37 protein-coding genes and 1 pseudogene (2 of these 38 running past the window's edge) are annotated in these 57671 nt (G+C 45.3%); 20 read left to right on the plus strand and 18 right to left on the minus strand.

Features of this window, described 5'->3' with window-relative positions; all coding sequences use genetic code 11:
• Together ACHA99_RS16515 and aspA are read right to left on the minus strand one after the other, a co-directional pair.
• Positions 1-24, minus strand: the 5' end (the start) of a protein-coding gene (locus ACHA99_RS16515) for an anaerobic C4-dicarboxylate transporter (protein WP_105251341.1). It extends 1278 nt beyond the left edge of the window; the window shows 24 of its 1302 coding nt (coding positions 1-24); the start codon lies at positions 22-24; its stop codon lies off the left edge, out of view.
• 114 nt (positions 25-138) lie between these two features.
• Positions 139-1581 carry an aspartate ammonia-lyase gene (gene aspA / locus ACHA99_RS16520; RefSeq protein WP_393943903.1) on the minus strand — a complete coding sequence of 481 codons (1443 nt, stop codon included), beginning with the start codon at positions 1579-1581 and terminating at the stop codon, positions 139-141.
• Positions 1582-2137: 556 nt separating this feature from the next.
• Between aspA and ansB the strand changes: the two genes are divergently transcribed.
• The 5 genes from ansB to yidZ all read left to right on the plus strand — a co-directional run bounded on the left by ansB (position 2138) and on the right by yidZ (position 9977).
• Entirely contained in the window at positions 2138-3196 is a 1059-nt protein-coding gene (ansB, locus tag ACHA99_RS16525; protein ID WP_393943905.1) for an L-asparaginase 2, read from the plus strand.
• Positions 3197-3848: 652 nt separating this feature from the next.
• On the plus strand, positions 3849-4433 hold the full coding sequence (locus tag ACHA99_RS16530; protein ID WP_393943907.1) for a hypothetical protein: 585 nt from the start codon (positions 3849-3851) through the stop codon (positions 4431-4433).
• A gap of 330 nt (positions 4434-4763) precedes the next feature.
• Entirely contained in the window at positions 4764-7598 is a 2835-nt protein-coding gene (locus ACHA99_RS16535; protein ID WP_393943909.1) for a M16 family metallopeptidase, read from the plus strand.
• A 254-nt stretch (positions 7599-7852) separates the two neighbouring features.
• On the plus strand, positions 7853-9043 hold the full coding sequence (locus tag ACHA99_RS16540) for an MFS transporter (protein ID WP_393943911.1): 1191 nt from the start codon (positions 7853-7855) through the stop codon (positions 9041-9043).
• Positions 9018-9977, plus strand: a complete 960-nt coding sequence (yidZ, locus tag ACHA99_RS16545; protein ID WP_393943913.1) for an HTH-type transcriptional regulator YidZ — start codon at positions 9018-9020, stop codon at positions 9975-9977. Before ACHA99_RS16540 ends, yidZ begins: the two co-directional genes overlap by 26 nt.
• A 17-nt stretch (positions 9978-9994) precedes the next feature.
• Here yidZ and ACHA99_RS16550 read toward each other — a convergent pair whose 3' ends face one another.
• On the minus strand, positions 9995-12712 hold the full coding sequence (locus ACHA99_RS16550) for a DEAD/DEAH box helicase (protein WP_393943915.1): 2718 nt from the start codon (positions 12710-12712) through the stop codon (positions 9995-9997).
• A 375-nt stretch (positions 12713-13087) separates the two neighbouring features.
• Here ACHA99_RS16550 and ACHA99_RS16555 point away from each other — a divergent pair, with 375 nt between their 5' ends.
• Both ACHA99_RS16555 and ACHA99_RS16560 read left to right on the plus strand, forming a co-directional pair.
• On the plus strand, positions 13088-14458 hold the full coding sequence (locus ACHA99_RS16555) for a DUF4397 domain-containing protein (RefSeq protein ID WP_393943917.1): 1371 nt from the start codon (positions 13088-13090) through the stop codon (positions 14456-14458).
• Between the two features lie 231 nt (positions 14459-14689).
• Entirely contained in the window at positions 14690-15811 is a 1122-nt protein-coding gene (locus tag ACHA99_RS16560; RefSeq protein ID WP_173247017.1) for a sterol desaturase family protein, read from the plus strand.
• A 176-nt stretch (positions 15812-15987) separates the two neighbouring features.
• On the opposite strand, the gene ACHA99_RS16565 is transcribed toward ACHA99_RS16560, so the two are convergent.
• Complete coding sequence (locus ACHA99_RS16565) at positions 15988-17421, minus strand: LysM peptidoglycan-binding domain-containing protein (protein ID WP_393943920.1); 1434 nt, start codon at positions 17419-17421, stop codon at positions 15988-15990.
• 210 nt (positions 17422-17631) lie between these two features.
• Between ACHA99_RS16565 and ACHA99_RS16570 the strand changes: the two genes are divergently transcribed.
• From ACHA99_RS16570 to ACHA99_RS16585, 4 genes are all read left to right on the plus strand, one after another.
• A complete protein-coding gene (locus ACHA99_RS16570; protein ID WP_393943922.1) occupies positions 17632-18987 on the plus strand; it encodes a protein kinase in 1356 nt (451 codons plus the stop codon).
• A 296-nt stretch (positions 18988-19283) separates the two neighbouring features.
• Positions 19284-20498, plus strand: coding sequence for an efflux RND transporter periplasmic adaptor subunit (locus tag ACHA99_RS16575; RefSeq protein ID WP_393943924.1), 1215 nt, complete (start codon positions 19284-19286; stop codon positions 20496-20498).
• Positions 20498-23569 carry an efflux RND transporter permease subunit gene (locus ACHA99_RS16580; RefSeq protein ID WP_393943926.1) on the plus strand — a complete coding sequence of 1024 codons (3072 nt, stop codon included), beginning with the start codon at positions 20498-20500 and terminating at the stop codon, positions 23567-23569. The genes ACHA99_RS16575 and ACHA99_RS16580 overlap by 1 nt, the downstream gene beginning before the upstream one ends.
• Positions 23570-23769: 200 nt before the next feature.
• Entirely contained in the window at positions 23770-25587 is a 1818-nt protein-coding gene (locus ACHA99_RS16585) for a sel1 repeat family protein (protein ID WP_393943928.1), read from the plus strand.
• 158 nt (positions 25588-25745) lie between these two features.
• Here ACHA99_RS16585 and ACHA99_RS16590 read toward each other — a convergent pair.
• Positions 25746-28862: pseudogene (locus ACHA99_RS16590) on the minus strand (M9 family metallopeptidase).
• A gap of 409 nt (positions 28863-29271) precedes the next feature.
• On the opposite strand from ACHA99_RS16590, the gene ACHA99_RS16595 reads away from it, so the two are divergent.
• On the plus strand, positions 29272-30273 hold the full coding sequence (locus ACHA99_RS16595) for an NAD(P)H-quinone oxidoreductase (protein WP_393943930.1): 1002 nt from the start codon (positions 29272-29274) through the stop codon (positions 30271-30273).
• 490 nt (positions 30274-30763) lie between these two features.
• Positions 30764-31168, plus strand: a complete 405-nt coding sequence (locus ACHA99_RS16600; protein WP_105251357.1) for a hypothetical protein — start codon at positions 30764-30766, stop codon at positions 31166-31168.
• 134 nt (positions 31169-31302) lie between these two features.
• On the opposite strand, the gene ACHA99_RS16605 is transcribed toward ACHA99_RS16600, so the two are convergent.
• From ACHA99_RS16605 to cutA, 5 genes are all read right to left on the minus strand, one after another.
• Positions 31303-32337, minus strand: coding sequence for an aldose epimerase family protein (locus ACHA99_RS16605; RefSeq protein WP_173246993.1), 1035 nt, complete (start codon positions 32335-32337; stop codon positions 31303-31305).
• Between the two features lie 190 nt (positions 32338-32527).
• Positions 32528-33673: a galactokinase gene (gene galK, locus ACHA99_RS16610; protein ID WP_028761840.1), complete on the minus strand. Its 1146-nt coding sequence runs from the start codon at positions 33671-33673 to the stop codon at positions 32528-32530.
• Positions 33674-33968: 295 nt separating this feature from the next.
• The gene (locus ACHA99_RS16615; protein ID WP_393943933.1) at positions 33969-35624 is read right to left on the minus strand and encodes a cation:proton antiporter; all 1656 of its coding nucleotides are present in this window, start codon (positions 35622-35624) and stop codon (positions 33969-33971) included.
• 181 nt (positions 35625-35805) lie between these two features.
• Positions 35806-37641: a protein-disulfide reductase DsbD gene (locus ACHA99_RS16620; RefSeq protein WP_393943935.1), complete on the minus strand. Its 1836-nt coding sequence runs from the start codon at positions 37639-37641 to the stop codon at positions 35806-35808.
• On the minus strand, positions 37638-37961 hold the full coding sequence (gene cutA / locus ACHA99_RS16625; protein ID WP_263255581.1) for a divalent-cation tolerance protein CutA: 324 nt from the start codon (positions 37959-37961) through the stop codon (positions 37638-37640). The genes ACHA99_RS16620 and cutA overlap by 4 nt, the downstream gene beginning before the upstream one ends.
• Positions 37962-38186: 225 nt before the next feature.
• On the opposite strand from cutA, the gene ACHA99_RS16630 reads away from it, so the two are divergent.
• On the plus strand, positions 38187-38783 hold the full coding sequence (locus ACHA99_RS16630) for an FxsA family protein (RefSeq protein WP_393943937.1): 597 nt from the start codon (positions 38187-38189) through the stop codon (positions 38781-38783).
• Between the two features lie 296 nt (positions 38784-39079).
• Here ACHA99_RS16630 and ACHA99_RS16635 read toward each other — a convergent pair whose 3' ends face one another.
• The 3 genes from ACHA99_RS16635 to ACHA99_RS16645 form a co-directional block, all read right to left on the minus strand.
• The gene (locus ACHA99_RS16635) at positions 39080-40066 is read right to left on the minus strand and encodes a DUF3187 family protein (RefSeq protein WP_393943939.1); all 987 of its coding nucleotides are present in this window, start codon (positions 40064-40066) and stop codon (positions 39080-39082) included.
• Between the two features lie 700 nt (positions 40067-40766).
• Complete coding sequence (locus ACHA99_RS16640) at positions 40767-43853, minus strand: efflux RND transporter permease subunit (RefSeq protein WP_393943941.1); 3087 nt, start codon at positions 43851-43853, stop codon at positions 40767-40769.
• Between the two features lie 3 nt (positions 43854-43856).
• Positions 43857-44939 carry an efflux RND transporter periplasmic adaptor subunit gene (locus ACHA99_RS16645; protein ID WP_393943943.1) on the minus strand — a complete coding sequence of 361 codons (1083 nt, stop codon included), beginning with the start codon at positions 44937-44939 and terminating at the stop codon, positions 43857-43859.
• 128 nt (positions 44940-45067) lie between these two features.
• Here ACHA99_RS16645 and ACHA99_RS16650 point away from each other — a divergent pair, with 128 nt between their 5' ends.
• Positions 45068-46057: a LysR family transcriptional regulator gene (locus ACHA99_RS16650; protein ID WP_393943945.1), complete on the plus strand. Its 990-nt coding sequence runs from the start codon at positions 45068-45070 to the stop codon at positions 46055-46057.
• Between the two features lies 1 nt (position 46058).
• On the opposite strand, the gene ACHA99_RS16655 is transcribed toward ACHA99_RS16650, so the two are convergent.
• Positions 46059-47426, minus strand: coding sequence for an MATE family efflux transporter (locus ACHA99_RS16655; RefSeq protein ID WP_173246972.1), 1368 nt, complete (start codon positions 47424-47426; stop codon positions 46059-46061).
• Between the two features lie 224 nt (positions 47427-47650).
• Here ACHA99_RS16655 and ACHA99_RS16660 point away from each other — a divergent pair, with 224 nt between their 5' ends.
• Together ACHA99_RS16660 and groL are read left to right on the plus strand one after the other, a co-directional pair.
• Positions 47651-47941, plus strand: a complete 291-nt coding sequence (locus ACHA99_RS16660; RefSeq protein WP_006086113.1) for a co-chaperone GroES — start codon at positions 47651-47653, stop codon at positions 47939-47941.
• A gap of 57 nt (positions 47942-47998) precedes the next feature.
• Positions 47999-49636: a chaperonin GroEL gene (gene groL, locus ACHA99_RS16665; protein ID WP_263146635.1), complete on the plus strand. Its 1638-nt coding sequence runs from the start codon at positions 47999-48001 to the stop codon at positions 49634-49636.
• A 510-nt stretch (positions 49637-50146) separates the two neighbouring features.
• On the opposite strand, the gene ACHA99_RS16670 is transcribed toward groL, so the two are convergent.
• The 3 genes from ACHA99_RS16670 to ACHA99_RS16680 all read right to left on the minus strand — a co-directional run bounded on the left by ACHA99_RS16670 (position 50147) and on the right by ACHA99_RS16680 (position 54063).
• Positions 50147-52741, minus strand: a complete 2595-nt coding sequence (locus ACHA99_RS16670) for an AAA family ATPase (RefSeq protein WP_393943948.1) — start codon at positions 52739-52741, stop codon at positions 50147-50149.
• A gap of 117 nt (positions 52742-52858) precedes the next feature.
• Positions 52859-53665 (minus strand): NYN domain-containing protein, encoded by an 807-nt coding sequence (locus ACHA99_RS16675; RefSeq protein ID WP_393943950.1) that lies wholly within the window; start codon positions 53663-53665, stop codon positions 52859-52861.
• Positions 53666-53685: 20 nt separating this feature from the next.
• Positions 53686-54063: a molecular chaperone DnaJ gene (locus ACHA99_RS16680; RefSeq protein WP_263204007.1), complete on the minus strand. Its 378-nt coding sequence runs from the start codon at positions 54061-54063 to the stop codon at positions 53686-53688.
• A gap of 1391 nt (positions 54064-55454) precedes the next feature.
• Here ACHA99_RS16680 and ACHA99_RS16685 point away from each other — a divergent pair.
• Together ACHA99_RS16685 and ACHA99_RS16690 are read left to right on the plus strand one after the other, a co-directional pair.
• Positions 55455-56018 carry a hypothetical protein gene (locus ACHA99_RS16685; RefSeq protein WP_393943953.1) on the plus strand — a complete coding sequence of 188 codons (564 nt, stop codon included), beginning with the start codon at positions 55455-55457 and terminating at the stop codon, positions 56016-56018.
• 131 nt (positions 56019-56149) lie between these two features.
• A complete protein-coding gene (locus ACHA99_RS16690) occupies positions 56150-56536 on the plus strand; it encodes a carboxymuconolactone decarboxylase family protein (RefSeq protein WP_198573438.1) in 387 nt (128 codons plus the stop codon).
• Between the two features lie 127 nt (positions 56537-56663).
• Here ACHA99_RS16690 and ACHA99_RS16695 read toward each other — a convergent pair whose 3' ends face one another.
• Complete coding sequence (locus tag ACHA99_RS16695; RefSeq protein ID WP_006083102.1) at positions 56664-56915, minus strand: DUF2999 family protein; 252 nt, start codon at positions 56913-56915, stop codon at positions 56664-56666.
• 327 nt (positions 56916-57242) lie between these two features.
• On the opposite strand from ACHA99_RS16695, the gene ACHA99_RS16700 reads away from it, so the two are divergent.
• Positions 57243-57671: the start of an ATP-binding cassette domain-containing protein gene (locus ACHA99_RS16700; protein ID WP_393943956.1), read on the plus strand. The gene runs 1086 nt beyond the window's last position; only the first 429 of its 1515 coding nucleotides appear in the window; it begins with the start codon at positions 57243-57245; the stop codon falls past the right edge of the window.

The following is a 57671-nucleotide window of genomic DNA, read 5'->3' on the forward strand; positions in this document are numbered from 1 at the left end:
GATAATTATCTCTAATATAATCATAGTGTTAACTCTATTTTATTTTTAATTTCAATAGCCTACGCATGTTCACTCTGCGCAGGCTTATTCTTGAATCATCGAGTTGTGGGCTGGGGAAGGCTCCCCAGCCCCACTGAGTTACACTTTGGCTTTGCTAGTATTGCGTTTAGCCTGATATTTAGGATTCATCAGGTTTTCAACTGAGAGAATGTCATCGAGTTCTTCAACCGTTAACAAACCGCGTTCGAGTACCACTTCACGGACATTTTTACCCGTTTGGGCGCAAATCTTGCCTATGATGTCACCTTCATGGTGGCCGATGATTGGGTTAAGGTAGGTCACGATCCCGATAGAGTTCATCACATGGGCCATGCAGATCTCTGGATTGGCTGTGATACCTTCAACGCATTTTTCACGCAGGGAGATACAGGCATTGCCCATCAAACTGAGCGACTCAAACATCGCCTGTCCAATCACAGGTTCCATTACGTTAAGCTGTAATTGGCCAGCTTCGGCAGCCATAGTGATAGTGATATCGTTGCCGACAATCTTAAAGGCAACCTGATTGACGACCTCAGGGATCACAGGGTTAACCTTGGCTGGCATGATGGAGGAACCCGCTTGCAGCTCAGGAAGATTAATCTCCTTCAGACCTGTACGTGGACCCGATGAAAGTAAGCGTAGGTCGTTACAAATCTTGGACATTTTAATCGCCATACGCTTAATTGCACTGTGCAGCATAACGTAGGCACCACAATCGGATGTCGCTTCGATTAAATCTTCCGCTGGCACATAGGCGCGGCCAGTAATGTCTGCCAGATACTTAATGGCTAATGCGGAATAACCGATAGGCGTATTGAGCCCTGTACCAATGGCGGTTGCGCCTAAGTTCACTTCTAACAACAGCTCTTGGCAACGCTTGATGGACTTAATTTCTTCTCGCAATGTAACAGCAAAGGCATGAAACTCTTGGCCTAAGGTCATAGGCACGGCATCTTGCAATTGAGTGCGGCCCATTTTTAAGACGGTTTTAAACTCTGTGGCTTTAGTGTCGAAAGCGCTGATAAGGTCGGTTAATGCATCTAACAGAATATCGGTACTGTTGATGACCGCAATACGGAAACCTGTTGGATAGGCATCGTTAGTCGATTGGCATTTATTGACATGGTCATTAGGATTGATGACATCGTAACGGCCTTTTTCTAGCCCCATGATCTCCAGTGCAACGTTGGCTAATACCTCATTGGTATTCATGTTGACTGAAGTGCCTGCGCCTCCTTGATAAACATCGACCGGAAATTGATCAACAAATCGACCCGTTGTGAGTATTAGATCGCACGCTTCAATAATTTTGTCAGCGATTTCAGGACTTACAGCGCCTAATTCACTGTTAGCCATGGCAGCGGCTTTTTTTGTTAGCATCATGCCACGGACTAATTCAGGTACATCGGAAATTTTTTGATTACTCAGCTTAAAGTTTTCGATGGCACGCAATGTATGTATGCCATAATAAAATTCATTGGAAACTTCTTTCGTGCCCAATAAATCTTCTTCGATCCGTACGCTATTAGTATCTTTCATTTCGATCCTATTAAATCCAATTAATAGTAAGATATATCTCCGAGTATTGAGTTGTGGATGTGTACAATAAGTATACGTAACACATCAAGAATAACTCATCGAAAACATGAAGGAGAATCGTCTCCTTGACTATCGAAGTAGATCTTAACGCTTTGGCAATAACAGGATTAGGATGGTGATCACTTAACTGTTTGAAATAGTGTATTTCTTTTGTTTCTTAGATAAGTCTCTCAACTCGGATCACTAGTGTGAGCCATTACTTTTTGATGCAAATTAGCTATAGATTTGTTATTCGTTAACCAATCGGCGACATATTTATTCAAGTGTTTTTAAATTTAAATAAACCATACGATATTTAATTGTCACCGCGTCAATAGCGAATAATCATTGATTAGTTAAATCTACTCAATAATAAATGCATGGTGCTTTCCTTAAAGTTTAAATAATCAATTAGATAACGCTAAATCTGTTATTTCATTTTAGTGAGAGCTATCACAGTGAGGCTTAGACAATAGTGCACACTGTGGGCGTTTATTATTAATCAAAGGATGTAAGCATGAATTTTCCAATGCGTAAGCTTTTGCTCTCGGTCACTTTAGGGTTATTTCTCTCCTCCGCGGCGCAGGCGCTTCCACAGGTACGTATTATTGCCACGGGTGGCACTATTGCGGGAGTCGGACAATCGGCTACTGAGTCTAACTATCAGGCTGGTGAAGTGGGCATTAGTAGCTTAATTGCGGCCGTGCCTGAAATGAAACAACTTGCCGATATTCAAGGTGAGCAACTGGTTAAAATCGGTTCGCAGGATATGAACGATAAAGTTTGGCTAGCCTTAGCCAAGCGCATCAATCTGCTATTGGCTGATAAAGATGTCGACGGTATCGTCATCACCCATGGTACTGATACCTTAGAGGAAACGGCGTATTTTTTAAATCTCACCATCAAGAGCGATAAGCCTGTAGTACTGGTTGGGGCAATGCGTCCATCAACTGCCATGAGTGCCGATGGCCCGATGAATTTGTATAACGCAGTCGCGACCGCCGCTAACCTCGAATCTAAAGGTCGAGGCGTGTTAGTGGTGATGAACGATACCGTATTGAATGCCCGCGATGTGACTAAGACTAACACTACAGGTGTACACACTTTTGCCGCGCCTAACTTTGGCCCGCTTGGCGTTATCCATAACAGCAAGATTGAATACATGGGCAAAACTGAGCGTCAACATACTACGCAAACGCCTTTTGATGTCAGCAAACTCGACAAGTTACCGCAGGTAGGCATAGTGTATAACTACGCCAATGCCAGCGATTTACCTGTCAAAGCTATGGTTGAAGCGGGTTTTGATGGCATAGTCAGCGCCGGTGTAGGTAATGGTAATATTTACCACTCAATATTTGACACCTTAGCTAAAGCGAGTCAAAAAGGCACCTTAGTCGTTCGCTCTAGCCGAGTGCCCACAGGCGCAACCACGCTTGATGCCGAGATAGACGATGCTAAATATGGCTTTATCGCAGCAGGTAATCTTAACCCGCAAAAAGCCCGCATTTTACTGATGCTGTCGTTAACGCAAAGCAAAGATCCACAGCAGATCCAACGTTGGTTTCAACAGTTTTAAGAATCAGCTGCGTGATAAAACAAAAGTCCTGCGAATATTTGTAGGGCTTTTGCATTTTGTCATTGAGGAGCTATCCATGACGTTGTTTTTCCTAGATGCCATGAGTAGAGATACCTCAACTTGGTTGTGATTTTGAAAGCTAAAAATAGTGAGGGTTCAATTCAGAGCTTCAATCAAGAGGCGACCAAGGCGGACTGCCGATTCTTCTATTCACTAAACAGAACGACTTCCATATAGGGTATTCAAATATTCCGAGTGTATGTGTTGCAACAAACTATTCGCCTTATCGAAATGACATGCATGACTTATGTTTATCGCGCTGATTTCACGTGTATTCAAAAATAGTTAATGCTTTCGATAATATTTCTTTTTCTACGAAAGTGATACAGACGTTCTGTCGGAGTGACACGCTATCTAATTAACACTCTTCACTCTCATTCTGCAGGCGTCTATCTCGTTTAGCAGCAACTAGGCTGTCGTTGTTCTGAGCAGTATTTTAGTTACTCATAACGCCAAGTACCACCTAAATTATGTTAACAAATTTTACATTGTGGATTAGAATGTTACTCGCATCAGTTTTAGATGATGTAATTGAAAGCAATAGAGCTATTTAACATTGAGATAATTGAGAAAAATAAAGGAATTTCCCCCCATGGAAGAAGTGATTAGTCAGGAAAACAGTTCGCTAGAAAGTGATGCTAGGTTAACAACGGAAGAGGTTAAAACCCATGGAGTACCGCTGTTTCATGTATCACTGACCAAGTTAATTATTATGTTTATTGCGACCTTTGGTCTCTACCAAGTTTATTGGTTTTATAAACAGTGGCAGGCTTTAAAAAATTACTATGACTTAGATGCATGGCCAATAGCGCGTAGCTTTTTTTCTATCTTTTATACACATTCTCTATTTGTTTATATTAGTGAATATATTAAAGAAGATAATCGAGAGTATCGCTGGAATAGCTCAGCTATGGCGACATTTTATGTTGTATTGTTAGTCGTTGGCGGAATTCTTAATCAAATTGATACGTTGCCAATATCATTAGTTGTGGCATCAATATTTGTTCCATTAGCTGTTTTATATCCGCTGTATCAAGCTCAAAAAGCAGTTAATTTTGCGCTTGAATCTGTGGAATATTCTGATAATTCGCGCTTAACTTGGTTAAATTGGATATGGATTTTTCTGTTTTGTTTCTATTGGGCGATGATTATTTATGCTCTCACCTTGTTAGTTTAAATTTCTGAATATGATAGCAGGATATATTTCTAATCACTTATATTCTGCTTTTTTAAAGTCACTGCCAACATCTGGGAACTAATACGGTTGGTATAAGCTGATTTTGTTAGCTTACTGAATACTATCCTTTGCCCTATCCTCCCTCGCGCTTATTTTTCGGCATATTCTGACTATATATCAAGGCGATAAACTATTTTTAGTACGGCATAAGGTATTGATTTTGTGACTTAAAGTGCTTTAGGTACTATAGTGAAAGCTTATTTTATCTGAAACATAGGTGAGCGCTTCCTAGGTTTCTTGTTTGATTTTGGGGGAAAAGTGCGAATTTTAATGAACAATTTCAAGGTAATTAGTTTTGTGCGTCAGTGGTTACTGCTGGCGCTTTTGAGTATGGCGTTGCCACTGCAGGCGAGCGAAGATCCGCTGTGGATGGGAACGACAGGCTTGCCTATGAGTGAGCGGATCCATACCGGTGAACTTGCCAATGGTATGCGTTATTTATTGGTGAGCAATAAGACGCCGGAGCAAGCGGTCATAGTGCGGATGCGGGTGGATGTAGGCTCTTTGGTCGAGTCTGATACCGAGCAAGGATTAGTGCACTTTCTTGAGCATATGGCCTTTAATGGATCGACCGGATTGGCTGCGGGGGAGATGATGCCGACATTGCAGCGCCTTGGCCTGAGTTTTGGCGCCGATACCAATGCTGTGACTGAGTTTCAGCAGACGGTATATCAATTCAACTTGCCAAGTAATAGCCAAGATAAAATCGATACTGCTTTGTTTTTAATGCGAGAAATTGGCAGTAATCTATTACTCGATCCAGCGCTAATTGAACGTGAAAAAGCGGTAGTGTTGTCTGAGCTGCGTGAACGTAGCGGTGCGGATCTTGAGAATTACCGTAACCAATTACAGTTTTTAATGCCAAACACATTGCTGTCAAAGCGCTTCCCTGTGGGGGAGGCGAACAGTATCAGTAATGCCAATCGCGAGGTGTTGCTGTCTTTATATCAGCGTTTTTATACGCCCTCACGCACCACTTTAATTGTGGTGGGTGATATCGAGGTCGCCGCGGTAGAACAAAAGATAAAACAACAGTTTGCCAGTTGGAAGGCCGCGCCTTTGGCCGCTAAAACCAAGGAACAAGCTATTGGTACTGTCGCAGAGCGCCAAAGTGTCGATGCGGCGGCATTTTTTGATCCAAGTCTGTCAACGTCAGTTTCCCTTGGCATGCTAAAACCCATCTCAGCGATTACCGATAGCCCTGCTGTGCGGGAGCAGGAAATGTTGCTCGAGCTTGCCCACGGCATCTTGTATCGCCGTATGGAGTCGCAATTACTGCATAGCCAAGGTTTATATGGTGTAAACCTGCAGGTTGGGCCGCAGTTTGATATTGCCTATGGCACACAAATGAGCCTAGGTACGCAGGAAAATAACTGGCAAGAGGGAATCGCACTCTTGGAGAAAACCCTGCGTCAAGCAAAAGAGTTTGGTTTTAGCCGGCAGGAAATTGACCAGCAAATCAAACGTATGCATAAGGGATATCAGCTAAGTGTCGCGGGTAGCAGTACCATTCACAGTGTGAATATTGCCGAGAGTCTAGTGTATTCGGTGGCGGGCAATCGCGTCCCTGTCGAACCCGATTGGCAGCTCGCATTTTTTGAAAAAATAATGCCAACAGTGACACCGCAAAAGCTAAGCCAAGTGTTTAATCAAACATGGAACGCTACGCCGTATTTGTATCTGACGAGCAATAAGCCCATTGAAAATGCTGAAAAACAGCTTATCGCCAGCTACGAGAAAAGCCGTAAACAAGCGGTGAGCGCACCATCAATCAAGGCGATTGATGAGTTTGCTTATACTCAGTTTGGCGAGCAAGGCAAGTTAGTGGCCGATAGTCGCGATAAGGAAACGGGGATTCGCCAACTGCAATTTGCCAATGGCGTGCGCCTTAATCTTAAGCCTACCAACTTTAACAAAGGCACCACATTGGTCAGCCTAAACATTGGCTTTGGTGAAGTGCCATTCCCTGAGTTGGATGGTTTGTCTTATCTGTTTAACAGTGCGTTTGTGCAGGGTGGGCTCAAGGCCCATGATTATGACAGTCTGCAGGATATTTTTGCGGGACAAGATATTTCCATCAACTTAGGCCTGCGTGAGCAAAGTTTTGGCGGCGAGATTAGCACTAATGCCGCAGAGCTTCGCACGCAGCTTGGCTTAATGACGGCTTATTTAATTGAGCCAGGTATGGATAAGCAGGCTGAGCAATTGTTTCGTGAACAAGTGATTGCCGAGCAACAAAGTATTCATAGCAACCCACAATCTGAGTTTTCTAATCAGTTTGCCCGTATCTCCCATAATGGTGATAAACGCTATGGTTATGGTGAGCCTGAAGAAATTCTCAAACGTCACTTTGGAGAATTAGCGCCGAGTTTCCATTCGGCCGTCGAGCAAGGGGCGATTGAACTCGCTATTGTGGGCGATTTTGATGAAGCGAGTGCCATTGCTGCTGTGGCTGAAACGCTTGGCGCCATTAAGCGTAGCCCTATTGCTAATGCTCAGTCGATAGTACCTGTGTTTCCGAAAGTGCCCGTTCAGAAAACATTAACGCATTATGGTCAACTTGATATGGCGGCACTTGCCATGGTGTGGCCTACAACGGACATGACTCACTTGAGTCAACACGCGGGATTGGGTCTGCTGGAGCAAGTGCTAAGCATTCTATTAACGGAAAACGTGAGGGAGAAGGCGGGCGCGAGTTATTCGCCATCGGCCTTTTCTTACAACGATTTCAATGCCAGCGGTTATGGTTACTTAGGTTTGTTTAGCGTGACGACTCAAGCCATGTTGCCAACGGTTGCCGAGTATTTCACCGCCGCAGTTAAGCAAGTTAAAGCGCCTTCGGGGATCAGTGAGGATTTGCTTAATCGAGCCCGCCAACCAGTGCTTGAGTGGATGCAAGCTGCGCCGCAAACCAATGGTTTTTGGTTAGATCTCACCTCAACTGCCCAGAGTCATCCTGGTCGTTTTGCTGCCTTTAAACAAAGGCAAGCGTTAGCGCAGCAGATGACAGTTGCAGAACTTAATAAATTGGCGCAGCAATATCTGCAAGACGATAGCAGTTTAATGATCCAAGTCCTTCCTGCACCGCCAGAACCTCAGCAATGAGTATTGGGCTCATAGAATAGTAGACTGATCATTCACCGACATATCCCCTGTGGTCGCAAACCACAGGGGATATTTTTCTACCTCTTTCTTCCTCTATCTTCTTTTACCAACTTTTCTTTCACGTTCGTGGTGTTATGCCCACCCATAGGTCGTCAATGGAAATACCTGTTGTCGAAAATGCCACTCACAGATCTGCGCGAGTGAAACTAGTCTAGGCGCAACTTATGTGTGAGATGGCTAACGGGGTGAGGTATATGTTTCGATATCTATTGTGCAGTTTTTGTCTAGTGTTTTTGTACCCGACAGGGATAGATATGTACTTGGTCGGTTTGCCGCAAATTGCGCAGGATTTAGGGGCGAGTGAGGCGCAGCTACATATTGCTTTTTCTGTGTATCTTGCGGGAATGGCAACCACTATGCTGTTTGCGGGGAGCTTAGCCGATAGGATTGGGCGTAAACCCATTACCTTGTTTGGCGCATTTTTGTTTGCTATTGCCTCTTACTTTGCCGGTAGTGCGCAAACCAGTGATCTCTTTTTAATGGCACGCTTTGCACAAGGCATTGGTGCGGGTTCTTGCTATGTTGTGGCTTTTGCGATTTTGCGTGATGTATTAGACGATAAGCGCCGAGCAAAAGTGCTCTCTATGGTCAATGGCGTGACTTGCATTATCCCTGTGATAGCGCCTGTGATAGGCCATTTAATTATGCTTAAATTCCCATGGCCTAGCCTATTTAACACTATGGCGGGGATGGGATTAATGGTATTAACCCTGTGTATTTTTGTATTGCACGAAACCTATCCTAAACCGCAATTTCACACCACAGTTGAGCTGGGTGGGTATAAAGAATCCTTTAAACAGCGGTTTTTTCTCAGTCGTGTGGTGATAACGACTTTAGGTGTGACCACGATTTTAAGCTATGTAAATGTCTCTCCCATGTTGATCATGGGGCAGATGGGGTTTGACCGTGGGCAATATTCCAATACCATGGCAATGATGGCATTGGTGAGTATGTTAGCCTCATTTTCGACGCCCTTTTTGCTTAACCTGTTTAAAGAAAAATCGTTAATCTTGTTCTCTCAGATATTATTTGCCGCAGCGGCATTGGTGTTTATCTTGACTCAATTGGGCGGGGTTAGTCAGTCATTCAACCTGTTAGGTTTTGCTTTTGTTTGTTCCGGTTTTTCGATTGGATTTGGGGTCACCATGAGTCAGGCGCTCAGCCCATTTGTTACTCGGGCTGGAGTTGCCAGCTCATTACTGGGAATTGCCCAAGTGTGTACTTCAGCTTTATATATTTGGGTGATGGGTCTGCTCGAAGTGAGTGCGATTAATATATTATTAGTGATCCTCGCTGTCGGTGCGCTGGTGAGCATTACACTGATCTTAGCGGTTCCTAAATTGCCGGAAATTGTACTTAATGACCAAATCCCTGAGTCGGCTTGATCTTAACTTATTGTTTATTTTGCAGCTTTTATTACAGGAGCGGAGTGTCTCTAAGACTGCCAAAAAGCTCAATGTCACGCCATCCACTGTGAGTAAGTCGCTGGCCAAATTACGGGATTGGTTTGACGATCCCTTATTTGTCAAAACGCCGCAGGGATTTCAGTTAACGCCATTGGCTCACAGTATGGAGCAGGAGTTATCGGAATGGTTGCAAATGGGTAAGCAACTGATGGCTAAGCGCGGTGACGAGATGACCAAAGGGCTCACCTTCGAGTTGATGCTTGAGTCGCCTTTGTTGCTTATCATGCTTAATGAGCTGACTCAGGCCATTTATACTCAATACCCTGATGCAAAGGTGAAGGTACGAAATTGGGATTACGATTCACTCGAAGCGATTGTGCGTGGTGAAGCTGATATGGGTTTTACCGGCCGAGAAAGTCATCCACGTTCCAAGGAATCCCTTGATTTATTACCCTATTTTATCGATTTTGAGGTTTTATTTACCGATCTTCCTCAGGTGTATTTGCGCCGCGATCATCCCGCCTTGCAGGAAGAGTGGAATATAGACACCTTTCTTAAATATTCGCATATCAATATTTTGTGGGAAAAGAGCGAAACTTGGGCCTTAGATGATGTGCTTATTGAGCTTGGTCTGAGTCGTAATATTGTGCTGACCTTGGCCAGTTTTGAGCAGTCACTGTTTGTCGCGGCAGAGCCTCACCACAGCATGATGGCAATTGCGCCACAATATTGCGAACAATATGCCCGCCAATTACACCCTGACTTAGTCAGTCGCCCCATCCCAATAAGTGGCGAATATCTTGATAAACTCGCGATCCCTTTTACCTTGATTTGGCATAAGAGAAACAGCCACAACCCCAAAATCACTTGGTTGCGAAGCAAGATAAAAGCGATTTATCAACAGCATGATTAAGGCTGTTATTTACTGCATTAACTTGTTTGGGTAATACCCAATTGCTGGCAAATATGTTGGATACAAAGTTCTCGCTGTTGGCACCATAGCCCGTAGCTGACGGGGATCAGTTTAATGCCCGCGCGCTGTAACAGTTTATACAGTTCAATATCGAAAAAGTCCGCCCAAGGTCCTGGGTAACCGATTAAATCTATTGCTAAATATTGGTTACCATAGCGACATAAAATATCCAGTTCTAGCCCTGCCATATGGTAGGCGCGCCAGACTGTTATGCCTTTTTCTTCAATCGCGAGTGCCACAGACTGGCCGAAGGTATCGAGGGCATCGACATAATTGTGCGCCGCTTGAAATTGGCCCGCCGATGCTAAGTAAGTTGCCAGTAAATTATTGTTGGGGAGCTCATGTGCTTGTACCGATAAAAATAGCCACTGCATCTGTTTAGCGCGGGTGATGGCGACATTAAACATATCTTCGCGATTTAAGTACACGGCGGCGCGGCTGTCGTTGGCCGTAATGCTAAACGACAGCAGCATAATATCGCGCTCTTCCCCTTGAAAACCAAAGGGCGTGGCAATCCGTAATTGATGGCGTTCTATTTGCTGCGTGCTAAAGCGTGCGAGGATCTGCTGGGATAAATACTCCGTCTGATTACGAAAACAGGAAAGCACACCAATGCTGGCGGGAACTAATGCATTCTCTTGTTCATCAATCAGTTGAGCTAACTTTTGAATTAATGCCTCCGCTTCTATGGCGTTAATGCCCTTGCTATCACGGCTGCCAGTAACCTGGACTCTGTGTAAGTGCCCTGAACTCGTGCAGGGTCTGTGCTGCATAATCTTCAGCATGCCTTGATAAAACTGCTGATTACTAAATTGGATCAGCTCAGGTTTACTCCGAAAATGCTCATTTAAAAATACCACTTGGGATTGGCTTGCGAGGGATTGTGACGCTAAGTCGAGCATACTGGCATCACGGTAGCTCATTAGGCCGCGACAATCCGGGGCGAGTCCGAGTTGAGTCTGGATTTGGGTTTGTTTTGCGCGGGATAAAAACGAGAAATGGCGCAGCTGTTTACTGTCGCCCACCACCAGTGCCGCTTTTGCCCGCTGCAAGGCCGGTAAACATGCGGCAATATTGGCTTGGGTGGCTTCATCAATAATCACTAAATCAAACATTTGCTGCTCCATGGGCAGCACTTTATGTAAGCTGGCAAGGCTAGATAACCAAATGGGAAAGGTTTGTTTTAAGGCATCAAAATCCGTCTTGTAGAAGCCGTCGAGTTGCTTAGCGGATTGCCGGGCGCGTAACGCACTGGCAAAACTCACCAGCGTACTGCGCTTATTTTTGAGTAATTGGTTTAATCGATAGTGAGTGGCCAATTGTAAGTATTTGAGGCTTAAGCTTTCTTTTTGCGCTATCAGTGTCGTTAATTTATCGAGTTCATTCCATTGCTGGGCAAACCTTTCGATACCTGCACGGTAAGCCCAATTGTAAAATCCTAAGCGCCAACGGGATTGTCCTTGTTGTAAGGTCGCCAGTTTTTGGCCGCGACGTATGGCGTGGCGGCAATGACGTATAAAGCCCGCTTCCATTTTGACTTGCTCGCGAGTCACAGTATTAAGTTGTTGTTTTGCATTGAGTAGCAACCTATCCGAGACGGCTTCATCAGATGCAGGGTGCTGACCATGGAGCATTTCATCAATCTGGTTTTTAAGGACTTTTATAAACTGCGGCGAGCCTGCTCGAATAAGGCTGCTCCCTAGCTGGAATTGTTGTTGCAATTTATCGGCAATCACATCAACAGCTACATCGGTGTGGGCGACGATGAGGACAGATTTGCCCCTTAATACCTGCTCCGCCGCCACTGTGGCTATGGTGTAACTCTTACCTGTTCCTGGTGGGCCTGAGATCTGCCCCAAAGTATGATTGGCCGCAATCTTTAAGGCCTGAATTTGCGCGCGGCTTAACAGCCCAGGAAGATAAGCCTCTTGCGTGTATACACTGGCGCTGATTGATGTTGTTTGTTGTGTTTCTGCGAATAGCGCTTTAAGTGGTGCTGATGGTTCAGGCGCTGTCATTAGTTTGTCGAGTTCGTGCAAAATGCCCCGACTTGCGATCGAACGTTCTGCCAAAATGATTTGGCTTCGACTGACAAGAAACTGCCCACGTTTACGGCATAAGCTCGTGAATTCAGCCTCATCGATCAGCTTGGGAAAATGCAATAAGTGACTGGTATCAACATCGGCTTGGCCCGCCCGCAGCCAAGATATCCAGCCACTGACATCCGTTGGATTATCGCGTAAATCTTGGCTTAGGCTATGTCCTTCAACGACTAATTTTTCTAATAGAGCTTCATTGATAGTGAATGGTCCGCTGCCAGCTAGAGTGTTATTGCTCTCTAGGTAGAGATTATCGCCGTCAGCCTGTAATTGGCATTCGCGATAAAGGAGTGGTGTCACGACTTTACGTTTTTCGCCATTAAGGTCGACTGTGCCGCAGAAAAACAGACAGCAGTGCAATAATACCTTTTCACGTAAATACAAAGCGCTACGTGCTAGTAATGCACTGGCGGGAGCAAATGGCACAGGCAAGCGGGGTAGGAAGCCACTGCTTAACTCGTCTTCATGTTGGAGTAATAGCTGATCTTGCTCGGCAAGCTTGTGGCTAGACCAGAGATTGATTTCGGCACTATCGTGTTGAAAACATTGTTTGTAGTAGTTGAGAATCCCTTGCAAATCCTATCCATCCCAAAGGCTTAATTGGCGATGCGAGAGTAACCTAATCGCATTAGTCGAACAAGGTTTGTACCGTTTGAGGATAGTTTATCCATAGTCGCTTTAAGCCTAAAAGAGAGGTGTTCGATAGAACAGTCATTTTCCACTGGAGCAGAAGCGTTTTTGAGAAGCGAGCAAAAGTATCAGCAACCGCATTTGTATCAATTAAGGGCCTGAAAAGTGTGGTTTGTATCACTTTTTTGTGTGTTATTGAAATGTTTGTTAAGTGTTTGGGTTTGTAAAATATTTGTTTTTGTTTTTAGTGGAAATTGCCATTGTTGTCATTGTATAACTGCGTAGATTGAACTGAATTTTTGTCTGCTAATGAGGGAAACAATGATAAAAAGTAAGCTAAAGGGATTCGCTGCGGTGGCTGTTGCCTGTTTAGCGGTAACGGCATGTGGCTCAGATGATAATAATGAAGAGGGCACAGATCAAAATGCCACCTATGTGCAATTCTATAATGCTTCAGCTGGAAGCACTGCTACTGCACTCAAAGTTGCCGATAAAACCTATGAAAGTGTGATCTATGGGGACACTATGCCGCGATTTACGTCGACGGCTGGCGTAACTGCGATTGAAGTGATGGCTAAGGATGCCTCTGATAAAGATATCTCTATTTATAAAGAAAATATCGATTTGAAAGTTGCAACGGACCATTTCTTTGTATTACATGGTGATTTTACCGAACCTAAATTACTTAATATCAACTATTCTCGCACTGAACTCGATAAGCTCAACGAAGTGGCTGAAAACAGTAAAATGCAGCTCTTGATTGCCAATACTGCTGTACATGCCCAAGCCTTTGACGCTTATGTTTCTAAGTCGACCCAAACCTTTGCCGATGCCGTGATGTTAGGCAGTGTGGCCTACGGTGAAGTGTCGCAGCCACAAGTGATGGATACGGGTGAATATAAGGTTTACCTCGCACCAGCGGGAACAACCAATGTTTCTTATACAACTGCAAACATTAAATTCAGTTCTAAGGTGCCTTATAAGCTGATTATCCGCGAAGGTTTTGGTGCTTCGGATTCAAAAATTACCTTGGACAGTGTCGATTCAACCACCAATGTTCGCAATCATGTAGCATTAGAAGCGAGTGTCGATTATCGCGTCTTTAACGGTTTAGGTTCGCACATTATCGATGTGAAAGTGGCCAGCAGTAAGCAAGATACTCTGTTTAGCGAAGTGCCATCTTTTGGGGTGACTAGTTATCAAGGTGCTGAGTTTAATGATTTTGGTGTGAGTGTGTTCGACCACGGTACGCAAAATAAATTGCTCGATAATGTGCTTATCACCCTGAACCAAGATGAGATTAAAACCATTTTCATCTATGAGCAAACGACCGAGCAGGGCAGCCAAGTGAAGGCGATGGAGATGAAGCAAACTCAGACTCCAAGTCCCTACAGCTTTAAGTTCGACATTGTGAGTTTTGCCGATAAAAGCAATCTAACCGTGTATTTCTTAAAGGCAAATGACACGATTGAAACGGCTGTAAATAAGATCACCGCGGTCAATCCTGCGAGCCCTCAGTCATTGACTGTGCCAGCTGGAGAATATTCTATTAAGGTTATCGCTGTGGAAAACGGTACTAAAACCGTTGTCTATGCATCCGATTTAATGGATTTCAGCAATGAAGACAATGTGACTATGGTGCTGAATAAAGATCCTTCTACTAGCTTTGGTTATAACTTGATTAAGATCTAACCGCTATGGTGAGTGAACGGCTCTAATAAAACAGCGCTACTTAGGTAGCGCTTTTTTTGCTGTTTTTTTGTGCTCGTTTTAGTGGGCTTAGTAGATTGAGCATTATTGTCTTAGCATTCACTTTTTATTGATTGTGGCTGCGGGGTTAATGTAGGCTGATCGGCAAAAATTAAGCCGAGCATTGCTGTGATGTGAGTAACGCGAGCAATATAGGAAAAGGAGTTCACTGTGATGAGTAAAGGATTTAAAGACGGCCATTTCCAAATTGGTGAAGGCAGTATTAGCGGCACTATAGCGTGTATGTTAGCGATATTATCGTTTCTGGGTGTATTGGCGTTTCATTTTCCCGAATATCTCACCACTCCAGAATTACGCCAAAGCTATAATGTCGATGTTATTCGCAGCTTAATATTTGTCGCCTTAGTGGTATCGGGCAGTTTAGGTTTATTGAATTTTATTCGAAATAAAAATAAGCGTTTCGGCTTTGTGGCTTGGGTATTTGTGAGTTTAGCGATTGCCTTTGGTGGTCATCAAGTTGAAGTCGAGCCTTTTGCTAATCATAAGGTCTCACTGGGTTTAGATTGGTTTATTTTAGACTTATTAGGCTCAACCTTAATTTTCATTTTTATCGAGAAATGGCTACCCCATAAACCAGAACAAGCAATATTGAGACCCGAGTGGCAAGGGGATTTAAACCATTTTTTGGTGAATCACTTAGCGATTGGATTTGTATTATTGGTGGCAAACCAATTTGTGCAGTCGACCTTTTCTTGGGCTATTTCCAGCACAGTGCAAAGCTTTATCGCGGGTCTTCCCTTTGTGTTGCAACTGTTGTTGATTTTATTGGTCGCCGATTTAATGCAATATGCGGCGCACCGTGCCTACCATGAAATTCCTTTCCTGTGGCGCTTCCATTCGGTGCACCATAGCGCGAAACATTTAGATTGGTTGGCTGGTTCAAGGCAACATATGTTTGAGTTGATTGCTACCCGTTGTTTAGTGCTCACGCCGATTTTTATCTTGGGATTCTCCAAAGACATCATCAGTATTTATGTGATTATCGTTGGCGTGCAGGCGGTCTTTAATCATGCCAATGTGCAGGTTAACTTTGGCTGGCTACGTTACTTAATTGTCAGTCCGCAATTCCACCATTGGCACCATGCTTCTGATAAGGCGGCAATCGACCGTAACTATGCTGCTCATTTTTCTTTTTTAGATTACCTATTTGGGACTGCAGTTCGAGGTCAGAAAGAGTGGCCAGAGCAATATGGTGTCGTGGGCGATTACATGCCTGTTGGCATGTTTAAGCAGCAATTGTATCCCCTTGGTTTAGCGAAGAAAGACACAAAATAATGGCGCTGCAATTGGAGTGGTTTGTTTTGGAATGATTGTCTGGGAGTATTGATTAGGTCAACTGAGTAGTAACGCTGAGCTGTGGCGGTTAACTCTGATATTGGGATAGAAACAAGCCCAACACAGCGCTTTGGAACCGCGCTTTGTTGGGCTTTTTGTCGTTCAAACTACAATCGTCATTCGGAAATTTTCAGTTCTTGGCCTGGCTTAATAATGCTTTTGCCATTGAGCTGGTTCCACTTCATTAAGTCAGCCAGTTTAACCTTATTCTTACGGGCGATTTTACCCAGCGAATCACCCGATTTCACCTTGTAAGTGGTCGCTTTTACAGCAGGTTTATCGGCCGATGTTGAGGTAGTCGCTTTAGCTTTGGTCGACGACTTATTGCTCACTTTTTTATCTGTCTTCGCCTTGGTTTTAGTGGGTTCAGGCTCATTATCATTGCCCGCCATTGGCGTTAACAGTGTGAGCTCTTGGCCGATTTTTAGGCGGTCAGATGTCAGATTGTTGGCCTGTTTTAATGCTTTCACTGACATATCAAACTTGGCTGCGATTGTGCCTAGGCTGTCGCCAGATTTGACGATATAGCTTTGGCTGTCATAGCGTTTTTGAGCGTAGAGCTTGTCTTGATTTTCCTGATAATGACCTATGTTTTCCAGTGGTAAGGCGATTTGATATTTACCTTTGCTGGGGATTACACCTTGGCGAAAGCCTGGGTTATAGGTTTTAAATTCTGCTTTGCTGAGCCCTGCTGCATTAGCAATCTGGCCAATATCTACGCCATTAGGTGCTGGCACTCTTTCCAAGAAAGGGCGGTTAGCAATAGGGGGGACTTTTAAACCGTAGTGGTTGGGATTTCGAATAATCTGAATAAATGCCAGCCACTTAGGGACTGTTTGTACTCGCTTAGCGGGGATACCCAGTGACCAAAAGTCCGTAGGTTTGCCCTTGGCTTTGTTTTTATCAATGGCGGCTTTGATCACTAGCTCACCGGTATTGTAGGCGGCGACGGCGTTAATCCAGTCTTTGTCTAAGGTGTCGTATAGGTGCTGTAGATAGTCGAGCACTGCATCGGTTGAGGCCAGCGCATCTTTACGGCCATCGTAGGCAGAATTCACCGTTAAGCCAAAATTACGTCCAGTAGCAGGGATCATTTGCCACAGTCCTGCGGGGCCGTTAGCTTGTGCTAAAGGGTTATAGCCACTTTCGACTATGGGCAATAACGCCAATTCTAATGGCATGTTACGCGCTTCGAGCTGGCTGACTATGTAATACAAGAATGGCTCGGCGCGATCGCCAACCTGATTCATAAATTTTTGTTTATCATCGAAAAAGTTACGCTGTTTACGTACTTCGGCATCATCATGGACGTCAATGGTATTGGCGTGTTGGATCTTTTCCCATACATCGCTGTACTGCTCAACCACGGCGGGTGGCGTTTGATGCTGTTGTGGCGAGTGGTCGTTATCATTACTGACATCACTTGCTGTGGCATTGAATTCAGTGGTTGATGGGCTTGCTGATGTTGTAGCGCAACCGCTCAGTAGGGCCATTAGCATGGCAAGCATAAGCACTGTAAAAGAGTGCGTTTGGCGAAAATGTGTCCGCATGATTGTCCTGTGATGAGTTGACTGGGCATTCCATATTGGTGCACATGCTAATCTGTTTTCGAGTTTCTGGATAGCTCCCCCAAGTTTTACCTATTGTATCAAAGTTGTCTTAAGGCCGATTGTGCCGCCCTTTGATTGCAGATCCTGCGTTTAGCTTTGTCGATTTATACGCTACCATAGCCGCGATTTTTCATTAACTTGGGTAGCAAAGTGCAGACGTTAGCGCAGTTAAGGGCAGGGCAGTTACAAGGGATCACACGTTTACAATTGGTTGAGGATTTAACCGAGTTCCCGCGGGAGATTTTTGATTTAGCCGATACCCTCGAAATCCTCGATTTATCGAATAATCAACTGAGCACTTTGCCCGAGGATTTACACCGCTTATCGCATTTAAAGATAATTTTCGCCTCGAATAATCGCTTTGAACATTTGCCTGAGGCATTAGGGCGCTGCACAAATTTAGAGATGATTGGCTTTAAGGCCAATCAAATCAAAACAGTGACTGCTGCGGCATTACCGCTGCAAACCCGCTGGCTCATCCTAACCGATAACCTCATTGAGACGTTGCCTGCGGCCATGGGCGATTTACATCGTCTGCAAAAATTAGCCTTAGCGGGTAACCGTTTAACAGCCTTGCCCGAGTCCATGGCTAATTGCCGCAACTTAGAGTTAGTGCGTTTATCGGCCAATCAACTCCACGCACTGCCAGCTTGGTTACTCAGTTTGCCTAAACTGACTTGGCTCGCCTTTGCGGGAAATCCATTCAGCCATACCTTAGTCGATCCCCACGCCGATGTGGCCACAGTGGCGAATGTGACTCTGGGTGATATCAAGTTGGCTGAGAAGCTTGGCGAAGGGGCTTCTGGGGTCATTTATCGAGGCGATTGGTTGAATCAAGCTATGATAGCCGCGACGGGGTCGGTGCAGATTGCGGTAAAACTCTTTAAGGGTGAAGTGACGAGCGATGGTTATCCCGCTGACGAGTTAGATTGCTGTCTCACAACGGGTGATCATCCCAGCCTTATTAAGGTCGTGGCGCACATTAGCCAGAAAGATCAATTGGGTTTAGTAATGGAACTAATTCCGGCAGGGTTTAGTAACTTAGGGTTACCACCAAGTCTTGTCACCTGCACTCGCGATACCTTTAAAGACGGTAGCGAATTTCGCCTTGATGAAGTCGCCAAAATCACACACCAGTTAGCCGATGCGATGGCGCACATGCATGCCAAACAAGTAAGCCATGGTGATGTCTACGCCCATAATATTATGGTTAATCAACAGATGAGCTTATTGTTTGGGGATTTTGGTGCGGCATCAAACTTACGCAATCTATCGACAGCAGAACGCTTAGCGATAGAAGCTATTGAAGTGCGGGCGCTCGGTTGCTTGATTGAAGATCTGTTGGCCTATGTGGATGCATCGGCCTATGTGAGTGCCTCGATTGGCCCTCTGTACTACACACAGTTGAGTGCGATTAAAGATGAGTGCATGCAGTTAGATGTGGCTCAGCGCCCCTGTTTTGCAGATGTGAAAAAGGCCATCGGAGCCCTGTTAAAAGGTAAATAGTGGCTTGCTAACTGGCTGGCTCTACACTTGTTTCAAGTTTGCTGTATTTTATGGTTGTTTGTGTGATTTAAGTGCTCACTATTAAGTTTATCGTTAAGTTATTGTTTTGTTTGGTTGTGTAACCGAGTTTTTACTGGCACTGACTGGGATTAAGCCTATAGGCTGTATACCCAAATAACCTCAAATTGCTTAAACAGGCACTTTGGGGGGACTTGGTATTAGTTTTGGGTTCAATCCGGTTTGCTGTTGTCGGATAGGATGTCCGTTGAATAGTAAGAACGATAGGTTTGCATACTATGTTTACACGAACGCTGTTTACACAAAGAGTAACTGAACGAGCACGCAGTGCATGCGATATTTCATTAAAAAGCCATCCCCATCATCTCCCAAAGGCGCCCTTATTCGCGCCTTTGCCGTTTCTACTGGCGAGTGTTTTCGCTTTAGCCCCTATGGCCGTGATGTCGGCGGACAAGGTCGACATCATCCCTGTGACGATCGAGGCCGTTAAAGAAACGTCCTTTGCCGATGTAGTGAATGAAGTCGGTAAAATCAACGCTATCGATTCAGCCACGCTGAACTTTAATGCTAGCGAAAAAATTAGCGCGATTCATTTTAGTAACGGCGACAAAGTGACTAAAGGTCAAGTGATTGCCGAGCAGGACAACATTAAAGCCAAGGCCGATTTAGACAAAGCCAAGAGCACCTTAGCACTGGCTAAAACTAAGCTGGAGCGTATCGAAGATTTACTGATTAAAGAACCCTTTGCGCTTGCTAAGCAAGATGTGGATGAGCTACGGGAAAATGTGAATCTGGCCGATGCGGATTTTCGCCAGAAACAAGCCACCATGAACGATTACCTGATCAAGGCGCCCTTCGATGGTCAGTTGACCAGCTTTAGTCAGTCTATCGGCAGTCAAATTGGTGCTGGTACGGCCTTAGTCACCCTCTATAGTTTAAATCCGGTCGAAGTGCGTTACGCCATTAGTCAGAAGGATTTAGGCAAGGCGCAAAAGGGCCAAAAGGTGAATGTGACTGTTGAGGCCTATGGTAATAAGGTATTCAAAGGGTTAGTTAACTATGTTGCCCCTGCGGTAGATGAAAGCTCAGGACGGGTTGAAGTGCATGCTGCCCTTGAAAACCCTGAGTTTAAGCTTGCTCCTGGCATGTTCGCCAACATCAAGCAGTTCTATAGCCTAGGGATTAAACGTCTATTAGTGCCGCAAAATTCGATTATTGCCAATAACGATGAACGTTTTGTCTGGCTAGTGCAGGGCGATAGCGTAGTAAAACAAGTAGTTAAACTCGCTCAAAATACAAATGACGGTTATGCCGTCGTGACTGAAGGTTTAGCCGAAGGCGATTTAGTCGTTAAAACGGGTATGCAAAACCTCAAGTCCGATAGCAAGATCAAAGTCGTGCAGGATAGAAACACTGCAGATAAAGCGGCAACATCAAGCGCTGACAAAGGTGCTGATTCCGGCGCTACTCCAAGTATTGAGGTGGCTGAATAATGCGTTTACCCGAAGTCTGTATTCGTCATCCTATATTCGCCTCCGTACTCAGTATTATGGCTGTGTTACTGGGCTTGATTGCCTTTCAAAAACTCGATATCCAATACTTCCCTGAGCATACCACCCACTCGGCATCTGTAAATGCGTCGATTGCAGGGGCGAGCGCCGATTTTATGTCGAGCAACGTGGCCGATAAGTTGATTGCTGCGGCTTCGGGCATAGATAAAGTCGATACTATGTCGACCGACTGTAGCGAGGGGCGTTGCTCATTAACGATTAAATTCAATGATGACACCAGCGATATTGAATACACCAACTTAATGAACAAGTTGCGTAGCAGCGTCGAAGGGATTAACGATTTCCCCCAGAGCATGATAGATAAGCCCACAGTCACCGACGATACCTCGGCCACAGATTCGGCCAGTAATATCATCACCTTTGTGAACGCGGGTGGCATGGAAAAGCAGGCTATGTACGACTATATTAGCCAGCAGTTAGTACCGCAACTCAAACAAGTTCAAGGCGTTGGTGCTGTTTGGGGGCCCTATGGCGGCTCACAAAAGGCGGTCAGAGTCTGGCTCAATCCTGAACAAATGAAGGCGTTGAATATTAAAGCTGCCGATGTGGTGGGCACGTTAGGCTCTTACAATGCCAGTTTTACCTCGGGTGCGATCAAAGGTAAGTCGCGGGATTTCTCGATTAACCCTTTGAATCAAGTTGAAACGCTTGAAGACGTGAAGGATCTGGTGATTAAGGTCAGCGAGGGTAAGATCATCCGCGTGTCCGATGTCGCCGATGTGGTGATGGGCGAGGAAAGTCTGTCGCCGAGTATGTTGTCTATCGGTGGACATAGTGCAATGTCATTGCAGATTTTACCGCTGAGCAACGCTAACCCAGTGACAGTGGCTTCGAACATTAAAGCCGAAATTGCACGCATGCAAAAACATTTACCCCAAGGCTTAGAAATGAACTTGGCCTACAACCAAGCTGATTTTATTGAAGCCTCCATCGACGAAGGGTTTTCTGCGTTGATTGAAGCGGTGATCTTAGTTTCGCTGATTGTGGTGTTATTTTTGGGTAGCCTGCGGGCGGCATCGATCCCCATTATTACCATTCCCGTGTGCGTGATTGGGGTGTTTGCTGTGATGTCGGCGCTCGGATTTAGTATCAATGTGTTGACTATTCTGGCGATTATTTTGGCCATTGGGCTGGTGGTGGATGATGCCATTGTGGTGGTCGAGAACTGCTATCGCCATATTGAAAACGGTGAAACGCCTTTCAATGCGGCGATTAAAGGCTGTCAGGAGATCATTTTCCCTATCATTGCCATGACGTTAACGCTCGCCGCCGTGTATCTGCCGATCGGATTAATGTCGGGCTTAACCGCCGATCTGTTTCGGCAATTCTCCTTTACCTTAGCAGCGGCCGTGATGATCTCTGGCGTGGTGGCGTTAACTTTGTCGCCTATGATGAGCGCTTATCTTATCAATACCACTGAGCAACACCCTAAATGGTTTAGCCGAGTCGAGAATGCGCTGCAGCAGTTAAATCATTTGTATATCAATGAGCTGAATAAGTGGTTTTTCCGCAAGCGCTTGATGTTTGGTGTGGCTGTGGTTTTGGTGGGTCTTGCGGGTATTGCTTACTGGCAATTACCCAAAATACTCTTGCCTGCGGAGGACTCTGGTTTTATTGATGTGGCGTCTAATGGTCCTACCGGTGTCGGTCGGCAGTATCATCTCAATCACAATGCTGAGCTTAATAGCGTGATGGATGAGCATCCCGCGGTTGGGGCTAACTTGTCCTATATCGAGGGAGAGCCAGTGAACCATGTACTACTCAAACCTTGGGGTGAGCGCAGTGAGGGTATAGATGATGTGATCAGCGACTTGATTACAACATCAAAGGAAAACGTTTCTGCCTATAACATGTCGTTTAGCATTCGCTCAGCGAATAATCTTAATATTGCCAATAACTTGCGTTTAGAGCTGACGACCTTAGATCGGAATAAGGACGAACTCAGCGAAACCGCCGCCAAAGTGCAAAAATTACTCGAGGATTATCCTGGCCTGAATAACGTGGGCAACTCAGTGCTGAGGGATCAACTACGCTACGATCTGTCTATCGATCGCAACGCCATTATCCTTTCAGGTGTGAGTTATGGTGATGTCACTAATGCGCTTTCTACCTTTCTTGGCTCAGTGAAGGCGGCGGACTTACATGCTACCGATGGTTTTACTTATCCTATTCAAGTGCAAGTAAACTTAGACAAACTGAGTGATTTTAAAGTGTTGAATAAGCTGTATGTCACTTCTGAATCTGGGCAAGCACTGCCATTGTCGCAATTTGTGTCGATTAAACAGACCACGGCAGAATCTAACATTAAGACGTTTATGGGTCTTGATAGCGCTGAATTGACGGCAGATATTATGCCCGGCTATTCAACTGATGAAATCAAAACCTACTTAGATGAACAATTACCGACATTGCTTAATGATGCCCAAGGCTTTAAATACAATGGCGTGGTGAAGGATCTTATGGATTCGCAGGCGGGCACTCAGTCGCTATTCTTGCTGGCATTGGTGTTTATCTATTTGATTTTGGCTGCGCAGTTCGAAAGTTTTGTCGATCCCTTAATTATCTTACTGACTGTGCCCTTGTGTATTGTCGGTGCCTTATTGACCTTAGCCTTGTTTGGCCAGAGTGTGAATATCTATTCGCAGATTGGTTTATTAACCTTAGTGGGGCTAGTGACTAAACACGGTATCTTGCTGGTGGAGTTTGCCAATAAGCAACAAGACCAAGGTTTGAGTGCGATTGAGGCGGCGCGAAGCAGTGCCAAATCTCGTTTAAGACCGATTCTAATGACGTCTTTAACCATGATTTTAAGTGCGATTCCTTTAGCCTTGGCATCGGGCCCGGGCTCGTTAGGGTTAGCTAACATAGGTTTAGTCTTAGTCGGAGGTCTGTTAGCGGGCACTTTCTTCTCGTTATTTGTAGTGCCTGTGGCCTATGTCGCTATGGCTGAATTGAAGGCCAAGGATGTGCTTGCTAGACTGCGAAGTGCTTAAGTTGAGTTTTATGCGCTGAGGTTTATCGAGCCTAGACTGAGAGGCATGGGTTCAACTTGCCTGTAAATACGTTATGATTTAAGCCAACGGCTAAACGCGTTGGCTTAATTTTTTGTCGATAACTTAATGATCTTTGTTGTATTTAAGCGAGTGTTTAAGTGCGAGTGGATTTGCCTCATCAGCGACGGAGAGCTGGCATTATGAGTTTGTTACATTGCTTTCATAGGGCTTTTTTATATTTGGCTTGCTCGGCTGGATTGATGTTTGCCTCTCCCGTCATGGCCTCTTTTTGGGATTCTTTATTTCGTAGTGAGTTGCCCGTCGATCAAGTGACTGCACCTGTAGACAGTCCGCGTTTCGAGTTTGTTGGTGTATTACCTGCTAATACGCAATTAGAACTTGTCGGTTATTACGTTTCATCTGTTTGTACCCGAAAGGAAATCCGTTTTCCCAGTGGTGATATTGCTAATCCCTACCGCGCGACATTCGAAGAAACCTCAGTGCTACGGCAAGTGATTAGCAGTGGTAGCAAAGCGAGTGAGTTTTCGCTGCCCTTAGCTTTGAACGGTGGCGGCGATTGTCAGTGGCGGCTTGAGGATTTAATGCTCGATGTGACAATACTGCCGAACCATCCGTTGTGGCAAAGGGCTAAAGCACTTAAACAACAATACCTTGCTAAGTTGCAGCGCACTTCTGTTGTGGATGCGGCACAAGTTGCTAGCCAAACGACGTTGCCTACCCAAGTGTCACCCCACGATGATTTTTATTTAAGTCATGAACTTAATATTGATCCTATTTATGCGGGTAGCGAGGCGGATAATTCGTTGCTTGCGACTACGCCTTTATCTTTAGCGCCAGTTTACTATCCAGTATTTATTCATTCTCCTAAGGAAGACAAACCCTTCGAGGCTAGGCTGAAAAGCAGTTTGCAGCAAATTTCTAGCCTATGGGCTAGTCCTTATACTCAAGCGATTCGCCGCGGTGATGAGGCTGTGATGCGGGTGAATTTTAATCCACAGATTGCCGAGCAGTATGAGGTCAATGTCTGGTATCAGCCTGATACGGTTGAGGTGAATTATCCCGATGGTACTCAATATACTTATGCTAACGGTGATGTGGAATTGTATGCCTATGGTAAACCTGAATCTCAAATCAAGACGTTAGCTCAGAGTGCCAAAGCCGAAGATAAGCGCTTCTTGGCACGTATCTATGAGCTTGGGCACGCCTTACCCAAGGATAAAATTAAGGCACAGAAATATTACCGTGAAGCCGCTGAAGCTGGCGATATTGAGGCGCTGCATTGGATGCGAGATCAAGCGGGTTACGCGGGGCGTGCCGATGAAAAGATCTATTGGCTGGAGCGCGCCGCGAGTTTTGGCGATAACGCGGCAAAGCTTGAGTTAATCCGTTTACCTTTATCGGTTATCGAGCGTGGCTTGGTTAATACAGGTGCGGATAAGGTTCGTGAAACGCAAGCATGGCAGCAGTTAAATCAGCTAGTTGACCAAGGGTTGCCTGAGGCAAGAAGTCTGATGGCGTTTTATCAAGTGTTATCTTGCTCCCCTTACTTTAATGCCACAACGGCATTGGAAAATTATCGCCAAAGCGTTAAAGCTCAACCTGATTTAGCGCGAGATGCTGCCGAAACCTATTACTACTTTAAAGAGGATTTTGAGCAGAGCGAGGAGTTTTGGATCATTGCCGCCGAGCGAGATCTTTACGCCGCCGCTGAACTTGCCAATATCCTGCTATTGGAACCCTATCGAGATACGGTTAACGCGCGATTCTGGTTAGAAAAAGTGACAACCTTGGGTGCTAAACAAGGTTTGCAGGCGGATATTCTAGGCAATGCTTACTTCCAGTTCGCAACCCTGTTAGATAAAGGCGAGGGTGGACCGGCCGATGCTAAAGCAGCGTTAACGCTTTATCAGCAGAGCATTGAAATGGCAGAGCGGTTTTCAAACGACTATGCAGCAAGGGCCAAGGAGAGAGTGCAAGTGCTCGAAGGGGGGCGCTAATAACGTATTGCCGCTAAAGACTCTATGACGTCAGTGTCGCTTATTCAGCTTATCGTTAATAAAAATCCCTGCCGAAGCAGGGATTTTGTTATTTATTCAAATGCTTGATTTATGCGTAATGGCTAAAACTGCTTATTTAAGCAATGCGAGTCATCAAACTAGCGTAAATCAACCTGCAGTGCGACACCTGAACTCTGGGGTTCACTTTGCACTGTGATGTAATACCACCCCACGTTTGGCGCATTGACTGTGATGCTTTCCCGCGTGTTGGCGGGTGTCACAGAGGCTGCATCGAAGTGTTGAGCATTCGCCCAAGTCGTCCCCGAAAACAGGCTAACATCACCACTGCCGTGGGCGGAGTTGATGCTTAGCTGATTCGTTCCCTCTGGTACCCAAAGGTAATAATCGTTGCGCCCATCTGCGGTGCAAATGGCTTTGCCAGCACTGAGCTCACCATAACTTAAAGGTGATTGCGTCGCGCAGGCGTTGGCAATGAGCACCGGATCGGGTGTGTTACTCGTGCCTGTGCTTAAGGTCAGTGTTACGCCGCTAAACTCAGTGGCAGTATCAATCGTGATATAACGCCAGCCACGATTGGCGCTGAAGCTAAGCGATTCTTGATTTCCTGCTTGAGCGCTCTTTGCATCGGCATTATCTGCGTCGGCCCACTGACTGGCATTGAAGTAAATATTGGCATCCCCAGCGCCGCCCTTAGTGGTGACAGTGAACTGGGTGTTATCTTCCTCAACCCAGAAGTAGAAGCTGTTACGCCCGCCACTGATGCATTCATTTTTGCCTAGGGTGAGCTTACCGTAATCTAAGGTCACTGCGCCGCAATTGGCTGGTGGCTCAGGATCCACGCCGCCATCCCCCAGATCGGGGTCGATATCAGCAAATAGCTCAGTGGTGCTGACTTGCATATCGACACCGCCAAAGTCCCCCGATAAGGTAATGTAGTGCCAATACTCGTTAGGGTTTAACTGCACCTTAATCACTTGATAATTACCATTACCGATACCAGCCCCTTGGTTTTGCTCAGGGCTTGCCCAGCCTCTAGAATCGAAATAAATGTCGGCATCTCCCCAACCACCGCCAATCTTGATCCAAAGCTCTTGGGCTGTGCGATCGGTATTAGTGAAGCTGAAACTGGCGCGGCCGAGTTTTGAATCGATACATTCCATCGGCACATCAATTTTCAGGCTGGCCGATTCAGTGTAACGGTAGGCTTCGTTCGTCACTTGGCAAGGTGAGTAATCCTTACTGATAGTGCCCGCGGGTCCTGTCCAGTTGCCTTCGCGGCCACTGGGCTCAGCGTCGACATCACTTGGGCCCTTATCGACTATGCCATCGTCAGCCGTGCTTAAACCACTGGCGAGCCAACCCTGCCATTCGTTATCGTAACGTGTGCCGATATTATCCATAAAGGCTTGATATTCTGCATATTGATCGTTGCGTAGGTAGGCTAGAATCTGTCTCACATCGTCCCTGTGGTGTTCAAACATGAAACGCACCGCTAGATAACCCCAGCGATAGATGCGGTCTTGGCCAGATTCATAGTTGTTTTTGAAGATGGTCGATAACATATACTCACCGGTTTCGCCCATGGCAATGGCCGCAGGGTTTGCGTCACGGTAAGAGATGTATTCCGCGAGGCCTTCAATCCACCAAATGGTATTGGCCGAAGTGCCACGACTAAAGTCACCAAACAGGTTATAGCGTCCATCGAGGTAGTGTACGTATTCATGTTGCAGGTTCCAGACGTGGAAATCTGGCGTGCGCCATTCGGCTTCATAGGCGATGAAACGTGCCTGATTTTTGAGTCCAGCGGGCGAACCTTCTAAATACATGCCGCCATTGTCGGTACTGATACCAAATATACTGTTGGCTAAGGATTTATACTCAGACGAACTGCCGAAGATCACTAGCTCTAAGTCATCGTTGTTATCCTGCCCCACGGGTTGCATGCCCGTTTCGAGTTTACTGTGGAAATAGCTTTCTTGGCTGGTCAGCACATCACAGGCCCACTTGGCTTGATCTTGATAGAGATCTTGGGCGCGGATCTTGAGGCTGTCGGAGCATTTCCAGTTGAAAGGTAAAGCATCGGCTTCTAACTGTGCCTTAAAACCACAGATATTGTAATCGTTACAATGGCTGCGATCGTAATAGTCGGCCATTTCTGCCGCCGCGTACCAAAGCACTTTGCTCGGTTCGGTTTTACTGGTGCTGTTGAGGATGTTTTTGACCAGCTGGGTCACTCGTGGGCGCATGGCATCAATGTAATACAGCCTAGACAACTCTTTAACTGAGTTGACCAAAAGGTACTCTGCATTGGTGCCTAACAAGTCGCGATGTTCGAGTTGGAAGTTATTTAGCGCATCTAAAATCTCTTGATCACGCGCGAACAGCGCCTGCATGTCATCATTCCATTGAGCGCGAAATAAGGTGGTAAACACTGAGTTTGCTGCGGCGTTCATGGCGAAACTGGCTTGCCAATTAGCATCATAGTCCGTAAGCACTTTGATAGTGACATGATTAAACTCGGCGCCGAGCTCGGCTGAGTCAATCAGGATTAAGGCTTCTTTCAACACACCAGCATTAGCATCGGAGACAGTTCAAATCGCAGCGTTCGCAAATAAAGCATTAAGGGCAGATTTTAAGCTGACCTTAGCAGCATTGCTGTAAGCGGGCACATCATTTGGGCTGTAAAACTGCACATAAAGGGCCGCGCGGACAAAGTAAATATGCGACTCAAGATGCTGAATATCGACCCCAGTGTAGTCCTTTGCTTTAGTGGCAATGGCGTTGGCGACACTGATCACATTGGCCTCGCTAAATAGTGCGGTCGCGCTACTGCCTTTGAGGCTATAGAGTTTACCGACACATTCTGGCGTAGATTGGCTCAGTTCATTGACTAGTGCCTGGCCTGATTTCCCAACAAAGTCACTGCAGTCGCTGACTTGCATCGCGGCGCTACGATTCTGCAACTTAAGTGGGGGTTGTTCCGAGACCTCTATCTGACGTTTTTGGCGTGAATGAATCTTAGGCTGCTCTGTCATCGTCGGATCATTAGGGGATGCCATCAATGGCGTCTCCCGTAGCAGTGGTCTATGTGATTCAATTAAGCTAATCGGTGCAGAGGGCGGTGGCGGGACGGGTTGAGCTGGTGAACTGTTTGGTGTGTTGTTGCCTAATGGGGGGCTTGCATGAGTGTTATGGGCAAGAACGGGAGTTGCAATCGCTAAGCTAATTGCTGCGAAGAGTAGTGTGTTTTTCATTGTGTATCCGTAGTTATCTAGTCTGCAAAGCAGATCTTCCTTGGGCGTTATTTGATGCATTTAACACAGACTTGCATCAAACCTCATTGGATTATTTGCGTGATAACAATAGCGCGACAAACATCGCAGCCAGCAAATAATGCCTCAGAATAATGGCTGTAAGTTTTTAATATATCTAGTATTTGTCATAATATGTTTTTGATACATCTTTTCTGTTCAGCTTAGGTTCAGCTTTCAGTTCAAATGGTTAACGTCAGCCGCTTGATTTAGTGCGATGGAATATAGAATGGAATAACTGTGGCTATTTGGCTTGAAATTGCGCTAGCTTAGCCGCATTAAGGTTTAGCAAACGAACCGTTTAAGCATAGCAATCTGCTATTAGGTTGGTGCCATTCTCACTGGAGCTTTTATGTCAGCTTTACCAAGCGAGTACACCCATATTCATGTTGAGCAACCTGGAGCGCCCGAGGTGATGCGGCTATCGCGCTCACCTTTGCCTGTCCCTGCGGCGGGGCAAGTGTTGATCCGCGTGCATGCAGCAGGAGTGAATGGCCCCGATGTTAAACAAAGGGTGGGCGCGTATCCACCGCCACCGGGTGCATCACCGATTATTGGTCTTGAGGTTGCTGGGGATATTTGTGTCCTCGGTGACGGCGTGAGCCAATGGCAAGTTGGCGATAAGGTATGTGCCTTAGTGCCGGGCGGCGGTTATGGCGAGTATGTGCTCACCTATGCTGCCCATTGTTTGCCGATCCCGACGGGTTTTAGTTATGTGCAGGCAGCAGCGCTGCCAGAAACCTTCTTCACCGTATGGGGTAACCTGTTTATGCGTGCGGGACTCAAAGCGGGCGAGACGGTACTGATCCACGGTGGCTCAGGTGGCATTGGTAGTACGGCTATTCAGTTAGCCAGTGCGCTGGGTTCAAAAGTGATAGCGACGACGGGACAGGATGAGAAGCGCGATTATTGCTTGAGCCTTGGTGCCGCTGAAGTCATCAACTATCGTACTCAAAACTTTGTTGAACCTGTGATGGCACTCACTCAAGATAAGGGCGTAAACGTGGTATTTGATATTGCGGGTGGCGATTTTATCAATCTCGACTTACAAGCCTTAGCGATGGACGGACGTATGGTGTCGGTAGCCATGCAACGGGGGCCTAAAGCCGAGGTCGAGATTTTCCGCCTGATGGCAAAACGTATCATGTGGACAGGGTCGACCCTAAGACCGCAGAGCGTGGAGGCCAAAGCAGCCATTGCCGCTGAATTATTTGAGAAAGTTTGGCCGTTGTTAAACGCCCATAAAATTGTCCCCAATATTTTTGCAACCTTTCCATTAGCACAGGCTGCTAAAGCCCATGCTTTGATGGAGTCGGGTGAGCACAGGGGCAAAGTAATACTGACTGTCATTTGAGCTAGGCATACTGGATTTTGCAGCGACATATTTGCTTTAAGTCGCTGCCATTCGAGTCAATCTAGAAGACATTCTGACATCATAGTGGCTTAGTCATTGTTCGGTAAATATGAGTTTGTAGCGCTGTAATTAAATCCTCATGGATAACCTTGATGGTTAACTTTACAGCAACCTCGAATTGTTAACGTTGATGACTCATCAAACACCATAGATATGATTGCTTTTTCTTGGGAATAAAACTTGCCGCGTCGATTTTTTAGACTAAAGTCGTTAATGATTAAACTTTTTGGGTACTTTGGCAGAAATTAATACGTAATTAGTGAAAATTTCATGGTATGAGGCATTGATTATCGGAAATATTCTGTAAAAATACCCAGTTGAAAACGTCAGAGACTTTCAGGCGCTATTCGTGGATCAAAGCAAGCGATGCTTCGCTTATTCAGGCTAAAAAACTCATGGTGTATGTGTTGATTTAAGGGTATTAGCATATATGTATAACACAGCAAAGAAACAGGTTTGGTATGGTGAGCTGAGAACATCGAAAGGCAACGCGATTGTCGTCCATGACAACCAGCTGCCCGATGCCTCCCCAGGACGTATCTACCTATACAATACCGATCGCGATGCGATCATTGAGTATGTGGAAGATATAGTCAAAGTGAACCTATACGACTTAGATGAGGCTGCGTTAAAAGCTGCTGAGGCTAAGTTTGGTGGTGCATGGAAGGCGGCAAGATCTCAATTTATGAGTAAACATCAAGCTCGCATTGACTTGAACAACGTGAAGGAAACTGCGCCTGTACGTAAGGCGAAGCCTGAAGTTGAACCAGAAGTCGAATCTGATGCCGTTGGCGTGGATTTTGACGATGATTGGGGCGATGATTTTGATGATTAACACAGTGTCGGCCTAAGGGCTAACACTGTGAGTGTAAGGAATAAAGTAGTGTTTATTTTATTCCTTATCGCTTTATTTATTCCCTTCTGCTAAACCGCGCTTTTCCTCGTTTTCTCAATTTTTATTGCGAATTGCTACGCATCGGTATCGAACTGATAACGACTGATGTGGTGATAAACCTTGCCTGGCATTAACCAAACGTCATCACCAAAGCGCTCGCCTTGGTTCGGTGAGTCTGGCAGCATCTGCGGCTCTAAACACACAGCATGATGTTGATTTAATACCTGTTGATTGCGACCTACTGTGCCATTTAAAAAATTAGCACAGTACAGCTGCACACTCGGTTGATTAGTATAAACCGTCATAGCACGACCGCTAATGGGGCTGCTTAAACAGCCAAAACGGGCGAGTGAGCCATCGGGATTATTCATCATATAACAGTGATCATAACCGCGAGTGCTTGCGAGTTCAGCGGCATGCAGCTTGTCACCTAAGCGTATTGGTTGACTTAAATCGAAAATCGACCCAGTTGTATCGGCAATCCCAGTGGGAACACTGACATCATTCATGGTGAGATAGCGCTTGGCATCGATTTGCATCAGATGCTCGTGATTGGTCTCTGAGCCATCGAGGTTGAAATAACTGTGCTGGGTGAGGCTTACGGGACAGGCTTTATCGACCGAGGCTAAGATTTCTACGTACAAATTATTGCCTGCGAGACGGTAATCCAGCTGAACTGTGCAATTACCGGGGAAGCCCATGTCGCCATCTGGGCTCATTAAGGTCAAACGCACACCATCGGGGAGTTGACCTAGTTGCCAGTTTTTACGATTAAACCCTTCACGGCCGCCGTGTAAACAGTTAGTCGCTTGGTTGACATCTAACTGATAATCATGACCTTGATAGTGCATTTTGCCGTTAGCGATGCGATTTGCAAAGCGGCCTGCAATGGCACCTAAATGAGCCGATTGGGTCAAGTAATCTTCGGCGCTATCACAACCTAAAACGATATTGGCACGTTCGCCGTGTTTATCAGGGGTCCACAGAGCGCGGATAATACCGCCTAAGCTGATGACTTCTAATGCGAGTATGCCATTGTCGATCCGAACCCGTTCGATTTCACCGCCGCGGGGATCGGTCCAAGGATCCAAAACACTGAAACGTACCATTTAGCTTCCCTCTGTGTTGAATATGCTCACTGCTTATTGTGTTAAATGAGTATGTTAACCCTATTATTTGCCATCAACAGCATAAAGTTCAGTGATGAATTCGTATGTTATCGACGGTGTAGTCATTCTATTAGGTTTTTTTTGATTTAAGTGCGGCTAAGTGCTTGTTCTAGCAAATTGCCTGTTCTGGCTAGTTATCTATGCGCCCTGCGCCAGCGCTGGCGGAACATAAATACACTGTGGCATCGATGGCGGTTTTTTCGAAGAATTCATGTTCAACGGCGGCAACAACAGCGTCAGTCAGTTCATGGTCGACCAAGGCGACCACGCAGCCGTCGGTCATGCGGATGCCACCACGTTCGCCGATCACTTGGCTTACAATTTCAACTAAAGTATCAAATTCGGGCAGTGTGACTTCAAAATCATCACGCAGTGAAGCATGGGATTCAGCCATTAAACGACTGAATTTTTGGATGTTATTTTGCTCTAAGGCGCGAGCAGCATTTTGAGTTCTTTGGTTCTCTGTGACGACGTGTTTCGCCCGGCGGTATAGCACTTCATCTAAATCGGCCTTTGCACTTTCTAGTTGGCGTAAATCGAGGTGACGCAGTGCATCTAAGCCAAAGTACTCTGCCGCTTGTGCACACTCAGTGCGACGTTGTTCGTTGGTCGCGGCTAAGCGTTGTTTCTCGATATGGGCATCTATGATGATAAGGCTTAGGTTTTCTGGAATGGGAATGGCTTCGCTATCGAGATCTAAGCAGTCAATCAGTAGTGCATGGTCTTGCTCACCCATGGCGCTGCACATTTGATCCATGATGCCACAGGCCGACTCAACATACCTGTGCTCACCGCGCTGTGCGAGTTGCGCCACCGCCATTGGGGATAAATGCAGTTGGCTGGTATCACTAATGGCTGTACCGAAGGCGACAACGAGTGCGCCCGAAGATGAAAGACCTGCGGCAAGTGGCACATCGCCCACAATGGCTAAGTCTAAGCCCTTGGCTAATAAGCCAGTTTGCGCCATAGCCGCAGTAAAACCTTTGAGGTAATTCACCCAGCCATCTTGCGGGTCCATGTCGTTTTCTTGGCCGAAAACCCACTCTTTAATTTGTCCGGGAAACGCATCGGCGACGGCTCGAAACTTAGTATCGTCACGGCGTTTTACCGCAATCACTGTATGAAAATTAATGGCTGCCGGGAGTACAAAACCGTCGTTGTAATCCGTGTATTCACCGATCAGATTGACGCGCCCAGGGGCTTGATATAAATCATCGGCTTTAGTGCCAAAGGTTTGGACAAATAACTTAGTGGCGCGCTGCGCAGGGTTTGACATGCTGTAAAAAATTCCAAAAAAGCTGAGCTAATTTCGTTACCGTCATCGATTTATATCACGACTGAGTCAGTGATGTAACTGAGATTTTTTGCTGAAATGGCGATAGGCTGCAATGAGTAAATCGATACTGGGATGAGGAGGCAAAATAGCGTATTGAGTGTTTTATCTAGTTAATTGATTTGTAAAGATTAGTCAGCATTTAGTTGGATGCCGCACAAACTAGCAGAGGATGTTACTGCTCGTTTGTGCGACCTGTTATGGCGTGATTTTAATTTAATGCAGCATTAGCAGGCCCTTAACTGCGTGGCTCCACATTAAGTTTAGGATCAGGCACTTGTACAGTATCTTCCGCTTGAACTGTGTTTTTCTCCGAGTTTTGCAATAGCTCGTAAATCACATGATCCACAAAACCGGCACCTGCGGCTTCGTACAGGTTGTACACACTGTGTACGCCAGATTCTCGAAGCGCCGCTGCATCGTCACTGTACTGCACAATTGCACTGATTTTGCCTTGATAATTCAGTTTTTTGAGTTGCTCAACTGCAAACATATTTCCCGCGTGGTGCGGCATGGCTAGCAGTACCAGTTCAAGATTAGGTGCTCTGTCGAGTTTCTCCCAAAAGTCGGTATCTGAGGCGTCACCTTGCACTACATTGCGACCCTTTGTTTTATGTAAGTCGACTAAGTCTTGCTTGTGTTCAATACCGAGAATTTCCCCATCAAATTGTTCCCTGAGTTCATCATAGGCACCGCTACCAATACGGCCCATGCCTAAGATTAAAAAGCGTGGATTGCCAATGGCTATAGGTCTGTCTTCTGGGTGTAACGGGCGTTTTTCGAGCTTGATTAAACGCTGCTGGAATCGCTGGTAGATATTACCGACGGTGGCGTTAAGTGGCGCGGCAAGTAAAAAACTGAAGCTTAATGCCACGGCGATGATCACTAGCCACTCAGGAGGTAACCAACCTTTATAGGTGGCTACTGCGGCGACGATTAAACCGAATTCACTGAAGTTACCTAGGTTAAACGAGCCCAACATAGAGGTACGTGAACGCAGTTTAAAGCGAGTCAGAATGTAAACAAACAGCAGGATTTTAAGTGGCACTAACAACACCAATAGCGCCGCGAGGACGATATCCGATACCGTAGGTAAGCCGTTGAGCCCTATGGTTAAGAAGAAGGCGACGAGGAAGAGTTCTTTAAAATAGAACAGGGATTTTGCCAGCTCGGAGGATTTTTTGTGGCCCGCCAACAAGATACCGATAATCAGTGCGCCGAGATCGGGTTTTAAACCAACAGATTCAAATAACCAAGCGCCAACCACGAGTGCCATAACTAGGCCGAAGAGCACTAAGAGTTCACCGTGGCCGACACGGTCGAACGCTTTATAGATGAGCGGTTTAGCCAGTGGCAGTAAGAGTAATGCAAAGGCCCATACCGAAGGTACATCGCCTTTAGAAATAGTTAAAAACAGTACGGCGAAGATATCCTGCATAATCAAGATACCAATAGCGACACGGCCGTAGAGGGATTGCACGTCGCCTTTATCTTCTAACACTTTGACCGCAAATACGGTGCTGGAGAAGCTTAACGCGAAGGCAATTAACGTCAGTTGTTCTAGGTTCAGACTCGTGAGTTGGCTTAAGCCCAGTAAGCCGAAGAGTTTCAGAATCGGCACAAAAATCACGATCGAGAGTACTAAGTGCACACTCGAACCCGCCCATACTTCGGCCTTGAACAGGCTACGAATATCGAGTTTTAACCCTATGGCGAATAACAGCAAAGTGACGCCTAGGCTGGCGAGTTCTTGCAGTAATGGCAGGCTTTCTTTATCTATTCCTAAGATGAACAGTACAAAGCCTGCCACTAAGTAGCCGATGAGCGGAGGGAGTCCTATACGGCTGACGAGCATGCCGCAGATGAGTGTAATAATGAGGATGCCTGGTTCCATGATGCTCCAATCTAAAAAGTCTAAAATTGTAAGTGATTGTATAAGAAATCTATGACACTTGGATAAAAAAGCGGACTTTTAATGAAAAAAGTCCGCTTTTTATTGGTGTTGCGGTAAATACACTTGGCTGTTAAAACACGCGCGAACTAAATCACTCCGCTGGTCTAAGCCTAAATCGTTACTATTTCACGAGATGATCTAAATGGGTGGCAAAATCTTTGGGGCCCATAAAACCAGTCACGCGTAAATCTTCCCTTTGCTCACCTTGTTCGTTAAACATCAACAGCGTAGGCAAACCGAGCACATTGTATTTTTCGAGTAAGGCCACATCGACCTTGTCACTTTTAGTCACATCCGCTTGTAGCAGTACGATTTTATTCATGCGGGCTAACACGTCGGCATCTTTAAAGGTGATGGCTTCGAACTCTTTACAGGCAACACACCAATCGGCGTACAGATCGAGCATCACAGGCTTACCTTGGGCGGTAGCGGCTGCAATTTCTTGCTCAAGATCTTCAATGGATTTAATGCGTTTAAAGCCATGGACTTCTTCGGTCGTCGCCACAGGGCCTACGGAATTGTTATTAAAACCAAAGTGTCCCATCACAGCTTGGAATCCGTAGGAGAAGCTCGCCAGTAGCGCCAGCGTTAATAGCACTGAACGGACAGTCTGTTTCCAGTTAAATTCACTGAGTTTGTTCTGATGCATCAAGTAGCCGGTGAAGCTTACGCCCCACAGTGACCAAAGCACATCGGATACTACGCCTGTCCAAATACGGCCAAGCATCACGATAGATACAGCGATCAGCAGGAATCCGAAGATAGTCTTGATGATGTCCATCCAAGCGCCGGCTCTCGGTAATAATTTACCGCCTGAGGTGCCGATAATCAGTAGTGGTAATCCCATACCCATACTGAGTACATACAGGGCTAAGAAACCTTGGAGTAGGTCGCCGGTTTGCGCCACATAAACGAGTGCACCCGACAGCGGCGCGGTAGTACAAGGTGATGCGACAAGGCCAGAAATCACGCCCATCAAGAACACACCAACTAAGTTGCCGCCTTTTTGATTATTCGAGACTGAGTTCATCTTCTCCTGCCAGCTCGATGGCAGTTTCAAATCGTATAGGCCAAACATAGATAAGCTGAGCACAAAGAACAAAATCGCGAGTACGACTAATACGGCAGGATGTTGTAATGCCGCTTGGTATTTTAGTCCCGCCGATGCAACCACTAACCCTAAGATAGAGTAAGTGATTGCCATGCCTTGGACGTAAGCCATGGACAAGGTAAAGGCTTTTGCGGTTGAGAGTTTTTGCCCTTGGCCGACAATAATACCCGACAAAATCGGATACATAGGGAATACGCAGGGCGTTAATGCCAGACCTACACCTAGACCAAAGAAAATCACTAAAGTCCAAATTAAGCTGTCGTTCGACAGCATTTGGCTCAGGGTATCTTGCTGAGTAATGGGTTGCGTATTGGCTTTATCGGCAGTGCTTGGCTCAGTGCTGGTTTGCTCAGTCGTCGTGGTTGATTCGGCGCCTGCAATTAAACCATCGTTGGCTGCAATCGCCTTTAAAACGACTTCATGCTTGGTCGGTGGATAACACAATTTACCCTCGGCACAACCCATAAAGGTCACTGTGAGTGTGGCATTTTCATCGGCCTGTTTTAAGCCAACGGGAATATCGACATAGGTATAATAGACTTCTTGCTTACCAAAATACTCATCTTCATGGGGCTTTCCCTTTGGTAGAGCGACCGTGCCTAACTCGGCACCATTGACGCTAAATTTAAGCTTGTCGCGGTACATATAGTAACCGTCGGCAATCACCCAATTGAGTTTGACCTGATTACCTTCTTGCTTGGAATCGAAGGCAAATGCTTGATCGACAGGCATCAATTCAGGCTCACCCTTCATGAAGTCGAATTTGTTACCGAAAACCCCTTCACTATGAGCTAAGGGCGCAAGAAGCAATAAAGAAGTGAAAATAAGGCTGAGTAGTTTTTTCATGGCTGAGTGTTGTCTTTTATCCAATCTAAGTAGGCTGGTAGCCCGTGGGTCACAGGCACGGCAATAATTTCGGGTACTTGATAAGGGTGAAGCCTAAGCACAAGTTGTTCTAACTCTGTATATCGACTTTGTAAACATTTAATCTGTAAGCTAAATTCTTGCTCTTCACAGATTTTTCCTTCCCAAGCATAAATTGAACGTATCGGGGCGGAAATCTGAACACAAGCGGCAATACGCGACTCAATTAAAGCTCGGGCCAAGGTATTGGCTTGTACTTCATCGGGGCAGGTTGTGCTAACCACTAAATACTGACGCTGCATGGTGTTAGGTATCGTCTCTTAAGAATCTTAAAGTTCGCTTAAGCCAACTCCGTTAGGCTACTTTACGTGTTTTAATGGTCTCATACATTAGCGGGTTAACAAAAGGGTGAGCTAAATATCAGTGTTTTGCTCCCTTACTTGGTCCTAATGGTTATCCTGACTTGAATTAAGACCGGATAACCCCCATTTAGTTTACAGAGATAGTCAGATAAACCTGAGGTCGGTATGTTTTTCATTATTTTTTTACTCTTTGTGCTGATCCCAGTAATAGAGCTGTCGGTGCTGATCCGTGTGGGTGAAGTGCTTGGCACTTGGACTACCATAGGTTTAGTGCTGTTTACCGCCGTGCTCGGGGTCTCTTTGGTTCGCAGCCAAGGCTTAAACACCTTAATGCAAGTACAACAAAAACTCGCCCGCGGTGAAGCACCGGGGCAAGAAATCGTTGAAGGTATGATGTTAGCAATGGCGGGCATCTTGCTCGTGATCCCCGGTTTTGTGACCGATGCCATTGGCCTATTATTCTTGACGCCATTAACCCGTCGCCCCATTGCTGCCTTGCTGTTCAAACGCATGCAGTTACGGGTTGTTGCCGGTTTACAGGGCACAATGCACGGTGGCTTTCAAGCGGGCCAAGGTCCCTTTGGGCCTAAGCCACAGGACCCATTTGGCCAAGTGCCATTTGATGATAGTGTGAAAAAAGACGGTAATGTGTTTGAGGGAGACTTTGAACATAAAGTCGATCCAAGTGATATCAAACCCGCTAGCCATCAACTCTCTGATAAAGCGCAGGACAAAGAACAGGATAAAGATCCTAAGACTTAGTATTAGTATTAGTATTAGTCTCGTATTGTCTTAGTCGCTTGTTGCGTTAGTTTGTTATTGGATTAACTCAGTTGATTATCGCGTTTATTCGCTTGAGTTTTCTCCCTAATATGCCTTAGATACCAGTGGCCCACTGAATCAATCTGACCTGTGCCGCTGGTTCACCTCCCCCGTAATAGCCATTTCACTTTTAAAAAAACTCCAATACTAATAACCCGCCCACTCAGGTATAAGAGTTAACATGATATTCAGAGAAAAGCTTTTTGATCGCATTCATGCGATAAAGTAAGTTATTTTTAAATCATGACTCTGTACCCAAGAGAAAAAGCAATATCAGTGCTGTTGTCCATGTTGAGTAGGTTTTCGACGATAGTAAATTCAATTGCACTGTTATTCAGATAATACCTATAGCCTAGAAATACTTCGTGAGAAGGTTTTGAAAAGTCATTATCTGTTTTGAGTAAACCTTCATAATGATGTAATTCAATAAGCCAACCATGGCGTCCCATTAAATACTCATAACCTAAAGATAACATTACAGCATGGTCTTTATAGTCTATTCCAGATAGACTTTCATCATTTCGTCTAAAGCTTATACCTGTTGTGGAGTAAAAATGATGCATTCCAGATGTATAGCTATAATTCAGCTGTAATGCTTGTTCAAAACGGTTATCTACAAATGGGCCAGAATTAACATGGTTGTAATATAAGCTGCCACCTATTGATAGACCATAATTATCCTCACTAAGCAATTGATATTCTAAATAGAAATTTAGGGCATTCGTTAGCGTATCGCCAGAAAGATCAGGTTGATTTATACCATTCTTTGAAAATATTTGGTTTTTGTCTTTGATTGTATTGTCGCGGCCATTTTGACCCACACCAAATGCATCATGAAACCAGATAGTGACCGAGTCAAGATGGTTATCCCCACTAAAACTCCACTTATAATTAGTATCAAACATCCATTTTTCAGTGAGTTGCCACTTTATTCCACCATTAAGAGAATTATGATAATAGTCAGCATAGTAATCGTCAGTTTCAGCCCATACACTTGCTACTGTTGCAGATCCGTATATCTCTTTTTTCCCTTCAGGCAGTGCAAATCCTGAACGAAGCAGAGGCGTTAAGCTACCCGCCTGTGTAGGTGATTGGGCATGCACACGAAGTGGCCCATAATGACTATAATTGATATTTTCTGCGAAAGTACTCGGTAAAAATATTACCGTATAAATTAGAGGTGCTCTAATAGTCACAAATAAAATTTTCTTTGCATATTTCATCGAAAACTCTTTTTTAGCTAATCTCTATTAAAAGCAATTTTTTGTAGGGAGGCTGATGTTATGTATAAATGACTGAAAATTTTCTATTTGAAGCAATAAAATTTTTGATTCGACAGCTTTCTAATTTATTTTAGAATTAAAAACTACAAAAAACATACCATAATAGTACAAGTGCGAGCCAGAATGACCTACAGATAAACGGGATTGTAGTGAGTATTAGTAAAGTGCTAATAACTGCCAGTAATATTGTCTGTTTACTCATTGCCTGGACGCTATCAAAGCGTAATTTCATGATATTTCTCAAACACAAATTAGTATTTCAACAAAGTAATAACATTATTTATGCTGTTAGTTATAGGTAGTGGTATTACAGATAACATTGTAAATGAATAATCGGCACTAAATATACCGCTGCCATTTACTCATGTAAATGTGTGTAACTGGTAATTGTCCCGTATTAGCGGTGAAAATATGGAACTGATAGTTCATGTTTTTAATTAATATATTTATTTATTAGTCATATTAGTTATCGTAATTAAAGATCAATCTCAGTTTGCCAAACTTGTCCATCTAATGGATGTGTTTGTTTAAATTGTCCCTCAAACCGTAATAGATCAAAAATGAAATGGCCAGCCAGCCCACTTGCATAGGGACTGACTGGCCGCGCCGGGAAGCGTTTTTGGATAAAATGCGGAGCAGGTTAGTTGGGTGATTGACCTCCTGTTGCCGTCGCTTTGATATTGAATACTAGGCTGTACATCACTGGCAGTACGATGAGCGTCAGCAGAGAAGCGAAGCCTAGACCGAAAATAATCGTAATCGCCATAGAACCGAAAAACGCGTCGGGGATCAGCGGTATCATCCCGAGCATAGTGGTTATCGCGGCCATCATCACTGGACGAACACGGCTGACACAGGAGTCGATTAAGGCAAAATAGGCTGGTTTACCTTCACTGAGCTCGAGGTTGATCTGATCGACCAAGACAATACCGTTTTTAATCACCATGCCCGACAAACTCAGTAATCCGAGTAGTGCCATAAAGCTGAAGGGCGCATCGAACAACAAGAGTCCCGCTGAAACCCCAATCAAGGCCAGTGGCACAGTAAACCAGATCACTAAGGGCTGACGCACTGAGTTGAACAAGAATACGGTAATCAAAAACATCGCCAGATAACCTAAGGGAATTGAGCTAAATACCGACGCTTGTGCTTCACCTGCGGTTTCAAATTCACCGCCCCATTCCAAGCGGTAACCCGCGGGCAAGCTGATCGCTTCGACTTGGTCTTTGATTTTGCGCAGTACAGAATCGGCGGTTTCATTGCTACCAAGCTTAGGATCGGCCATTACTGCGAGCATGCGCATGCGATCGCGGCGCATCACCAGCGGATTTTCCCACTCAGTGTTGAAGCTACTGACTACTTGGGTGGCGGGCACAAAGGTATTGTGTTCGCTGCTCCAAATTTGCAGCTTCCACAGGCTGTCCGCTTGCAAACGTTCTTCGGCGGGCGCTCTGGCGACGATGGGCAGCAAGTGGCTGGTTTCTCGGTATAAACCTATTTGCTTACCGCTAAAGTTAACCAATAGGGCATTGTCGAGATCTTGCTTGCTGATGCCTGTTTCGCGCGCTTGGGCATTTTCCAGTTGCGGACGGATCAGCGGCACCTGATTACGCCAGTTGTGGCGTATACCATCCATGCTCGGCTCTGCGTGGAAAATCGCCTCGGCTTGAGCACCTAAAGCGCGCAGCACTTCAGGGTTATCACCGTAAAAGCGTGCCTCAATTTTGGCGGCGGGCGAAGGGCCGTTCTCCATGTTTTTTAAACGATATTGTGCCTGCGGGAAACGTTGATTTAACAAGGTTTCTAATTCTGGCATATAGGCTTTAACTGCGTCTAAATCCTGCATTTCTACAATCAACTGGGCAAAGGCGGGATAGCCTTTTTCTGGCTGATAGGGCAGTACGAAGCGCTGCGAACCTTGGCCAATAACGGTTGTTAAGTGTTTTAGCCCAACGTCTTTTTGCTCGTCCAGCGCAAGCATTAACTTCTCGATATCAGCGGTAAAACGCTCGGTCGCCTTGATGTCAGTCCCCTCTGGCATCCAGATATCCACAAAGAAAATCGGCGTGTTAGAAGCAGGAAAGAACACATTTTTGATATGACCAAAGCCCACCACAGCGCTGAAAAGCATAGCGATAACCAGCAGTATGCTCACCAGTCTAAAGCGCAGCGCTATAATTAAGCTTGTGCGATATAAGCTGAAGAACCAGCCCTTGTAGGGATCTTGGGCTTCTTCATCGCTCGGCGCATCTTTAAATAACAGATGACAGAAAAACGGCGTGAGTGTGATGGCCGTGATCCAGCTGATAAACAGTGAAATCATCAACACTTGGAATAAAGAACGGCAGAACTCACCGGCGGCATTTTGTGATAAGCCAATGGGGGCAAAGGCAATAATGGCAATCACAGTCGCGCCCAATAACGGCCACTGGGTTTGGGACACTATCTGTTTGGCCGCTTCCAAACGGGTCTTACCGCGACGGATACCAATTAAAATGCCTTCAGTAACGACAATGGCGTTATCGACCAACATACCAAGGGCAATAATGAGTGCGCCGAGGGAGATGAGTTGTAGCTCAATCCCGAGCACTTTCATCACGATAAAAGTACCTAGAATCGTCAGCAGTAAGATCAGGCCCATCAACAGGCCTGAGCGCAATCCCATAAACAGCAGAAGCACGGCGATCACTATGGCAATGGATTCCATTAGGTTGATTAAGAAGCCGTTAACTGTCTCATCTACCGCCTGACTCTGATTATAAACCGTCGCTAAATTCATGCCGATTGGGCGTTGTGATTCAAGCTCGGCTAAACGGTCACTGACCTTTTGCCCGATTTCGACTACATTCACACCGCTAGAGAAAGAAATCCCCAGCGATAATGCTGCTTCACCTTTATTGTGATAAAGCACGTTAGGGGTTTCGTCATAATCCCTTTCAATATTAGCAATGTCGCCAAGGTAAATCAGCTCAGAGCTACCCGGAGGGCTGACGATCAAACGCGCGAGATCCTGCACATTGCTAAATTCGCCCGTGGGATGAATGCGGATACGGTTATCGCCAATCACTAAGCTGCCCGCGTTAGAGACGACGTTTTGATTGTTCACTAAACCATAGATATAGCTCTGATCTAACCCCAGTGCCGACAGCTTTTGCTGGGAGATTTCAATCACGACTTGCTCGGTGACGTTGCCAGCAACAGAAACCTTTTTTACTCCAGGTACTAGCACTAGCTCGCGGCGCAGATAGTCGGCGTAATTGCTCAACTCGCGGTTGCTGTAATCAGGTCCCGAAAGGTTAAATAAAATGCCATACACATCGCCAAAGTCGTCCATCACCTGTGGCATTGCTGTGCCCGGCGGCAAGTTTCCCGCAGCATCATTAACTTTACGACGCACTTCATCCCACACCTGCGGCAGGCTGGTTTTATCGTAACTTTCTTTAATCTCGATTTGGATTTGTGATAAACCCGCACTATTAATTGAAGTCACATGCTTAATGGCGTCGAGTTGCTGCAGGGCATCTTCGAGCGGTAATGTCACTTCTTCTTCAACTTGCTCAGGCGATGCACCGGGATAAGCCGTGATCACTAAAGCTTCTTTAATGGTAAATTCGGGGAATTCTAGTTGCCCCAAACCGGTAAAACTGACGCTACCACCCACGAGTAGTAGCAACACAAACATCCAACTGATGACTTTGTGGCGTATCGAATACTCTGCAATGTTCATCAATTACACCCCACGCTGCCAGCGTAGTGGTTTGACTTTCATGCCATCGGATAATTGAGACACTCCAGCGCTGACGATGAGATCGCCCTTGTTGACGCCCGTTAAAATCTCAACACCTTGATTACTCACGCGTCCTAACGTCACCATCGTCGGTTTTACTTCACCCGATTGCGCTTGATAAATCCACACTTGCACTTGGCCATCTTGGTCGCGCTTATCGATAGCGGTCACTGGCACTACCGTTGACGCGAGGGCACTAGGATCTTTGACTAAGGCTAAGGTCAACTCGGCACTCATTCCTGGAAGTAACTGAATATCTTGAGGTTGAGGTAACGAAAACACCACTTCATAGGCTTGGGTACCCGGTGTGACTTGAGTCGAGTATTCTTTAAATTTGGCATCGAAACTTTGCTCGGGGAAGGCACTAAAACGCACTTTAGCTGCAAAGTGAGCTTGATCGGTATATTGTTTCAAACCCGCCGCCATCGACTCGGGAACTTGAATGCTAATATCGAGCAAATTATTGTTTTGTAATGTTAATACCCCTTGGTTTGCTTGCACTATTTGGTGGTTATCCACTAAACGTTTGGCGACTGTACCGCTAAAAGGCGCCGTTAAACGGGTGTAACTCAGTTGATCGCGTGCAGCGGCTAAGGCGGCGGTGGCCGATTTGAGTTGCGCTTGAGTGCTATCAAACTCAGATTGTGAAATCAGCTTGCGATTGAGTAGCTCAACTTTACGTTTAAAGTCAGCGGCTAACAGTTCATGCTCCGCCTCGCGGGTCATTAAATTATTGTGGGCGTCCCTGTCATCAAGTTTTGCGAGTAAGCTACCTTGAGTGACTCTTTGCCCTTCAACTAATGCCAATTCTGTTAATTGTCCTGAAATGCGGAACGATAATTCTGCGCGACTATTGGCGGCAACGCGGGCTGGAAATGTTCTGAAATCTCCGTCTTCTACATTGAGTACTTCAAACAGTTTAACCGGACGAATTGTTGCCACTTGCACTGAACTTTCCGCAGGCGAACAACCACTGATCAGGGCTGGAAGCAGCATTGTCAGCGGCAAGAGTCGATATAATTTCATGGTGGAGATTTCCTAGTTAACAAATTGTCAGCATTTCTGAGCGCGAAGATACCAGCTAAATTAGTTGCAATAAACGGGATAATTTGGGAATATCAGTCCCACATAATGAGATTGAACTTAAGGTCAAAATGAAGACAGAGGACTTAGCGTTATTCCACCGAATTGCTGAAACCGGTAGTTTGATTGAAGCGGCGGATTTACTTAACTTACCTAAATCGACTGTGAGTCGGCGTTTGCAAGCCTTGGAAGATGAGCTGAACATTAAATTGTTTCACCGTCAGAGCCGCTCTATGACGCTCACTTCTGCGGGCAGTCATTTTTACCAGCGCTCGCAGAATATTTTGGCTCAGCTCGACGAAACCCTATTCGAAATGACCAATGACGATGCTGAGATTAGCGGGCATTTGCGTATTCAAATGTTCCCCATCCACAGCATGAAAATCTTGATGCAAGCCATTTTCCGCTTTATGGATATGCACCCTAAACTCACCTTAGAAGTCATCAGCAGTTCAGAATCCGTTGATATGGTGAAACATAATCTCGATGTGGCCTTTGTGGTCGAGCCTGCGTTGGATACCTTAGATTTAGTGGTGCGGCCAATTTTTACCACTGACTTACGTTTTTACGCCAGTCCGCAATATTTAGCGGCACACGGTACACCTAAAACACCGAAAGAGATTGAAGCGCATAATGTGTCTATGTTCCGTTTATCCAACGGCAAAATTTTTAATGAGTTATTTATCGGTTCAGAACAAGAGGTGAGAGTCAGAGGCAATTTCTGCTCCAACAGTATTGAAGTGGCGGTTGAGTTTGGATTGCAAGGACGCGGTATCGTGTATGCACCTTCTGAAGTCGTTGCCGAATATGTGGAAACTGGTGAGTTAGTGACCTTATTACCTGAAATCCAACCCCACCAAGGCGAGTGCTTCTTAGCTTATCCATCAAGACGTTACGTAAGTTTAGCCAGTCGGCGCTTTATCGACTATATAATGCAAGAGTTAGTGCCAGACGGCGTGCCGACTAATATGAGTGAGCAAGGCCCACGTCGATCCTGCAAAGCCTCTACGGGAGCGTTTTCAGACGATGTGTTGCGCTTTCCCGTTAAAAAATCAAGCTAGTTTACCCCTCGCTAATGGCGTTTGCGGTCGTGATCTTTGTGGGCTCACAGATCCGCTGCGCCAGCCAGTAACAGGCAATTCCCATCAAAATATTGGTCACAGGTAGCGCGAGCAGCAGGCCCTTAACGTCACCTATATACGATCCCAAGGCTGCTAGCGGCAGCATGAGCAGTACTAAGCGGCACAGATTGATGACTAATGAACTCATAGGCCTGTGGTAGGCATTGAGCGAGGTCGCGACAATAATCACTATACCCAAAGGTCCGTAGGCGCAGGGCAGCACTAAGATATAAAAACTAAGCCATTCGATAACCTGTGGATCGGTACTGAATAAATGCGCGATAGGCTCGGCTAAAAAGATCAGTGGGATATAGAGTAAGGTTTGGAAAATAAAGATAAATTTTATCGATAATAGTAGGGCTTCTTTCGCTCTGTGTGGCTGTCCTGCCCCTAAGTTTTGCGCAATAAAGGGCATTAAACTCGACGACAGTGCCATCACTACTATTAATAGCACTGACTCTAACCGAGTACCGGCACCAAAGGCTGCCACGGCGCTGTGATCGATATGCGCCAACATGGCCATAATAATGGCATTGGCTAGTGGATTGATTAAATTCATCAAGGCGGCGGGTTGTGCTATATGGGCTAATTTGCTCCAGTTCGCGCGCATTCTGTCTATGTCAAAGGCGGCCCATTCGAGCATTTTGCGCCTGACAATCAACAAATATCCCGACAAAGATAAGGCAATCAACCAAGCGAACAGGGTTGCAATTGCGGCGCCTTGGATTTCTAAACGTGGAAATGGCCCAATACCAAAAATCAGTAACGGATCGAGGATAAGATTGATGAGTGCCGCCAGCGCCATGATCATCGCCGGCGAGCGGGTGTCGCCAGTGGAACGTAAGCCTTGATTGCCTACCATCAACAATACCAGCAGCGGTGCGCTGACATACCAGTAAATCATATAGTCGTGGATCAGCGGCAAGCTGTCATCGTTTGCCCCGAGTAAGCGAAACAATGGCGTAATAAAAATGCTACCCAGTGCGGCTAAACTGGCGATCAAGACAAAGGTGAGCAATAAGGCATCATGCAAGAACACTTTGGCCTTGTGGGCATTACCCGAACCGATAAGTCGACCTAAATTGGTCGAGACTCCAGCACCAATACCAATGGCGATGCTAGAGATCACTAAGGTCACCGGAAAGGTAAAACTGATGGCGGCTAAGGCTTCGGTGCCCAATTGGCTGATAAAAAAAGTGTCAGCGAGGCTGAAACCTAGAATGGTCATAATGCCAATTAAGTTGGGGAGGCTCATGTTGAGCAGTACACGACCAATTGGCGCGGTGAGCAGCCCGTGTCTGTCTTTCATGGAAAAATAGTGCCTTGTTAGCGAGCGGAGGCGAGATTCTAGCAGGATTGTGCGGACTTGAAAAAACCGACATCAAAAAATTGAAGTTTTTTTTGTAAATGCCCTTGGATCTCGACACTGTCAGCCCCATATCTCAGACAGCAAAAGAGCAGACTAAGGTGTCTGTTTTTTTAATCACAAATAGGCTCGATTGTAGGGCATCAAATCATTAGGAGAGTTCATAGATGAATATTCGTCCATTACATGACCGCGTAATCGTTAAGCGTCTAGAAGTTGAATCAACATCAGCGGGTGGCATAGTACTGACCGGTAGCGCCGCTGAAAAATCAACTCGCGGTGAAATCCTTGCTGTGGGCAATGGCCGTATTTTAGAAAATGGCACAGTTAAGCCACTGGATGTCAAAGTGGGTGACGTGGTGATCTTCAACGAAGGTTACGGCGTTAAGAAAGAAAAAATCGACGGTCAAGAAGTCTTGATCCTGTCGGAAGCTGACCTGATGGCAGTAGTGGGTTAATCCTCAGCATCAATTCGACATTCCAATTAATCATTAAAAATTTAAAGGATAATCAAGATGGCAGCTAAAGAAGTTGTATTTGGTAATGACGCTCGCGTAAGAATGCTGGCTGGCGTAAACATTCTCGCAAACGCAGTTAAAGTGACCTTAGGCCCTAAAGGCCGTAACGTGGTATTAGACAAGAGCTTCGGCTCACCACTGATCACTAAAGACGGTGTTTCTGTTGCCAAAGAAATCGAGTTAGAAGACAAATTCGAAAACATGGGCGCGCAAATGGTGAAAGAAGTTGCTTCTAAAGCCAACGACGCCGCCGGTGATGGTACTACGACTGCAACTGTACTGGCTCAAGCCATTGTAGTTGAAGGCTTAAAAGCCGTTGCAGCCGGTATGAACCCAATGGATCTGAAGCGCGGTATCGACAAAGCCGTTATCGCAGCTGTTGCTGAATTAAAAGCCTTATCACAACCTTGTGCAGATTCAAAAGCGATTGCACAAGTTGCGACTATCTCTGCAAACTCTGACGAATCTATCGGCGAAATCATCGCAACTGCGATGGAAAAAGTCGGCAAAGAAGGCGTGATCACAGTTGAAGAAGGCCAAGCGTTAGAAAACGAATTGGACGTAGTAGAAGGTATGCAGTTTGACCGTGGCTACCTATCTCCATACTTCATCAACAAGCCAGAAACGGGCAGTGTTGAATTAGATCACCCATTCGTACTGTTAGTAGACAAGAAAATCTCTAACATTCGTGAACTGTTACCTATCCTTGAAGGTCTGGCAAAAACCGGTAAGCCATTGCTTATCGTTGCTGAAGACGTTGAAGGCGAAGCATTAGCAACATTAGTTGTGAACAACATGCGCGGTATCGTGAAAGTGGCTGCTGTTAAAGCACCTGGCTTTGGTGATCGTCGTAAGGCAATGCTGCAAGACGTAGCAATTCTGACTGGCGGTACTGTAATTGCTGAAGAAATCGGCCTAGAGCTTGAAAAAGCAACCCTAGAAGATTTAGGTACAGCTAAGCGTGTTGTGATCACCAAAGACAACACCACCATCATCGATGGTAACGGTGAGCAAACACAAATTGCTGCTCGTGTAAGCCAAATCAAACAACAAGTTGAAGAATCAACTTCAGACTACGACAAAGAAAAACTGCAAGAGCGTATGGCTAAACTAGCTGGCGGTGTAGCAGTCATCAAAGTTGGCGCAGCGACTGAAGTTGAAATGAAAGAGAAAAAAGCCCGCGTTGAAGATGCTCTGCATGCAACTCGCGCTGCGGTAGAAGAAGGCGTGGTTCCTGGCGGCGGTGTTGCTCTGGTTCGCGTAGCTTCTAAGATCGCTGACGTTGAAGTATTAAACGAAGACCAAAAACACGGTGTGGTTATCGCACTGCGTGCAATGGAAGCGCCACTGCGTCAAATCGCCACTAACGCGGGTGAAGAAGCGTCAGTTGTTGCTAACACTGTGAAGAACGGCAGCGGTAACTTCGGTTATAACGCCGGTAATGACACTTACGGTGACATGTTAGAAATGGGTATCCTTGACCCAACTAAAGTGACCCGTTGTGCATTGCAATTTGCGGCATCAATCGCAGGTCTGATGATCACTACAGAAGCTATGGTTGCTGAAATTCCACAAAATGCTAGCCAAGATATGGGCGGTATGGGGGGGATGGGCGGAATGGGTGGCATGATGTAATCTGCCTCGCCGCAGATTGACCAAGGTGGTTGTCTTGGTCTCTCTGAGACCGAAACAAAACCCCAATTCGGGATACCGAATTGGGGTTTTGTTTTTCGCGCTTACTGCGCCAGAGTGATTGGTTATCTCTTTTGAATTTTGTGCTGCGGTTTAGATTGGTTTTGGATTTGTGAATCCAAGCTGGAACAAGAGTTAAATCAAAGTCGTGGGGCTTCACCCCACACCCGACCAAGGAGGACTGCTCGTCCTATCCTCCTTGGATTCTCCAAGACGCCCCTAGCGAAGTTATATGCATTGATGACTAGCCTTGGTCTTATGGATAAATAGCTATCGCTTCCGAAGGCAACGTCCCTGTACCTACGGAAGCTAGCCGGACATCCATGTCCGGACTCACGCAATTTATTCCAACGCCCTTCAGCAACTTCGCAGGGGAGCGTGAACTTCTGTAGTCTCGGTATCGGCTGTTAATCTCAAAAGAGTTATGCCTGTCCTATCTTCGTTTGTTCAAGGCTACTTTCTGTTATTCTTTACTTCCTCAAAAAATACCGCCAAATCTTCGATGTCTTGATTTAGTTCATCAATGTCAGGCATAGGAACTACACCAGCATTAGCTGGGTTATCATGGGCATCTAGGAAACCACAACACTTGTCATAGAGGGCTGTAATAAAAACTATTTCTGGCTCGCTTACTTTTAGTAGCTTAGCGATCATTGTTACTCGAACATCCCTACTGAATCGTTGGACAATATCACCAATCAACCATTCCTCAATGAGTCGCTCTAAAGTGGTTCGCAGCTTCCCATAGACGTACCTTGCTTTCTCTTTATATTCTTCCTCTATGAAGTTCTCAAAATCTTTGCAGTATTTTCTTACATCAACAACTTGTTGGCGTAGGAACTTTATCCGGTCTTTTGTGGACATTGCATCCCATGGTAAACGACCTACAGGGAAACCAGAATAGGAGCCTTTTTGAGCAATATGCACTAAGTTAAACGAAGTCTCTGGTGCAGCTTCCCTCAACATGACTAAAAATGGTAAATCGTGAGTTAGCACAATCACTTGACGGTGTAGGGATTCCTTGGCTATTCGTTTTGCAAACAACCTACGCCACTTGTGATCTAGTGAGTTTACTGGGTCATCAAAGATAATTGCTGACTTACGACTATCAATTGTTAACTCGGACATAAAGCCTGCCAAAGCAATACATTTTTGCTCACCTTCACTGGCAATATCTGAGATTTGTGTAGAGGCAATATTCGAAATAGCTAGCTTCAATTTCTGTTCCCCTGCCGAACCACGAGTCTTAGTTTCGACAGAAAAAGCTTTAAAACCTAGTGCAGATAACTCGCTTTCAAACACACCTTTTAACTGACCAATTGCACCTGCATTACTCAACACTGATGTAAATGAAGTTATTTTCGTAAGTACAACACTACCTAGAGCATTTTGAAAAATCTGAAAAGTATGCAGTCTGTTGATTTCATTTAAGACTAATTGCTTCTGTTGGTGTATTGTTTGCCGATCTACTAACTCCAATAGTCTTGAATTCATTTCTGCGAGTGACTTAGCTAAAGATCCATCATCAGCCACACTTTCAATCTTAGCTTTGAGAGAGTCCAACTGAGCTTTCAGCCAGTTTGGAACACTAAGGATTAATGATGGATGGATAAAGCATGGATTGGTTGCTAGGACAGCTTGTTTGCGATTGATTAATTGTCCCATTAGTTCACCTAAAGCATTCATAACCTCAGGTTTAACGGCTTCAATTTCAGTTAGAATTCCAGAAAAAGGCGATAAATCGAAAGACAGGTTTTCAATAAAATTTATTCGAGCTTGATATGCTTGGGTTGCTTTCTGAGCTTCAACTTGAGAGTGATCTTGTATGTACTTGTGGAACGCCTTCATACGCTCAGCTGTTGCAGTATCTATAGCCTGCAAACAAGTCGGGCAATTCTCACCTGTAGCAGGAGGGAAGGCACCATTTTGACTAGTTATAAAGCCTTCAACATGCCTCCACATCTGTTTCCAAACCTCGGTACCAATTCCCCCAATAGGTAAACCTGTAAGAGTCGTTTGTCTTATGGCTTCAGCTGCTGCGACTTTGGATTTCTGTTCATCATACAATCGTCCTATTTCGCTCAAGCTACCGTCACTAAGCTGAGATACCAAATTATTAATAAATTTATATAGTGGTTCTCGATGACCGTACTTCCCTGCTAGCTCCTTTTTCAATTGATCTGGTGTCTTGCCTGTTAACTCGAAGATCTCTAGCTTCAAGGGTTCTATTTGAGCTATTTCTTCATCTGTTGCACAGTGGGAGTCTAAAGTTGTAGTTGATTCTGCAATCGGCAAATTATTTAGTGATTGTAAAAACGCATTTACTTTAGTCGATGGGTTATATCCAAATATTGGGTGCGGTGCTGAATGATGTTTCTGTTCATCTAAAAGTCTTCTTTTCACTTCAAGACAAACACTTACTAGTTCATCAAGTAACTTGAGTTCTGCTGGTTTGTACTCAACGCGATCTTCTTTGGAAATATAATGTACTGCTGACTTCGAATCGAAAATACGAATGGACTTTAACTCTGGGCTATCCTCTCCATCCTTTTCCCATATATAAGGGATCGGCTCTCCACCTGCTGAGCTAAAACACAGTGTGGCTTGAGGATTTTCAGTCGATGGCTTGAAAATATTCGTCAGGATATTAGGGACATCGCCACGAGTTAGACACGCGCTTTTTAGGATTTTTGCATAACTAGATTTACCCGCACCATTGTCCCCATAGACGACTGTTAAACCATTAGGGGCGAAGTTTAGGGTTTGGCCTGGTACAAGAGATGAAACGTTCCGAACCATACCTAGGGAAAGTAAATTTATAGAGTGTTCTTCAACATCGAACCCCATTACTTTTACTGGTGATATATTTGCTGTATAGATCTGATCTTTTAGTAAGAGTCCAAATTCCATTTTTGCAAGGTTATATAAGACATCAACAAATTCAGGTTTGATCTCTCCATGGCCTAAAGCTATGCGAATAGCGTGACGCCACCAAAGCGGTCTACCATCCTGATTAACCCATTCAACGACCTTTGCTACTTGTGACATAACGATATCCTATTTCATTAGCTTAAATTTGGTAACGGCAGCAGTCTTTAATGGTTGTTACTTGGTTCAATAAATGTAGGGCTTGTTTCGTCGGTATTTCCTTTGCGCTCAGCCCATTTATTTCCCACTTTTCTTTGCGCGCTTTATGTCTCTGACCAAAACCATTGATTTATTCGGTTTTCGTATTTCGAAGAGATCTATAGCCGCGAATAGATCTACAAGCTTTTTGAAACCATAGTTTCTTTGGTCGAAAGAGCTGTGGTTAGATATATGAGCGCCTATTGGACCGAGTTGCGCCCAACCATTTTCTTCTTCGGTTGCTTCAATCGCTTGACGCAACATATTGAGTAGTTTGGTGTCACTTTTTAAATTACATTTTTGCGGTGTCGCGGTTTTGGGCTGAGCTTGCTCGGTTTTACTAATTGAGTCTGGTGTAGTTGGTGGCGGCTGAGTGACTTCTGATATCACTTCAATTTCTTCTGCGACAACTACAGGTTCTGCGTCGAGGTAGAGGAAGCGAGAGCAGCTATTCACAAAAGCGGCTGGTGCTTTACGTTCTCCGAAACCAAAAACGGTTTTACCGTCGGCTAAGGCTCTGGTCACAAGGGGAGTAAAGTCGCAATCCGAAGATATTAAGCAAATGATGTCTATATCTTTAGTGTAAAGAATATCCATAGCATCAATAACTAAAGCAATATCGCTGGCATTTTTACCTTTGGTTAAATCGAATTGTTGAATAGGCTGAATGGCATATTCATGCAGGATATCTTCCCAAGGCTTTAGATTCGGGCTTTTCCAGTTACCATAAGCCTTTCGAATACTGATTAATCCGTGTTTTGCAAGCTCAGCGAGTACCACATCAAACTTCTTGGCTGGCGCGTTATCTGCATCAATGAACACCGCAATTTTTTCTTTATTCTGCATTTTAACTCCAACGAATGTGGTTATGCTTTACCTGTTTTTAAGGATGAGAAGTAGTACCCGCAGATGGAGCCAATTATTGCACTTGAAAAAGCAAGAAGTTCGGTGAAGTACTTGTTTTCAAATAGGGCGGCTAGGCTGATGATTGTGAGTAAGACCATCACTAGCATGATTGCTAAGATTGGCGCAGTCCTCTTATTAATTCGTTCAGTTAGAGGTTCGGCTTTTCCAATTCCACCGCAAGAACCACATATCAGTCCAAATTGATTTCTTCTTCGCCAAATAGGTAATTCGTTTAGTTTTGCGCAGCGTTCACATGAACTGTTATTGATTCCATTGGAACAAGTTCCTGTTCCTGAACAATGTTTACAATCATAAAGATTGACCATGACATCTTGCATTTATGTTCCTTCATAAATTTTGGGGTATTAGGGACAGGTCTGTGATGGTGGCTTTATCTTAGGATTGAAGCACGCTACCGCCCATGGCACTTGCTACCAGACCGCAAATACAGACAATAAATTTTAATAAAAACAATAATAAAGCTATCAGTCTGTGGTTTGTAAAACCTTAAACGGAATCACAATTAGTTCAGAGGGGGAGCATCTTTAAGGAGAGGTATAGAAAGCTTTTCCTTGCCTTGTTCGCTTTTCTAGAGCGGATCTTCCCTGACTCATTTGTATATCGCCATATTTTATTAGCGAGATTTTCGCTAACACCAGACTAGCGTTGATTGATTAAGTAATTGCTTAAGTGTTGTTTATCAATCAAAAATTTAAACTAGCGTACAGCATATGGTGAATCGCAACAATAGTGAGTTGTTGCCCAGTAAACCAAAGACGGAATATGCATCTTTTTATCAAATAGCACGCAACACCAAAGCGATAGACGTTAATCTAACGAGCCATCCATTGTTAAATTTGCAGAGTGTATGCTTGTAAAAAGGCATACAGATAACTGGAGAGTTGGTTGGATTAAGCATTGGCATGTAAGTGACCGTTGACGGCATGGCCGCTCTTTCACATCCATGAAAATTTAATGGGCCACCCATTGTTAAATTTTAAAAAAGGGATGGTGGGTATAATTCTGTTTGCTTTGCATGACTCGCAAGCAACACCAAATATAAAAGAGATACACCTTCCCCTGCGAAGTTGTCGAAATACGCAGATAAAAATGCCGTGGCGACATCATGGATGATGGCGCAGGCTCGGGGGGACAGGGATGTCCCATCTGAGCCGTTAGGCAATTTTTATTGGAGTATGAGACCAGTAACTAATGCATGTAACTTCGCTAGGGGCGTCTTGGAGAATCCAAGGGCGAAGGCCAACGGCCGTTTTGAGCGCGAGATAGGGATATCGAGCTGGTAGTTTAACATGGACGTTTTTGATAGGACGAGCAGTCCTCCTTGGTCGGGTGTGGGGTGAAGCCCCACGATCTTGATTTACTTTGGCTGTTAAGCCGCAAACGAGCAGTAAAAGAGTCTGCCAATCTTTGATAAGAACGAAAGCGAGGACTGACACATTTCTTTCTGAGTTATTTATAAGAAAAATATAGGTATCTTTGAGTATTCCAAGCTTCTATCACTTGACCATTGGGGCATATAAAAATGGCAGTCTTACGAGTGATAGATTGGAGACTATCCTAATGATAAATTGGTTGAATACTAATATATTGGCAGACATTTAAGCTGAACAAAAATAGTGGGTTAAGCTCTTATTCTCAATTACAATGCACTATTTTCATTCGCTAAATGCGGCATTAAACGAGCAGGAAACCCAGTATGAATATCCCAATGATTACCGCGCTTCAGAGTGCTATTACCGAAGCGCTCGCGAGTATACCAACCGCTGAGGCGGAGCAGATCTATGCATTGTCTTTCTATATCAACAACGAATATGACGATCCCCGTCTACCTACGCTGACAGTCGGCTATAACACAGTCGATGAGTGGCATGCCTCGATTCCAAAGGCTTCTAGCTCTGACGAAGCAAAATGGAACTATGCCTTCTGGCTTCAAAACGAACTCCTCGTCTTTGGGGATTCTGACTCTCAGACTGCGGATATCTTAGCTCGCTGGGTGGCCGATCTCGGTCTCGGGTACAGTGATGCGGAGGAAGATGTCGATTTTGAGCGCTGCCTTGAGCTTGGTCAGGAGATAACCGAGCAATTTGTTGCCGCAGTATGCGTTGTCGCTTCTACACTCCATTCCAACTTAACCGTTAGTCGCGTTTTTGGTCGTTCGGTACCCATCATAGTTCACGAGCTCGAGTACTATAACGAGATCGCAGATCAGACAGAGGCCTGTAACCCTCCCAGACTCGCCGAAGAGTTCGTTTCTTGGGTGCGCTCAATCTAACGTTAGTTATCAGTTATAGGTGGTAAGGATATAGGGCAGATTGGTTGGTGGCGGTTCAATAAGTCTAATTACAGATCTTAATCACATAGCTTAATCACATAGCTTAATCACATAACAAAAAGGATGCATCGATGAACGAAGAGCAATACGAGAAGGGGCTTGAGGTGCGTCGTGCTGTTATGGGCGATAGCTATGTGGATAAGGCGCTCAATAGTGCGACGGATTTTACCCAGCCGCTGCAAGATTTAGTTACGGCCAATTGCTGGGGTGAGGTTTGGGTGCGTGATGCTATCTCAAGGCAAACGCGCAGTTTGATTACCATAGCGACGCTGGCGGCATTAAAGGCGCCGACTGAGTTAAAGGGCCATGTGCGGGGCGCGCTAAACAATGGCTGCTCGGTTGAAGAGATCCAAGAAGTCTTACTGCATTGCACCGTTTACTGCGGTATGCCTGCGGGGATTGAAGCTTTTCGAGCGGCAAAAGAGGCGATTGAGGAGTGGCAGGCGCAAAACAGTTAGTTCACTTGGTACTGATCATTTTGAGCGTCAATGGCTGTGAGGTTTAGTGTTTTTAACATTCGCTAGGGGAGCTGAGTTACGCGGATTCCCCTAGCGCATGATGGCTACAAACTTGAACAGTCTGCGCTTATTTTTGCAGTTGGGCTTTTGCGGCTTCTACTTTTGAGAAATCCAAACCGAGTTCAAGCACGGCTTCTTTGATCAAGGCCGGTTTCTGCATCACTAGTCCCAGCAGTTGTTGTAATTTTTCGGCTGGGATGCCTAATTGACCGAGCGTGCCCATCGCCATTAATGGATTTTCGGTTAATGTTTGAAACAGTTCTTGGATTTTAGCGTCACTGACGTTGTGTTCTTTTAAGATGGCAATAATGGGATTCATTGCATTACCTTGTTGATATGAAAGTTAAACAGGTGCCGATTTTATCACAGTTCTGCCAGAGTGGTTGCCTCACACATGCGTACCCATTGGATTTTGCCACACTTTGCCTATGCCATTAAGCGCATTAGATTTTATTCCCAATAAGCTTTACTCTGGTGACGTATTCCCCAAAATCTGCCGATAAAAACCTGAGCGACAGTCGTGCATCGTGAGCCGTTGCATTGGATATTGTGGCTCTAGATATGATTGCCTTAGATATCATGGAGCAATGCGATTGGGTAATCGCTGGCTTTTATCATCCCTTAAAAATGGAAAGGAACTGTGGTTATGCTTGATGTTGTCGCGAACCAAGACAAAAGTATTGTGGTTAAACAGTTACGATACGGGCGTGATAATGAGGTGTTAGTCGTCGATGAGTGGCAACTGCATCCTGCAGAACATTGGGCGATTTTCGCGACCGACAGCTATTGTGGTTCCTTGCTCGGGCGAATATTAACGGGTGATATTCTGCCCGATGAAGGGACGATTGCTGGCTTGCCGCAACGTATCGGCTGGGTGTCACTTGGGTTGCAACAAGCATTGCTGGAGCGCGAGTTAGAAAAAGACGAGTTGGATTACGGTTCGAGTGTCGAATCCTTAGTATTGGAATGCTGCCAAGATGCCAAGCAACTCCCAGCATTATTACAAAAGGTTGGGCTTGAGCCGCTGCGCCTGCGCGGTTTTCGGCAATTATCCACGGGCGAAACACGCAGAGTC

It is taken from the genome of Shewanella sp. S23-S33 (assembly GCF_043359565.1).
Classification (GTDB): domain Bacteria; phylum Pseudomonadota; class Gammaproteobacteria; order Enterobacterales; family Shewanellaceae; genus Shewanella; species Shewanella oncorhynchi.

Bases quoted from the DNA above. Each gene is read 5' to 3' on its own strand.
- aspA (WP_393943903.1), bottom strand. From the start codon at position 1,581: ATGAAAGATACTAATAGCGTACGGATCGAAGAAGATTTATTGGGCACG.
- ansB (WP_393943905.1), top strand. From the start codon at position 2,138: ATGAATTTTCCAATGCGTAAGCTTTTGCTCTCGGTCACTTTAGGGTTA.
- ACHA99_RS16530 (WP_393943907.1), top strand. From the start codon at position 3,849: ATGGAAGAAGTGATTAGTCAGGAAAACAGTTCGCTAGAAAGTGATGCT.
- ACHA99_RS16535 (WP_393943909.1), top strand. From the start codon at position 4,764: ATGAACAATTTCAAGGTAATTAGTTTTGTGCGTCAGTGGTTACTGCTG.
- ACHA99_RS16540 (WP_393943911.1), top strand. From the start codon at position 7,853: ATGTTTCGATATCTATTGTGCAGTTTTTGTCTAGTGTTTTTGTACCCG.
- yidZ (WP_393943913.1), top strand. From the start codon at position 9,018: ATGACCAAATCCCTGAGTCGGCTTGATCTTAACTTATTGTTTATTTTG.
- ACHA99_RS16555 (WP_393943917.1), top strand. From the start codon at position 13,088: ATGATAAAAAGTAAGCTAAAGGGATTCGCTGCGGTGGCTGTTGCCTGT.
- ACHA99_RS16560 (WP_173247017.1), top strand. From the start codon at position 14,690: ATGAGTAAAGGATTTAAAGACGGCCATTTCCAAATTGGTGAAGGCAGT.
- ACHA99_RS16565 (WP_393943920.1), bottom strand. From the start codon at position 17,421: ATGCGGACACATTTTCGCCAAACGCACTCTTTTACAGTGCTTATGCTT.
- ACHA99_RS16575 (WP_393943924.1), top strand. From the start codon at position 19,284: ATGTTTACACGAACGCTGTTTACACAAAGAGTAACTGAACGAGCACGC.
- ACHA99_RS16580 (WP_393943926.1), top strand. From the start codon at position 20,498: ATGCGTTTACCCGAAGTCTGTATTCGTCATCCTATATTCGCCTCCGTA.
- ACHA99_RS16585 (WP_393943928.1), top strand. From the start codon at position 23,770: ATGAGTTTGTTACATTGCTTTCATAGGGCTTTTTTATATTTGGCTTGC.
- ACHA99_RS16595 (WP_393943930.1), top strand. From the start codon at position 29,272: ATGTCAGCTTTACCAAGCGAGTACACCCATATTCATGTTGAGCAACCT.
- ACHA99_RS16600 (WP_105251357.1), top strand. From the start codon at position 30,764: ATGTATAACACAGCAAAGAAACAGGTTTGGTATGGTGAGCTGAGAACA.
- ACHA99_RS16605 (WP_173246993.1), bottom strand. From the start codon at position 32,337: ATGGTACGTTTCAGTGTTTTGGATCCTTGGACCGATCCCCGCGGCGGT.
- galK (WP_028761840.1), bottom strand. From the start codon at position 33,673: ATGTCAAACCCTGCGCAGCGCGCCACTAAGTTATTTGTCCAAACCTTT.
- ACHA99_RS16615 (WP_393943933.1), bottom strand. From the start codon at position 35,624: ATGGAACCAGGCATCCTCATTATTACACTCATCTGCGGCATGCTCGTC.
- ACHA99_RS16620 (WP_393943935.1), bottom strand. From the start codon at position 37,641: ATGAAAAAACTACTCAGCCTTATTTTCACTTCTTTATTGCTTCTTGCG.
- cutA (WP_263255581.1), bottom strand. From the start codon at position 37,961: ATGCAGCGTCAGTATTTAGTGGTTAGCACAACCTGCCCCGATGAAGTA.
- ACHA99_RS16630 (WP_393943937.1), top strand. From the start codon at position 38,187: ATGTTTTTCATTATTTTTTTACTCTTTGTGCTGATCCCAGTAATAGAG.
- ACHA99_RS16635 (WP_393943939.1), bottom strand. From the start codon at position 40,066: ATGAAATATGCAAAGAAAATTTTATTTGTGACTATTAGAGCACCTCTA.
- ACHA99_RS16640 (WP_393943941.1), bottom strand. From the start codon at position 43,853: ATGAACATTGCAGAGTATTCGATACGCCACAAAGTCATCAGTTGGATG.
- ACHA99_RS16645 (WP_393943943.1), bottom strand. From the start codon at position 44,939: ATGAAATTATATCGACTCTTGCCGCTGACAATGCTGCTTCCAGCCCTG.
- ACHA99_RS16650 (WP_393943945.1), top strand. From the start codon at position 45,068: ATGAAGACAGAGGACTTAGCGTTATTCCACCGAATTGCTGAAACCGGT.
- ACHA99_RS16655 (WP_173246972.1), bottom strand. From the start codon at position 47,426: ATGAAAGACAGACACGGGCTGCTCACCGCGCCAATTGGTCGTGTACTG.
- ACHA99_RS16660 (WP_006086113.1), top strand. From the start codon at position 47,651: ATGAATATTCGTCCATTACATGACCGCGTAATCGTTAAGCGTCTAGAA.
- groL (WP_263146635.1), top strand. From the start codon at position 47,999: ATGGCAGCTAAAGAAGTTGTATTTGGTAATGACGCTCGCGTAAGAATG.
- ACHA99_RS16670 (WP_393943948.1), bottom strand. From the start codon at position 52,741: ATGTCACAAGTAGCAAAGGTCGTTGAATGGGTTAATCAGGATGGTAGA.
- ACHA99_RS16675 (WP_393943950.1), bottom strand. From the start codon at position 53,665: ATGCAGAATAAAGAAAAAATTGCGGTGTTCATTGATGCAGATAACGCG.
- ACHA99_RS16680 (WP_263204007.1), bottom strand. From the start codon at position 54,063: ATGCAAGATGTCATGGTCAATCTTTATGATTGTAAACATTGTTCAGGA.
- ACHA99_RS16685 (WP_393943953.1), top strand. From the start codon at position 55,455: ATGATTACCGCGCTTCAGAGTGCTATTACCGAAGCGCTCGCGAGTATA.
- ACHA99_RS16690 (WP_198573438.1), top strand. From the start codon at position 56,150: ATGAACGAAGAGCAATACGAGAAGGGGCTTGAGGTGCGTCGTGCTGTT.
- ACHA99_RS16695 (WP_006083102.1), bottom strand. From the start codon at position 56,915: ATGAATCCCATTATTGCCATCTTAAAAGAACACAACGTCAGTGACGCT.